Origin of the sequence: Acinetobacter sp. DSM 11652, from assembly GCF_900109815.1 — a bacterium.
In the GTDB taxonomy this organism is placed as follows: Bacteria; Pseudomonadota; Gammaproteobacteria; order Pseudomonadales; family Moraxellaceae; genus Acinetobacter.
Map to the genome: position 1 here is coordinate 172629 of NZ_FOBK01000004.1, position 57279 is coordinate 229907.

65 protein-coding genes and 1 pseudogene (1 of these 66 cut by a window edge) are annotated in these 57279 nt (G+C 40.2%); 40 read left to right on the forward strand and 26 right to left on the reverse strand.

Annotated elements, in window-relative coordinates:
* A partial coding sequence (locus BMW42_RS05780) for a hypothetical protein (RefSeq protein WP_171260682.1) occupies positions 1-403 on the forward strand: 403 nt, incomplete at its 5' end.
* 22 nt (positions 404-425) lie between these two features.
* On the opposite strand, the gene BMW42_RS05785 is transcribed toward BMW42_RS05780, so the two are convergent.
* Positions 426-1361: an LpxL/LpxP family acyltransferase gene (locus tag BMW42_RS05785; RefSeq protein ID WP_092766717.1), complete on the reverse strand. Its 936-nt coding sequence runs from the start codon at positions 1359-1361 to the stop codon at positions 426-428.
* Positions 1362-1596: 235 nt separating this feature from the next.
* Here BMW42_RS05785 and BMW42_RS05790 point away from each other — a divergent pair, with 235 nt between their 5' ends.
* The 5 genes and pseudogenes from BMW42_RS05790 to BMW42_RS05810 all read left to right on the forward strand — a co-directional run bounded on the left by BMW42_RS05790 (position 1597) and on the right by BMW42_RS05810 (position 5694).
* The gene (locus BMW42_RS05790) at positions 1597-2472 is read left to right on the forward strand and encodes an urease accessory protein UreD (protein WP_092766718.1); all 876 of its coding nucleotides are present in this window, start codon (positions 1597-1599) and stop codon (positions 2470-2472) included.
* Between the two features lie 96 nt (positions 2473-2568).
* Positions 2569-2871 (forward strand): urease subunit gamma, encoded by a 303-nt coding sequence (gene ureA, locus BMW42_RS05795; RefSeq protein ID WP_035270654.1) that lies wholly within the window; start codon positions 2569-2571, stop codon positions 2869-2871.
* 22 nt (positions 2872-2893) lie between these two features.
* A complete protein-coding gene (locus BMW42_RS05800; RefSeq protein WP_092766719.1) occupies positions 2894-3202 on the forward strand; it encodes an urease subunit beta in 309 nt (102 codons plus the stop codon).
* Positions 3203-3214: 12 nt separating this feature from the next.
* A complete protein-coding gene (ureC, locus tag BMW42_RS05805) occupies positions 3215-4915 on the forward strand; it encodes an urease subunit alpha (RefSeq protein WP_092766720.1) in 1701 nt (566 codons plus the stop codon).
* Between the two features lie 243 nt (positions 4916-5158).
* Positions 5159-5694: pseudogene (locus BMW42_RS05810) on the forward strand (GNAT family N-acetyltransferase).
* A gap of 22 nt (positions 5695-5716) precedes the next feature.
* On the opposite strand, the gene BMW42_RS05815 reads toward BMW42_RS05810, so the two are convergent.
* Positions 5717-6190, reverse strand: coding sequence for a nucleotide triphosphate diphosphatase NUDT15 (locus BMW42_RS05815; RefSeq protein ID WP_171260683.1), 474 nt, complete (start codon positions 6188-6190; stop codon positions 5717-5719).
* Positions 6191-6523: 333 nt separating this feature from the next.
* On the opposite strand from BMW42_RS05815, the gene BMW42_RS05820 reads away from it, so the two are divergent.
* The 10 genes from BMW42_RS05820 to BMW42_RS05865 all read left to right on the forward strand — a co-directional run bounded on the left by BMW42_RS05820 (position 6524) and on the right by BMW42_RS05865 (position 14880).
* Complete coding sequence (locus BMW42_RS05820) at positions 6524-7408, forward strand: SphA family protein (RefSeq protein ID WP_092766722.1); 885 nt, start codon at positions 6524-6526, stop codon at positions 7406-7408.
* Positions 7409-7453: 45 nt separating this feature from the next.
* Positions 7454-8788 carry an acetamidase/formamidase family protein gene (locus tag BMW42_RS05825; RefSeq protein ID WP_092766723.1) on the forward strand — a complete coding sequence of 445 codons (1335 nt, stop codon included), beginning with the start codon at positions 7454-7456 and terminating at the stop codon, positions 8786-8788.
* 109 nt (positions 8789-8897) lie between these two features.
* On the forward strand, positions 8898-10100 hold the full coding sequence (locus tag BMW42_RS05830) for an aromatic ring-hydroxylating oxygenase subunit alpha (protein ID WP_092766724.1): 1203 nt from the start codon (positions 8898-8900) through the stop codon (positions 10098-10100).
* Positions 10101-10111: 11 nt separating this feature from the next.
* A complete protein-coding gene (locus tag BMW42_RS05835; protein ID WP_092766725.1) occupies positions 10112-10465 on the forward strand; it encodes a hypothetical protein in 354 nt (117 codons plus the stop codon).
* Between the two features lie 12 nt (positions 10466-10477).
* Positions 10478-10969: a nuclear transport factor 2 family protein gene (locus BMW42_RS05840; RefSeq protein WP_092766726.1), complete on the forward strand. Its 492-nt coding sequence runs from the start codon at positions 10478-10480 to the stop codon at positions 10967-10969.
* 34 nt (positions 10970-11003) lie between these two features.
* Positions 11004-12275, forward strand: a complete 1272-nt coding sequence (locus BMW42_RS05845; protein WP_092766727.1) for a styrene monooxygenase/indole monooxygenase family protein — start codon at positions 11004-11006, stop codon at positions 12273-12275.
* Complete coding sequence (locus BMW42_RS05850; RefSeq protein WP_092766728.1) at positions 12262-12786, forward strand: flavin reductase family protein; 525 nt, start codon at positions 12262-12264, stop codon at positions 12784-12786. Before BMW42_RS05845 ends, BMW42_RS05850 begins: the two co-directional genes overlap by 14 nt.
* Positions 12783-13553, forward strand: a complete 771-nt coding sequence (locus BMW42_RS05855) for an SDR family oxidoreductase (RefSeq protein ID WP_092766729.1) — start codon at positions 12783-12785, stop codon at positions 13551-13553. The genes BMW42_RS05850 and BMW42_RS05855 overlap by 4 nt, the downstream gene beginning before the upstream one ends.
* The gene (locus BMW42_RS05860) at positions 13550-13882 is read left to right on the forward strand and encodes a non-heme iron oxygenase ferredoxin subunit (RefSeq protein WP_092766730.1); all 333 of its coding nucleotides are present in this window, start codon (positions 13550-13552) and stop codon (positions 13880-13882) included. The genes BMW42_RS05855 and BMW42_RS05860 overlap by 4 nt, the downstream gene beginning before the upstream one ends.
* Before the next feature lie 5 nt (positions 13883-13887).
* A complete protein-coding gene (locus tag BMW42_RS05865; RefSeq protein WP_213032606.1) occupies positions 13888-14880 on the forward strand; it encodes a 2Fe-2S iron-sulfur cluster-binding protein in 993 nt (330 codons plus the stop codon).
* A 35-nt stretch (positions 14881-14915) separates the two neighbouring features.
* On the opposite strand, the gene BMW42_RS05870 is transcribed toward BMW42_RS05865, so the two are convergent.
* Both BMW42_RS05870 and BMW42_RS05875 read right to left on the reverse strand, forming a co-directional pair.
* Entirely contained in the window at positions 14916-15563 is a 648-nt protein-coding gene (locus BMW42_RS05870; RefSeq protein WP_092766732.1) for a response regulator transcription factor, read from the reverse strand.
* Positions 15554-17041 (reverse strand): PAS domain S-box protein, encoded by a 1488-nt coding sequence (locus BMW42_RS05875; RefSeq protein WP_092766733.1) that lies wholly within the window; start codon positions 17039-17041, stop codon positions 15554-15556. The genes BMW42_RS05870 and BMW42_RS05875 overlap by 10 nt, the downstream gene beginning before the upstream one ends.
* Before the next feature lie 392 nt (positions 17042-17433).
* Between BMW42_RS05875 and BMW42_RS05880 the strand changes: the two genes are divergently transcribed.
* The 5 genes from BMW42_RS05880 (at position 17434) to BMW42_RS05900 (ending at position 20853) form a co-directional block, all read left to right on the forward strand.
* On the forward strand, positions 17434-18321 hold the full coding sequence (locus tag BMW42_RS05880; protein WP_092766734.1) for a DMT family transporter: 888 nt from the start codon (positions 17434-17436) through the stop codon (positions 18319-18321).
* A gap of 170 nt (positions 18322-18491) precedes the next feature.
* Positions 18492-18977, forward strand: coding sequence for an urease accessory protein UreE (gene ureE, locus BMW42_RS05885; RefSeq protein ID WP_092766735.1), 486 nt, complete (start codon positions 18492-18494; stop codon positions 18975-18977).
* Complete coding sequence (locus tag BMW42_RS05890; RefSeq protein WP_092766736.1) at positions 18964-19629, forward strand: urease accessory protein UreF; 666 nt, start codon at positions 18964-18966, stop codon at positions 19627-19629. The genes ureE and BMW42_RS05890 overlap by 14 nt, the downstream gene beginning before the upstream one ends.
* A 22-nt stretch (positions 19630-19651) precedes the next feature.
* On the forward strand, positions 19652-20266 hold the full coding sequence (gene ureG / locus BMW42_RS05895) for an urease accessory protein UreG (protein WP_092766737.1): 615 nt from the start codon (positions 19652-19654) through the stop codon (positions 20264-20266).
* A 17-nt stretch (positions 20267-20283) separates the two neighbouring features.
* The gene (locus BMW42_RS05900; protein ID WP_092766738.1) at positions 20284-20853 is read left to right on the forward strand and encodes a HupE/UreJ family protein; all 570 of its coding nucleotides are present in this window, start codon (positions 20284-20286) and stop codon (positions 20851-20853) included.
* A gap of 55 nt (positions 20854-20908) precedes the next feature.
* Here BMW42_RS05900 and BMW42_RS05905 read toward each other — a convergent pair whose 3' ends face one another.
* A complete protein-coding gene (locus tag BMW42_RS05905; RefSeq protein WP_092766739.1) occupies positions 20909-22819 on the reverse strand; it encodes an ATP-binding cassette domain-containing protein in 1911 nt (636 codons plus the stop codon).
* A gap of 34 nt (positions 22820-22853) precedes the next feature.
* Between BMW42_RS05905 and BMW42_RS05910 the strand changes: the two genes are divergently transcribed.
* From BMW42_RS05910 to BMW42_RS05960, 11 genes are all read left to right on the forward strand, one after another.
* The gene (locus BMW42_RS05910) at positions 22854-23099 is read left to right on the forward strand and encodes a SlyX family protein (RefSeq protein WP_035266784.1); all 246 of its coding nucleotides are present in this window, start codon (positions 22854-22856) and stop codon (positions 23097-23099) included.
* A 112-nt stretch (positions 23100-23211) separates the two neighbouring features.
* A complete protein-coding gene (locus tag BMW42_RS05915; protein ID WP_092766740.1) occupies positions 23212-24222 on the forward strand; it encodes a hypothetical protein in 1011 nt (336 codons plus the stop codon).
* 197 nt (positions 24223-24419) lie between these two features.
* Complete coding sequence (locus BMW42_RS05920; protein ID WP_092766741.1) at positions 24420-24869, forward strand: hypothetical protein; 450 nt, start codon at positions 24420-24422, stop codon at positions 24867-24869.
* 32 nt (positions 24870-24901) lie between these two features.
* Positions 24902-27541, forward strand: coding sequence for a type I DNA topoisomerase (topA, locus tag BMW42_RS05925; protein WP_092766742.1), 2640 nt, complete (start codon positions 24902-24904; stop codon positions 27539-27541).
* Positions 27542-27619: 78 nt separating this feature from the next.
* On the forward strand, positions 27620-28411 hold the full coding sequence (locus tag BMW42_RS05930; RefSeq protein ID WP_092766743.1) for an NYN domain-containing protein: 792 nt from the start codon (positions 27620-27622) through the stop codon (positions 28409-28411).
* Positions 28412-28442: 31 nt separating this feature from the next.
* Positions 28443-29573, forward strand: a complete 1131-nt coding sequence (locus tag BMW42_RS05935) for a glycerate kinase family protein (protein WP_092766744.1) — start codon at positions 28443-28445, stop codon at positions 29571-29573.
* Between the two features lie 102 nt (positions 29574-29675).
* Positions 29676-31664: an ATP-dependent helicase gene (locus BMW42_RS05940; protein ID WP_035266767.1), complete on the forward strand. Its 1989-nt coding sequence runs from the start codon at positions 29676-29678 to the stop codon at positions 31662-31664.
* Between the two features lie 80 nt (positions 31665-31744).
* A complete protein-coding gene (locus BMW42_RS05945) occupies positions 31745-31996 on the forward strand; it encodes an RNA recognition motif domain-containing protein (RefSeq protein ID WP_035266766.1) in 252 nt (83 codons plus the stop codon).
* 297 nt (positions 31997-32293) lie between these two features.
* On the forward strand, positions 32294-32620 hold the full coding sequence (locus BMW42_RS05950) for a hypothetical protein (protein WP_035266764.1): 327 nt from the start codon (positions 32294-32296) through the stop codon (positions 32618-32620).
* A gap of 192 nt (positions 32621-32812) precedes the next feature.
* A complete protein-coding gene (locus BMW42_RS05955; RefSeq protein ID WP_035266761.1) occupies positions 32813-33316 on the forward strand; it encodes a DUF6586 family protein in 504 nt (167 codons plus the stop codon).
* Positions 33317-33438: 122 nt separating this feature from the next.
* Positions 33439-33717, forward strand: a complete 279-nt coding sequence (locus tag BMW42_RS05960) for a hypothetical protein (RefSeq protein ID WP_035266758.1) — start codon at positions 33439-33441, stop codon at positions 33715-33717.
* 36 nt (positions 33718-33753) lie between these two features.
* Here the strand turns inward: BMW42_RS05960 and BMW42_RS05965 are convergent, their stop codons facing one another.
* From BMW42_RS05965 to BMW42_RS05980, 4 genes are all read right to left on the reverse strand, one after another.
* The gene (locus BMW42_RS05965; RefSeq protein ID WP_092766745.1) at positions 33754-35472 is read right to left on the reverse strand and encodes a cation:proton antiporter; all 1719 of its coding nucleotides are present in this window, start codon (positions 35470-35472) and stop codon (positions 33754-33756) included.
* Between the two features lie 151 nt (positions 35473-35623).
* Entirely contained in the window at positions 35624-35779 is a 156-nt protein-coding gene (gene rpmG / locus BMW42_RS05970; RefSeq protein ID WP_001205031.1) for a 50S ribosomal protein L33, read from the reverse strand.
* Positions 35780-35791: 12 nt separating this feature from the next.
* On the reverse strand, positions 35792-36028 hold the full coding sequence (rpmB, locus tag BMW42_RS05975) for a 50S ribosomal protein L28 (protein ID WP_000048256.1): 237 nt from the start codon (positions 36026-36028) through the stop codon (positions 35792-35794).
* A gap of 165 nt (positions 36029-36193) precedes the next feature.
* A complete protein-coding gene (locus tag BMW42_RS05980) occupies positions 36194-37642 on the reverse strand; it encodes a coniferyl aldehyde dehydrogenase (protein WP_035266754.1) in 1449 nt (482 codons plus the stop codon).
* Positions 37643-37766: 124 nt separating this feature from the next.
* Here BMW42_RS05980 and BMW42_RS05985 point away from each other — a divergent pair, with 124 nt between their 5' ends.
* From BMW42_RS05985 to BMW42_RS06005, 5 genes are all read left to right on the forward strand, one after another.
* Entirely contained in the window at positions 37767-38459 is a 693-nt protein-coding gene (locus BMW42_RS05985) for a TetR/AcrR family transcriptional regulator (RefSeq protein ID WP_035266753.1), read from the forward strand.
* An 88-nt stretch (positions 38460-38547) separates the two neighbouring features.
* Positions 38548-39414 (forward strand): formyltetrahydrofolate deformylase, encoded by an 867-nt coding sequence (purU, locus tag BMW42_RS05990; protein WP_092766746.1) that lies wholly within the window; start codon positions 38548-38550, stop codon positions 39412-39414.
* A gap of 213 nt (positions 39415-39627) precedes the next feature.
* Complete coding sequence (locus BMW42_RS05995; RefSeq protein ID WP_092766747.1) at positions 39628-40446, forward strand: energy transducer TonB; 819 nt, start codon at positions 39628-39630, stop codon at positions 40444-40446.
* Positions 40447-40466: 20 nt separating this feature from the next.
* Positions 40467-41090, forward strand: a complete 624-nt coding sequence (locus BMW42_RS06000) for a MotA/TolQ/ExbB proton channel family protein (RefSeq protein ID WP_092766748.1) — start codon at positions 40467-40469, stop codon at positions 41088-41090.
* Positions 41090-41494, forward strand: coding sequence for an ExbD/TolR family protein (locus BMW42_RS06005; protein WP_035266746.1), 405 nt, complete (start codon positions 41090-41092; stop codon positions 41492-41494). Before BMW42_RS06000 ends, BMW42_RS06005 begins: the two co-directional genes overlap by 1 nt.
* Before the next feature lie 50 nt (positions 41495-41544).
* Here BMW42_RS06005 and msrA read toward each other — a convergent pair whose 3' ends face one another.
* The 8 genes from msrA to lgt all read right to left on the reverse strand — a co-directional run bounded on the left by msrA (position 41545) and on the right by lgt (position 47711).
* Positions 41545-42066 (reverse strand): peptide-methionine (S)-S-oxide reductase MsrA, encoded by a 522-nt coding sequence (gene msrA, locus BMW42_RS06010; RefSeq protein ID WP_035266744.1) that lies wholly within the window; start codon positions 42064-42066, stop codon positions 41545-41547.
* 83 nt (positions 42067-42149) lie between these two features.
* Positions 42150-42605, reverse strand: coding sequence for an META domain-containing protein (locus BMW42_RS06015; RefSeq protein ID WP_035266743.1), 456 nt, complete (start codon positions 42603-42605; stop codon positions 42150-42152).
* Between the two features lie 74 nt (positions 42606-42679).
* On the reverse strand, positions 42680-43750 hold the full coding sequence (locus BMW42_RS06020) for an Lnb N-terminal periplasmic domain-containing protein (protein ID WP_092766749.1): 1071 nt from the start codon (positions 43748-43750) through the stop codon (positions 42680-42682).
* Positions 43751-43776: 26 nt separating this feature from the next.
* Positions 43777-44289, reverse strand: a complete 513-nt coding sequence (locus BMW42_RS06025) for a dihydrofolate reductase (protein WP_035266739.1) — start codon at positions 44287-44289, stop codon at positions 43777-43779.
* A 93-nt stretch (positions 44290-44382) separates the two neighbouring features.
* Positions 44383-45225, reverse strand: coding sequence for a thymidylate synthase (thyA, locus tag BMW42_RS06030; RefSeq protein WP_035266815.1), 843 nt, complete (start codon positions 45223-45225; stop codon positions 44383-44385).
* Positions 45226-45417: 192 nt separating this feature from the next.
* Positions 45418-45909, reverse strand: coding sequence for a lipocalin family protein (locus BMW42_RS06035; RefSeq protein ID WP_035266738.1), 492 nt, complete (start codon positions 45907-45909; stop codon positions 45418-45420).
* Positions 45910-46439: 530 nt separating this feature from the next.
* Positions 46440-46811 carry a hypothetical protein gene (locus BMW42_RS06045; protein WP_092766751.1) on the reverse strand — a complete coding sequence of 124 codons (372 nt, stop codon included), beginning with the start codon at positions 46809-46811 and terminating at the stop codon, positions 46440-46442.
* A gap of 84 nt (positions 46812-46895) precedes the next feature.
* Positions 46896-47711 (reverse strand): prolipoprotein diacylglyceryl transferase, encoded by an 816-nt coding sequence (gene lgt, locus BMW42_RS06050; RefSeq protein ID WP_035266733.1) that lies wholly within the window; start codon positions 47709-47711, stop codon positions 46896-46898.
* A 93-nt stretch (positions 47712-47804) separates the two neighbouring features.
* On the opposite strand from lgt, the gene BMW42_RS06055 reads away from it, so the two are divergent.
* Positions 47805-48608: an NRDE family protein gene (locus BMW42_RS06055; RefSeq protein WP_092766752.1), complete on the forward strand. Its 804-nt coding sequence runs from the start codon at positions 47805-47807 to the stop codon at positions 48606-48608.
* Positions 48609-48635: 27 nt separating this feature from the next.
* Here BMW42_RS06055 and BMW42_RS06060 read toward each other — a convergent pair whose 3' ends face one another.
* From BMW42_RS06060 to tatA, 4 genes are all read right to left on the reverse strand, one after another.
* Positions 48636-50843, reverse strand: a complete 2208-nt coding sequence (locus BMW42_RS06060) for a PhoX family protein (protein WP_092766753.1) — start codon at positions 50841-50843, stop codon at positions 48636-48638.
* Positions 50844-51008: 165 nt separating this feature from the next.
* Positions 51009-51791, reverse strand: a complete 783-nt coding sequence (gene tatC, locus BMW42_RS06065) for a twin-arginine translocase subunit TatC (protein ID WP_092766754.1) — start codon at positions 51789-51791, stop codon at positions 51009-51011.
* On the reverse strand, positions 51788-52252 hold the full coding sequence (tatB, locus tag BMW42_RS06070) for a Sec-independent protein translocase protein TatB (protein ID WP_051586559.1): 465 nt from the start codon (positions 52250-52252) through the stop codon (positions 51788-51790). The genes tatC and tatB overlap by 4 nt, the downstream gene beginning before the upstream one ends.
* A gap of 15 nt (positions 52253-52267) precedes the next feature.
* Positions 52268-52495 carry a Sec-independent protein translocase subunit TatA gene (gene tatA, locus BMW42_RS06075; RefSeq protein WP_035266725.1) on the reverse strand — a complete coding sequence of 76 codons (228 nt, stop codon included), beginning with the start codon at positions 52493-52495 and terminating at the stop codon, positions 52268-52270.
* Between the two features lie 172 nt (positions 52496-52667).
* Here tatA and BMW42_RS06080 point away from each other — a divergent pair, with 172 nt between their 5' ends.
* Entirely contained in the window at positions 52668-53543 is an 876-nt protein-coding gene (locus BMW42_RS06080; protein ID WP_092766755.1) for a permease, read from the forward strand.
* Here BMW42_RS06080 and rdgB read toward each other — a convergent pair.
* Positions 53540-54169 carry an RdgB/HAM1 family non-canonical purine NTP pyrophosphatase gene (rdgB, locus tag BMW42_RS06085; protein WP_092766756.1) on the reverse strand — a complete coding sequence of 210 codons (630 nt, stop codon included), beginning with the start codon at positions 54167-54169 and terminating at the stop codon, positions 53540-53542. The genes BMW42_RS06080 and rdgB overlap by 4 nt on opposite strands.
* Before the next feature lie 241 nt (positions 54170-54410).
* On the opposite strand from rdgB, the gene BMW42_RS14955 reads away from it, so the two are divergent.
* On the forward strand, positions 54411-54719 hold the full coding sequence (locus BMW42_RS14955; RefSeq protein ID WP_092766757.1) for a GNAT family N-acetyltransferase: 309 nt from the start codon (positions 54411-54413) through the stop codon (positions 54717-54719).
* 42 nt (positions 54720-54761) lie between these two features.
* On the opposite strand, the gene BMW42_RS06095 is transcribed toward BMW42_RS14955, so the two are convergent.
* The 4 genes from BMW42_RS06095 to leuA form a co-directional block, all read right to left on the reverse strand.
* Positions 54762-55352 carry a tetratricopeptide repeat protein gene (locus tag BMW42_RS06095; protein WP_092766758.1) on the reverse strand — a complete coding sequence of 197 codons (591 nt, stop codon included), beginning with the start codon at positions 55350-55352 and terminating at the stop codon, positions 54762-54764.
* Positions 55349-55942: a methionine biosynthesis protein MetW gene (gene metW / locus BMW42_RS06100; RefSeq protein WP_092766759.1), complete on the reverse strand. Its 594-nt coding sequence runs from the start codon at positions 55940-55942 to the stop codon at positions 55349-55351. The genes BMW42_RS06095 and metW overlap by 4 nt, the downstream gene beginning before the upstream one ends.
* Positions 55942-57102 carry a homoserine O-succinyltransferase MetX gene (metX, locus tag BMW42_RS06105; RefSeq protein WP_092766760.1) on the reverse strand — a complete coding sequence of 387 codons (1161 nt, stop codon included), beginning with the start codon at positions 57100-57102 and terminating at the stop codon, positions 55942-55944. Before metX ends, metW begins: the two co-directional genes overlap by 1 nt.
* A 101-nt stretch (positions 57103-57203) precedes the next feature.
* Positions 57204-57279 carry the 3' portion of a 2-isopropylmalate synthase gene (gene leuA / locus BMW42_RS06110; RefSeq protein ID WP_092766761.1) on the reverse strand. The gene runs 1622 nt beyond the window's last position, so 76 of the gene's 1698 nt are visible here — the last part of the coding sequence; its start codon lies beyond the right edge, outside the window; the stop codon is at positions 57204-57206.

Genomic DNA, 57279 nt, shown 5'->3' on the forward strand with positions numbered 1-57279 from the left:
TAAAGAAGCTAAAGAAGCTAAAGAAGCTAAAGAAGCTAAAGCACAGTCTTTTGCTCAAAAAGTAACGCCTGAACCAGCAGCCTATCAATGTTTTGCTGAGCAATGTCCAAGGGTGGATTTAAAAGAGATTCAAATTGATCTCAACGGAAAAGTACCAAAATTTATAACTCCTGTTGCTGTAGGGGAAATTCATGCAAATCAATGGACTCGTTTAGGTACGGAGTTCAATGTAAATTGGACAGATCAGAATCAAAATAAAACTTCAGAAAAGCTGATATTAAATGTCTTGGACATGCAGCATATGACTTTAAAAGATGAGTTAGGTCGTATCAACCGCTATAAGATGGTAGAGGCGAAAAAGCCTGATACTGATAAAAATTCAGATGTATTAGAAACACAATAAAAAAGCGGCTCAGCCGCTTTTTTTAATAAATTTTTTCAAAACCTTCCGGACGTGTTTTAAATCTACGGTGGAACCACATATATTGGGTTGGTGCTAAACGAAGTTGATTTTCAATAATCAAATTTGTTCGTGTCGCGTCTGCAATTTCATCTTCACTTGGCATATTGTCTAACGCAGGTTCAATCAAAATATGATATTTCGGATTTGTAATATCATCTTTACGGTAGAAGTAAAGTGGAATCGCGGCAGCTTTGGTCATTTTTAATATACGGCGATGTGCAGTTACAGTGGCTGCGGGTACACCAAAAAAGGGTGCCATAACGCCTTGTTTAAGACCAAAATCTTGGTCGGGACTATACCAAATAGGTCGTCCTTCTTTTAAATGACGGATTAATCCCCGCATATCATCATGGTCGATTTGATTGGTATAAATCGTGGCACGACAACGGTAAATCAGCATATCTAGCAATGGATTATTTTGCGGACGATATACGACATCTGGATCAAAATACTGGGCACAGACATATCCACCTGCATCGAGTAGGGTAGAGTGTGTACCAAGTAGTAAAGCCCCACGCCCTTCAGCTTGCGCTTGTTGAATATGTTCTAAACCTTCAATCGTTACACGATCTTTAAACCATTTGGGACAATACCAAGCATTCAGTGTTTCAAAAACACCGACCATTTGATCAATAAAGACTTGGCGAGCATTTTCATAACGAAGTTCGGGCATCCATTCAGGAAAGCAGACTTCTAAATTTCTTAAAGTTGTTTCACGACGTGAACGCAAGTATTTGAAAGCTACATTTCCCATCAGATAAGCTAAACGATGCTGAATTGCCCAAGGTAATATCGCAAGGAGCATCAGAAATATAATACCAATCCAAATGCCCCAATATTTTGGCATTAAGAAAGACCACTGGAACTCTCCCGGTTGGTAGTTTTTCTGCTTACTCATATTTAAACTTGATAACAATTTAAGGTAATTCACTATATTAGCACGAACTGTTTTTTTTCGGCGAAGGCAACAATCGGATTCTTTAGAAAAACGTTCTTAGATTTTTCACATGAATTACTCATCAATAACAACATTAAGTGCCTAAAAACCTTTAACCAAAATTAGCTTGAGCAAACTTGGTGCAATTTTTGCAGAACATTTACTGAAAATGATATGAATACGAAGATGACCGTGAATGAATCAAGTATTGTTCAATGAGCCAGTCAAAAATGCACAGTATTGGTTTGCTAAATTAGAGTTAGGTTTTACCAAAGATTCAAATCGCACAATTTTGGCGCATCGTAAGCACTTTGGACCTGTTCGCGTGCAAAAGATGCTGTGGCCTGAAAAAACAGGAGTATGTCATGCCATTATTGTTCATCCACCTGCTGGAATTGCTGGTGGAGATCATCTCACCTTTGAAATGAAAATAGATCAGGATTCGCATGCTTTGGTCACCACACCTGGCGCAGGGAAATGGTACAAAACCAATCTTAAACAAGCATTTCAACATATTCATATACATGTCCAAGATGAGGCGATTTTCGAGTGGCTTCCTCAAGAGACGATGCTCTTTAATGGTGCGAATGCAAATTCAGAAACGATCGTACATTTGGACGCTGCTGCCAGTTTTATCGGTTGGGATATGTTGGTGATTGGACGGCAAGCACGACATGAAACCTTCTCACAGGGTGCTTATCAAAATAAATTTCAGCTTTATCAAAATCAGAAAATATTGGTTGCAGACTGTTTAAATTTTAAAGGCAATGATCGTTGGTTAAAGTCTTGTTTAGGGATGAACGGTCATGCAGTGATGGCCAGTTTTTGGGCAGTGCCTCCAGAACAATACCGGTCAAATTTCTATCTTGATCAACATATTGATCAAATTCGTGAATTAATCATGCGTATGAATATTAACGTCACATTGACGTTACTCGGTTACGTCGTGATCGCACGTTATCTCGGAAATGATGTACGTGAGTGTCATGATGCATTTGCTGCAATTCGTGCAAAGCTTCGTCGTTATTGGTTTGATCTTGATGAAGAGTTCCCAAGAATTTGGCGCACATAAATTTATTCTTGTCATAGCAACATAGTTAAGTTGTTTTAACACAAACATTTGAGCAAACATCTTGCATCAATATTTAAAGATAGTGAGGAAAGCATTATGGAACTAACACCTACAGAAAAAGACAAAATGCTGATTTTTACTGCGGGGCTTGTAGCGGAAAGACGCAAGGCCCGTGGTTTAAAGCTGAATTATCCAGAAGCAGTGGCTTATATTTCTGCCGCACTATTAGAAGGTGCACGTGATGGAATGAGTGTGAGTGACCTCATGCATTTTGGAACAACATTGCTAAAACGGGATGAAGTAATGGAAGGCGTGGCTGAAATGATCGCAGAGGTCCAAGTGGAAGCGACATTTCCTGATGGTTCAAAACTGGTCACTGTACATCAACCGATTGTGTGATGTCTGAGAGGAAAAATTAAATATGATTCCAGGTGAAATCATTACGTCCGATACAGACATTGAAATGAATGTCGGACGGGCAACGCTCAAAATGACGGTAGCAAATGCAGGGGATCGACCGATTCAGGTTGGGTCACATTATCACTTTGCTGAAGCGAATGATGCGTTGCAGTTTGATCGTGAGTTAGCACGAGGATATCGACTGAATATTGCGGCAGGTACAGCGGTGCGTTTTGAGCCAGGACAGAGTCGAGATATTAAACTTGTTGCACTCGCAGGTAAGCGTGAGGTGTATGGCTTTGCGGGTCGTGTTATGGGTAAGTTGGATTAAGGGAAAATAATAATGAAAATGTCACGCCGTGCTTATGCGGAAATGTTTGGTCCAACGGTAGGTGATCGAGTTCGTCTCGCGGATACTGAGCTGTTTATTGAAGTTGAGCAAGACCTCACTACCTATGGTGAGGAAGTGAAGTTTGGCGGTGGTAAAGTGATTCGTGATGGCATGGGACAATCACAACTGTTGGCTGAAGACGTTGCCGATACCGTGATTACAAATGCGCTGATTGTGGATTGGTGGGGTATTGTCAAAGCCGATGTAGGTTTAAAGAACGGACGTATTTGGAAGATAGGTAAAGCCGGTAATCCTGATATTCAACCTGATATTACTATTCCACTGGGTGCGGCAACGGAAGTGATTGCGGGTGAAGGGCAGATTCTCACCGCGGGTGGTGTTGATACCCACATTCATTGGATTTGCCCGCAACAAGTGGAAACAGCACTCATGTCTGGTGTAACCACCATGATTGGTGGTGGTACAGGTCCTGCAGCAGGAACATCGGCAACTACCGTGACACCGGGGCCTTGGCATATTGGAACAATGCTTCAAGCTATAGATGATTTACCGATGAATATTGGTTTATTGGGTAAAGGTAATTTAAGTCAGCCCGACCCAATTCGTGAGCAAATTCGTGCAGGGGTAGTGGGTTTAAAGCTACATGAAGATTGGGGTTCAACCCCTGCAGCGATTGATAATTGCCTGAGTGTTGCCGATGAATTTGATGTGCAGGTGGCCATTCATACTGACACGTTAAATGAAAGCGGTTTCTTGGAAGAAACCTTGGCTGCATTTAAAAATCGTACCATTCACACCTACCATACCGAAGGCGCAGGCGGTGGACATGCTCCTGATATTTTAAAAGCCATTGGTCAGCCTAATGTGTTGCCATCTTCGACCAATCCAACTCGTCCGTATACCATCAACACCATTGATGAGCATTTGGATATGCTGATGGTTTGTCACCATTTAGACCCTGCGATTTCTGAAGATGTGGCATTTGCGGAAAGTCGTATTCGCCGTGAAACCATTGCTGCAGAAGATATTTTGCAGGACTTAGGTGCCATTGCCATGATGTCATCAGACTCGCAAGCGATGGGGCGAGTTGGTGAAGTGGTGATTCGCACATGGCAAACCGCACATAAAATGAAAGTGCAACGTGGTCCTTTAGAAGGTGATAATGCTACGCATGATAATAATCGGGTCAAACGTTATATCGCCAAATATACGATTAACCCTGCCATTACGCATGGTTTAAGCCATGAAATCGGTTCGGTGGAAGTGGGTAAACTTGCCGATTTAGTGTTGTGGAAACCGGCATTTTTTGGGGTAAAACCGTCGATGATTATTAAAGGTGGCATGATTGCAGCAGCGCCAATGGGCGATATTAACGCTTCGATTCCAACGCCACAGCCTGTGCATTATCGTCCGATGTTTGGGGCAAATGCGCGCGGTGTGCATAACACCTGTATCACCTTTTTATCCCAAGTCGCCATTGAGGCAGGTGTACATGAAAAATTGGGTCTGAAAAAGTTGATCAGTCCATGTAAAGGTACACGCGATATTCAGAAGAAAGATATGAAACTAAATACCTATTGTCCTGTGATGGAGGTTGATCCTGAAATTTATGAAGTGCGAGCCGATGGGAAATTGCTAACCTGTGAGCCTGCGGAAGTATTGCCGATGGCACAGCGGTATTTCTTGTTTTAAAGTTGTCTCTAGAAAAGATAATTACTGTGATAGGTGATAAAGTCTTATGTAATTAATAAGACTTTATCATTAGATAGAATTCATCGATTTATTTTAAATACATAAAAATTTCAGCGGAATAAACGCGTTTGCTAAAAGAAATTAAACACTGAATTAAAATATATAAATTTTAAATTTAATCGATATTAGAAGTTTTCCAAGCACAAAAAATATTAAATTTAATAGATTCATAGAGGTACTCTAATGATTGAAACTGAGAGACTAATATTAAGACAATGGCAGGAAGCAGATTACTCATCTTTTATAAAAATGGGTTTAGATCCAGATGTTATGAAATATTTTCATGAAGTTTTGACCCACAACAGAGTATTGAGATGGCGGAAAAAATTTATGAGTTAATTGAACGAAACGGGTGGGGCTTTTGGGCTGTAGAGTTGAAAGATACTAGTGAGTTTATTGGTTTTATTGGATTGCACAATCAACCAGTGTTATTCGAATTTTCTCCATGTGTTGAAATTGGATGGCGGTTATTAAAAAGATATTGGGGAATGGGGTACGCAACAGAAGGTGCAAGAGCTGCATTGATATATGCTTTTGAAGAGCTTAATTTAAATAAAGTAGTTGCATTTACAGCTTTGACAAATAAGCCTTCAGAAGCAGTTATGAAAAGGCTAGGTATGACCGAAGTTAAGCAATTCAAGCATCCAGAATTACCTACAGGGCATATTCTTGAAAATCATATTTTATATGAAATAAATAAAGATACCTTTATAAAATAATTTTGAAATTAATTTATTAAAACTAATCTTTCTTAGACAAGGAATATACAGACCATTTTTTATCTTGAAATTGTTTGAGCCAATGTCTAATCATGACTTCAGTTTCAGGAAAAAGTGGTTGTGGAAGCTCATCAAAACTAAACCATTCCCAACGCTCAAAAATTTCAGGTTCTGTCACGCAAATTTGAGTTTTTAAACGTTCATCTGAAAGTTGATAAATCGTTCCGAACGTAATCTTCACCGCCTCAGCATTTTGATCAATGATCGTATTTAAGGGTTGAATAGACTCAATATATTGACTCAGATCTAAAGCAGTTTCCTCTAACAATTCGCGTACTGCAGCATCTTCAATTGATTCATGGGCATCCATTTTTCCACCCGGGAAACACCATGAGGCAGGTTCATCATTTTTGTTTCTATAACCCAATAGAACTTTTTGACGTTGATCAATCAACATGATGCCCACGCCGATGATGGAGTTGCTTTTAATATTCATGATTGTGCACATCTAGCTGCTCTGTGTTCTACAAAGTACAACAGCGATATGACAACGCTAACTTTCAAATGTTTCAAAACATGTAATTTAAATAAAAAATCATTCACATTTATAGGGGATTTTACCTATCACTATAGTGAAGAAAACCTATTTTATTTCTCTAAAACCTCTATACCAGTGAGAATAAATCAATATTTCTACAAGATAATCCCTTAATTCAACATAGATTCATCCTTATATTTCCCTGCCTCCTTTCAAGACTAGATTAAGACATGCGCTAGACGATTTAGAACATCGCCAGCAAGGAATTTAGCAACGAGGGGGATGCGGTAAATGGTAAGGAAATATCTAACTTATGTGGCATTGACCACATGTCTTTTCAGTAGCGCAAGTTTAGCGCTTGCCGCTGAAAATGGCGGAAGTGCTTATCCAGATGGGACAGAGAGTTTTTTTGGTGGCGCAATGCCGCCACCTGGGATGTATCTCGTCAGTTATAACCAATACTACAACGCAGATAAATTTAAAAATGATCATCCAGTATTTGATGATTTTAAAATTGATACTTTTGCCACAGTTGCTCGTGGTGTCTATGTCAGTGACAAAACATTTTTAGGCGCGACATGGGGCATGCATGCATTCCTTGTATATGCCCATGCAGATCTTACATTAGGTGGTCGTCAAGATGATCACATGTCAATGGGTGATCTCATTATCGATCCATTCTTATTGGGTTGGCATAAAGGGGATTGGCATGTGGCGACAGGTGTCGACTTTTATATTCCAGTTGGCTCTTACAAAAAAAATAGACTCGCGAATATTGGACGTAACTATTACACCATTCAACCAATTATCTCGACCACATACTTAAATAAACAAGGTATCGAAGTCAGTACAAAGTGGATGTACGACATCAATTTCGAGAATAAGGATACCAAATACGAGTCGGGTAATGCTTTGCATGTCGATTACTTAGTCGCGAAACACATGGGACCTTTGGCGGTTGGTGTTGGTGGTTACGTACATCGTCAGCTTGAGGGTGACTCAGGTGAAGGTGCTGTTTTAGGTGATTTTAAAGCTAAAGCAGCCAGCATGGGTCCGCAAGTTCGCTATCAATTTCCTAAAGGGTATGCAATCGCAGCGAAATATCAAAAAGAATTTGATGTTGAAAACCGACCAGAAGGTCAGAAGTTCGCAATAGATATCACCATCCCATTTTAAAACATTGTTATCTAAACATTAGAGCAAGCATATAGAGGTAAGGCCATGAAAATTGAGAATCAAGAATATGCAGCAGGCAGTGCTGGAGCTGTCGATTATTTAGTGGTGAATGAGTTTTCAGGCGGTATTGTGGGACCAAGCCAACGTATGCTGGGACCTTTAAAAAATGGTGGAACTTTAAAAACAGGCACACCGCCTGGCTGTTGGGGGCCAATGATTACACCTGCATTCCAAGGTGGTCATGAAGTGACACTCCCTGTCTTTATTGAAGGTGCAGAGGTAGGTGATGCTGTCGCTTTAAAGATTAAGGATATGCATGTCACTTCTACAGCAACCTCATCGGGTGTGATGCAATTTGTTGAAGGGCGTTATAAAGGCGATCCGTTTGTTGCGAAATACTGTGAAGCATGTGGTACAGAGCAACCAGCAAGTTATGTAGAAGGAATTGGTGAAGATGCGATTCACTGTAAAAACTGTGGGGCAGAAGTCAGTGCTTTTCGCTTTTCACATGGTTATGTGATCGTGTTGGACGAAGAAAATAAAGTGAGTTTGACGGTCAATCAAGAGATTGCCAACAAGTTAGCTGGTAATGCCAATGAGCTTTCTGCATTACCTGAACATGCTGCACAGCATTCTATTCTATCACTAGCGCGTGCTGACATGCCGGGTGTTGCTGCACACATGCGTCCATTCCTCGGAAATATTGGTACGACACCTTCACGTGATTTACCAGACTCTCATAACTGTCACGACTTCGGTCAGTACTTGATTAATGCACCGCATAAATTCGGGATGACTGAAGAAGAGCTTATCGCAGCCAAAACTGACGGTCACATGGATACCAATTCGATTCGTCCAGGCTGTATTTTGATTTGCCCTGTGAAAGTACCAGGTGCAGGTGTCTACATGGGAGATATGCATGCGCAACAAGGCAATGGTGAAATTGCAGGGCATGCCACGGACGTTTCAGGCGAAACAGAATTACAAGTGGAAGTGATTAAAGGCTTAACTATTGATGGTCCAATTTTACTTCAAGCACCAGATGACTTACCACCAATGGCACGTCCATTTACCAAGGAAGAGCGTGAAAAAGTGAAAGCTTTAGGTGCGCGTTGGGGACAAACTGAAATTGAGGAAAGTGGTCCAATCACATTTATGGGAACAGGTAAGAACCTCAATGATGCAACGGACAATGCTTTAAATCGAGCGGCAAAAGTCACAGGTTTAAGTGTGGATGAGGTTATGAACCGTTGCACAATTACAGGCTCTATCGAAATCAGCCGTTTACCAGGAATGGTACGTGCAACCTTCTTATGCCCAATGCCAATTTTAGAAAAATTGGGGATCGCAAACTTAGTTCGCGAACATTACCAACTTTAATTCATCACGTGAACGGCGGTTGATTCGGGTGATTCAAACGCTGTTCGAAAAAAGCATGAAATTTACTGAACTTAAAACTTAGAAACGAGAACTTGAACAGGAATGTCATATGAACAGTAATGCAAAACTCCGTTGGGGCGATTTATATCCAGAACTTGGTATTGAGCCTATTCCAACCGAACCATGTATTTCGCCAGAGATCTATCAGGAAGAAATTGAAAAAGTTTTCTCAAAAGTTTGGTTGAAAGTGGGGCGTGTAGAAGAAATACCAAAGCAAGGCGACTATAAAGTTAAACGCTTAGATTTTGCTAAAACCTCAGTCATTTTAATGCATGGTAAAGATGGTGAAATCCGTGGATTCCACAATATTTGTTCACACCGTGGTAACAAAGTTGTGGTGGAAACCGGCAATGAAACCTTTGGTTCAAACAAAGCCGCAGTCGTGACGTGTCGTTTCCACGGTTGGGTTTACGATGCTAAAGGTGATTTGGTCAGCGTACCTGAAGAAGAAAAATTCACATCTTGCTTTGACAAAGGTCATAACGGTTTAGCACCAATACGCACCGAAGTGTGGGAAGGTTTTATCTTCATCAATTTGGATAATGACGGCACTCAATCGGTAGAAGAATTCTTAGGCGGTATGGGACAGCATTTAGGCGGTTATCCATTCCATGAAATGGAAGAATGCTTTGCCTATAACACAGTTCTGAACTGTAACTGGAAAGTCGCTCATGACGCATTTGCTGAAGCGTATCACGTGGCGACCATTCATGCAGGCTCTTTCCCGAATGTATTCGCATCAGGTTTACAAGAAGTGCAATTGTTTGGTGATCATCGTACTTGCGCTGTGTGCTTAACCAAAAACGCCAATCCAAAACCAGCGGCTGCATTGTCAGGTGAGATCACTGGCGCATCATTGGTGAATCACTATGAACGTGTTCAGCTACCTAAATCAGTCAATCCAAATGATCGTGATGACTTCTCGTTTGAATTATCTGTCATTTTCCCGAATATCTTGGTGCATGTGACTGAAGGAGTATGGTTCACCCATCAGTTCTGGCCGGTCGGCCATAACCAAACCCGTTGGGAGGGTCGCTATTACCTGCCTAAAGCGAAAACCTATTCAGAGCGTTGGGCGCAAGAGTTTGCACAAGTATTACAACGTAATGCGTGGTTAGAAGATACTGCCACCATGGAAGATACCCAAGAAGCACTTGAGTCTCGAGCGAAAAAAGTGATGCATCTACAAGACGAAGAAATCCTGATTCGTCACGGTTACCACGTTCTTGAACAATACCTGAATCGCGCATAAGGAGAATGCACATGTCAAACATCATTTCACAATTGCCAGCTGACTTTGCAAGCTTAGAACCTTTTGTTGCGAAATGGGCTTTAGGAACGGGTAAGCAACGCCATGAAGCGCGTTTGAACTCAACCAAAGAAGAATTGCAAGCATTTTACGATGCTATTTTGCCCGAAATGCGCAAGCTACTTGCCGCACTCGATCAATATGTCCTAGGGACCTTACCTGAAGAGCTTCATAAGTTGTATTGGTTAAGTCTCAGCTTTGCTGAAGTTGCACCACACATCGAGCTTTATAAGGGTTCAGTTGGCGTACCGTATGCATTTGCGGAGAACCGTTTCATTTATGAAACTGGTGACATGGTCAACGTTTAAGAGGAATACAGGATGAGCCAGCACAATCTAGAACAGCGTTTGCATTATCTGGAGGCCTGCGAGGCGATTCGTGGCCTGATCGGTCGCTATGCAACAGCGGCTGATCAGCGCAACAATCCAGCCATTTTACAGCATGTATTTCACCAAAATGCCGTTTGGTGTGCTAAGGGTTTTGGGGAGTATCAAGGACGTCAAAATATTTTAGAGGCATTGTCCAATATTGCAGAGGCTCAAGTGTTATGGAGCTTACATATTATGGCCATGCCCGATATACAGCTCCTAGATCAAGACCATGCAAAGGCAACTTGGATGTTATGGGAAGTCTGTAATTTAGCCGAGGAATCAACAACAGCCGCAACAGATCAAGTTAAACCTGCAACGACCTGTTGCTTAGGTGGATTTTATAAAACAGAAGTAAGTCGGAATGAGCAGGGTGAATGGAAATTTGAACGCGTCGAATTGAATTTGACCTTCAATCAACCCTATCCGAACACAGTTAAATAGGCACTGAATCAATACGGCCTAAGGGGAATTTAAGATGAGAAAAATTGCAATTATCGGTGGTGGACAAGCAGGCTTATTACTCGCGTTCTCGCTACTCGAAAATAAATATGATGTCACTTTATATGTAGATCGCCCTGCGGATGAATTGTTACACGGTCGTATGGTCAGTACCACGATGTTCTTCGCCAATACATTAGAGTTTGAACGCAAACTTGGTTTGAATTTCTGGGATGGGAAAGCGCATCGTGGTCAAGCATTGCATGTCGATTTTCGTGCACCAAACGGCGATATCATGTTACCTGTGACTGGTTTTTTACATGATAATGACGGTATTGCCATGGACCAACGAACCAAATATCACCGTTGGTTAGAAGAATATCCACGCCGTGGTGGCAAGCTCATCATTCAAAATGTCAGTCCAGAAGATTTGGAAGTAATCACTGCTGAAAATGATCTGACGATTTTGGCGGCAGGTAAGGGCAATATCACGAGCCTATTCAAACGCAATGAAACACGTTCAGTGCATCAAACACCGCCACGTAAATTGGCTGCTGCACTCGTCGTAGGTGATGATTTGTGTGGTCCAAATAGTTGGCAAGGTCAACCCTCACAGACCTTACATTTCAACTTCGTGGCAGGTGCAGGTGAATACTTCAGTATGCCATTCTACAGCCACACACATGGCCCATGTCGTAGCTTCCTTTTTGAGTGTGTGCCGAATGGACCCATGGATATCTTCGATGATGTCACCAATGGCGAAGAAATGGTCCAACGCATGAAAGAAGCAGTTGCCAAAGTTACGCCTGACCAAAGTTTTCGTATGGTCGACAATATGGAATTAAGCGATCCAAATGCATGGTTGAAAGGTGCATTCCGTCCAGAAGTCCGTGACCCTGTTGCAACCTTAGACAACGGCGCGAAAATCTGGGGCATTGGAGATACTGTGATTGTCAATGATCCAATCGCTGGTCAAGGTGCGAACAATGCAACTCGAATGGTAGAACACTATCTTGAGGCAATTTTAGCGCGTGGTGATCAAGCGTTTAGCGCAGATTGGATGTCGGAAGTCTTTGAACAATTCTGGGAGAAATCAGGTCGATATACTACAGAATTCACTAACTTGCTATTAAATCCACCAAGCGAGAGCTTATTCCAAGTGTTAGGTGCAGCATCACAAAACCAAGCGATTGCGGATGACTTTATGGGGCATTTCAACAATCCATGTGGTTTCTGGCCAGCGGTAGATGGTGAAGCTGGGGCAAAAGAATACTTGTCACGAAAGGAGTTTCAACATGCAGCTGCCTGAATTACTTTGGCAGGATGTTGATCTGGCGGAAGCGAAATCGCTCCGTCAGGCATTTGGTGGCTTTGCGACAGGAGTGGCGATCGTCACTTGCCTAGACCAAGATCAACAACCTGTAGGGTTGACGATTAATTCCTTTAGTTCAGTGTCTTTAGATCCTGCATTGGTGTTATGGAGTTTAGTCAATCATTCTCCAAGCCGATCTATTTTTGAAAATGCTGAATACTTCGCCATTAATATTTTAGGTGCACATCAGCAGGAAGTAGGCTTAAACTTCGCTAAGCCGATTGCGGACAAATTTCAGTATGGTACGTGGAAAATTCAAGGTTCGAAAGCACCTGTTTTAGAAGGATGTGTCGTGCAATTTATTTGCAAAAGAGCTCAACAAATTGAAGCGGGTGATCATCAAATCTTCCTCGGTAAAATTGAGCAATGTCGCCACAGTAATCAACGACCTCTGCTGTTTTGCAAGGGACAATTTAATGAATGGCCTGAGTACAAGGAGGTTTCATGACAGACTTAGATGGAAAAGTCGTCTTGGTGACAGGTGGTGCGACACATATTGGTCAAGCCGTAGTCCAAGAGTTGAAAGGCTTAGGTGCACAGGTCATTGTTGCTGATATTAATCAAACTCAAGGACAGCAAGTTGCACAATCAACCCAAGCTCAGTACGAATTTCTAGATCTCGCTAATGATGACAGTATTCGCACATTAAGTGGAAAACTCACTCAGTTAGACGTCTTGGTTAACCTAGCGTGTTTGTATGAAGATCATGGATCTGAATCTACACGTCAAGATTGGCAAAACACGTTCAATGTCACGGTATTTGGTCACGCAGCGTTAGTACAAGCATGTCGACCACTTTTGAAAAAAAGTACTGATGGTGCCGTAATTAATATCAGCAGTGTCAGTGCACGTATTGCACAAAAAGAACGCTGGGTCTATCCAGCATCTAAAGCAACTTTAGAGCAACTCACACAAAGCATGGCACTGGATCTAGCACAAGATGGTATTCGTGTACATGCACTCTCATTAGGTTGGACTTGGTCCGTCCCAATGCAAATGATTTCCGGCGGAGACCGCGCCAAAACTGATCGAGTGGCAGGACGTTTCCATGTGTTAGGACGTATTGCGGATGCAGAGGAAGTCGCACAAGCATTAAGTTTATTGTGTAGCCCGAAAGCAAAATTACTTACAGGCAGTGTGATTCATGCCGATGGTGGTTATCACATTCTAGGTCCTGAAGCCACAGATTCACCGATAGAGGAGTTAACTCAATGAACATTAAAATGACCAATGTTGCTGAGAAATTTTTGTGTTCAACCTCTGATGTGGAACAGGGTGAGGGACTACAAATCATTATTGACGGTTATCCTCCATTGGCAGTGTTTCACTTAGAAGATGGCGAGTTCTATGTCACCGATGATACGTGTACACATGGTGATGCATCATTGGCAGATGGTGAGATTGATGGCTGTGAAGTGGAGTGCCCATTTCATGCGGGTGCATTTAATATCAAAACCGGTGAACCATGTGGTGCACCTTGTACGATTCCACTGAAAACCTATCAATCGATTGTACGTGACAATAATGTTTATTTGGTGGAGTGATGCCGATGTATAAAATCCAAATAGACGGTCAAGCCGAATTTTATTGTTCAGCTAATGATGTATTGCTACGCGGTGGCTTACGTGAAGGACTAGGCATTCCTTACGAATGTAATGCGGGTGGTTGCGGGACGTGTAAAATCGAAGTCCTGTCAGGTGAAGTAGAAAATTTATGGGCAGATGCACCTGGATTAAGCGATCGTGATAAACGTAAAGGTCGGTTACTGGCGTGTCAGTGTCGCCCCAAATCGGATTGCGTGATTAAGCTTCGTTTAGACGAACAATGTGTTCCTAAAATTATTCCAAAACAAAAAAAAGTAACATTGAAGCATGCTCATTTGGTGACACATGATATTTTGGAAGTACATTTTCAATCAGATGAGCCAGCACAATTTATTCCTGGACAATACGCTTTAATTTGGGTGAATCAAGAGTTACTTCGTGCCTATTCGATGTCCAATCTGCCGAATGACGACGGTTTATGGGTCTTCCAAATTCGACGTGTTCCTGATGGTAAAATGACCAATTTGTTATTTGATGAACAGTTACGTGAAAAGGCTGATATTCAAATTGATGGTCCATATGGGTTAGCGCATTTACAAGAGAAGCCTCGCCCTATTGTCTGTGTGGCTGGTGGTTCTGGACTTGCTCCCATGTTAGCGATTGCTCGTGGCGTTGCAGTTAACCCACATTTGCAACATCAAAAAGTCTGGTTTTTCCATGGTGGTCGTGAGCAACGTGATTTGTTTACTGAAAATCAATTACGTGACTGGACAGAGTTAGGGGAACGCCTCAATTATGTACCTGCAACCTCCTCTGAACTCATTGAAGGTATCCGTTCGGGGTTTATTCATGAAGTGATTCAAGATGTATTAGGCGAACAGTTGCTTGAGCATGAAATTTATTGTGCAGGTCCGCCACCGATGGTGAAATCTATTGAACAAATGGCCCATCAAGCAGGTATTCCACAACAACAAATTCATTTTGATCGTTTCTTTTAATCGAAGATATCATTTTTCTCCCGCTCAGGCGATGGTTAACCCATCGCCGGTATTGAGCGATCACGACACATCAAGACCATATTGACGATCTGTGCGATAGATTCAGTTCCTAATTTCTGACGAATATGAGTGCGGTGAATTTCTACTGTTTTATGGCTGATATTCAACATTTGTGCGATATGTTTACTCGAAAGTCCATCGACCAATAAATTTATAATCTCACTTTCTCTTGGTGATAAAGATTTCAATTTAATCATCTGTTCTTGACGTTTTTCTTCTTCAATAAAGTCTTGTTCAGCAAGTTGCAGACAGGCTTGGATTTGATTAAGCATATGTTGTGGATTAAAAGGTTTTTCTAAAAAATCAAATGCCCCAGCTTTCATCGCATTGACCGACATTGGAATGTCGCCGTGACCAGTCATGAAAATGATCGGCATACGGGTTTTTTGTTGGTTCAATTGTTGTTGTAATTGCAAGCCACTCATTCCTCGCATACGAATGTCAAGAATCAAACATGCAGGCGTTTGCGGGCGCTGATAATTCAGGAATTCAGTAGCACTATTGAATGTTTTTGTTTCGAGTTGCACGGAATCGAGCAACCATGTGAGTGAATTACAAATGTCTTGATCATCATCTATCACATACACAATGGGCTCGGGAACATGAGAATTGGTTAAATACATTTTGTACGCTCCTGTGCTGCCAGAGAGATATTAAAAATAGCGCCGGACTCACCTTCACAGACCCATAAATAACCATGATGGTTTTCAATGATGCTTCGAGACAGAGTTAAGCCAATACCCATGCTGTTGTTTTTACTTGAATAGAAAGATTCAAAAATTTGTTCTGGATTTTGCCCTTCGAGTCCAGGCCCATTATCTGCAATTGCAATTCGAGCATGTTGGTTATGTTGCCAAGTGCGGATATAAATGTCCCTTTCACCCTCAGGGTTAGTTTGTAGAGCATCGACAGCATTGAAGACGAGATTGATAATGACTTGGCTAAAGAGCGTTTCATCTGCTGATATAAAAATAGGCGAAACACTTAATTCATAATGGATGGTACATCCACCTTGATCTGCTTTAAGCTTAATCAAAGGATGTAACTCTTGAATAAGATGACTCACAGAATGAATCTGGAAATTCGCTTCGCCTTTACGTAAAAAGCTTCTCATGCTGTGAATAATGCCATTGACGCGATGTGTTTGATTTAAAGCAGCATTGAGGGCATCAAGAGTCTCTTGTGTGTTGGCTAAACCGTTTTGAATGCGAATAATACTACCTCCAACGTAATTGTTGAGTGCAGCCAGTGGTTGATTTAATTCGTGGGCGAGCGCTGTAGCCAGTTCGCCCATCGTTTTGCAACGTGACATATGACCAAGTTGCTTTTCACGAGCACGTGCTTTTTCTTCAGCTTCAATACGCTCAGTGATATCACGATAATTCACCAATATTCCCTGAATATCTGGGTGATCTAATAAGTTACGATAGGTTGCCTCGTGGTGTCGCCATTTTCCATTGTGGTGCAAGATTTTGTAATGAATCACACCAACTGCACGTTGTTCTGTTTTCTTAAATAGAAGCTGTCTGACTTTAATACGATCATCAGGATGAATTGCAGTTAACACATTCTTATTGAGTACAAAGCGATCCCGATAACCAAGAATACCTTGTAATGATGGGCTGGCATAAAGTAATTTGCCTTGTAAGTCGAGAATAGCAATTCCATCTCCAGAATGCTCAAGCAGCATTTTGAAATATTGATCTTTAGACTGTAGAGCATATTGATACTTTTTGATTTCGCTGATGTTACGTACTAGAGCGAGAAGCTTTGGTTTATTTTCAATCTCAACTTTTTTAAGACATACTTCAACTGGGATATGACGTTGGTCTTGAGACTCTATTAACCATTCAAATGTGATTGCTTCGTCTTTTGTAGTGGCGGCCTGTTGAACTTTTCGGAGTGCATGATGCAAATCAAAACCATGTTGAAAAGCACTGATCTTTTCAACGTTCATTTGTGTCAATTCAGATTTAGTATATCCAGTAAGTTCTACAGCGGCTTCATTGGCATCCATAAATTGGACACTGCCAATATCATGTACAAAAATTGCATCGCCCGCTTTATCAAAAATAGTTTGATAATATTGTAAGCTGGTCATTGTAGGTCCTTACCTGAGATGGCTTCCGGCTATCGGGTATAGGGTGAAATATCGTCACTGATAAATCATTTTTTTTATAAGTAAATACTGCATTAAGGGGCAGCATCTTGCAATTAGACTTAGGGTCTAATTACATACTTTTAACATATAAAAATATTCATGTGAAAAATTTATCAGTGATCTCAATGTTATGCAATTTAGATACCATGTTACTTCAACTGATTTAGGTGACAGTTACACGAGGAATGTTAGCTCAAAAAATATCATCTTTTTATCTAACGAATAAAATCAAACTTTATGCTATCTACATACAATCCTTTTTTGATTAGTCATTACACTGGATGAGGCATAGAATAAAACCCGTCAGTCCTACTCATTAAAGTGATATTTTTATGGCGTTCAGTTGGATTCTCTTTACCCTCATGGCTGCTTTTATGCAGGCTTGGCGCAATGCCTTTCAAAAACAACTGAGTACCACTGTCGATGTATGGGGCGTGACCCTTGCACGCTTTATCTTCGCCTTGCCTTTTGCATTGATTTATTTGAGTAGCCTTTATCACTTTTCACCGGTAACAGCGACTGTTCAATTTACGACAAAATATTGGGTTTATATTTTTATCGCAGGCATTAGCCAAATTTTAGCGACTGCGTTAATGGTGCAGTTGTTTAAGCAAAAAAACTATGCCATTGGCGTGGGACTGGCTAAAAGTGAAGCGATCTTAGCTGCAATCATTGGCGTTGCTTTTCTCTCTGATCATTTGTCATGGTTGGCATGGTTTGGGGTGTTACTGGGTGGTTTTGCTGTGTTTCTGTTGAGTCGGGGACATGGTTTTACTGGATTTTCACCCAAAACACTGATGATTGGCATCGGAAGTGGTTTGTGTTTTGCTATCACTTCACTATTGGTCAGAGAGGCCAGTCTTGAACTAACAATGTTGCCAACAATTCATCGCGCTGCATGGGTATTACTGTCGGTGATTGGCTTACAATGTTTGAGTATGCTTTTGTATCTCAGTTTATTCAGTCATCAAACGTTGCTGGCGATGTGGCAACGTCTAGGACTGACCTTTAAAGTCAGTGTATGTAGTTTTATGGCATCTCTCGGATGGTTTACTGCCATGAGTATGATGAGTGTCCCAGTGGTGAAAACACTTGGTCAAATTGAAATCTTATTTAGTTTGTTGATCTCCGCTTATTTCTTTAAAGAAAAGCTAGCGAAAGCCGAACATTGGGGATTAGCCTTAGTTGTAATTGCAGCAATCTTGGTGATCTGGGCTTAAATATTTTTAGAGCTCATCAAATATTATTTAATAAGAAAGAAGGGGATGCACCAATAGATTTCATGTTGGCATGAATAATGCTTAATTTTGATGCGTAAATGGATTGATGTTGACAAGACATTTCGCAAGTTGAAATTAAAGCAAAGTATTCAAGCGACAATAGGAAAGGCATGAAAATCTATACTCAAAGAATAGAAGCAGTGACAGAAGATCAAGCTTTCGAAACTGTGCAACTCAACTTTGATACACGACAAAAGAGCCGTTTTCGTGCAACTTTAGTTTCAGGGGGCGATATTGGTGCAGATTTACCGCGTACAGGTATTCTTCGCGGAGGATCATTTATAGCAACTGAATCAGGTGACTTACTGCGGGTGGATGCATTGCCTGAACGCCTAATGTGTGTCCAAGCTTCATCTGAATTTGAGCTTTTGAAAGCAGCCTATCATTTAGGGAATCGTCATGTCCCTCTTATGCTCACTCCTCATGCATTATATTTTGAACCTGATCATGTCTTAGCAGAAATGGTCGAAGGATTGGGTTTAATGGTGACTGAAGTGGATCATCCATTTGAGCCAGAAAGTGGTGCTTATGCTCAGCATGGACATGATCATCGTCTCAGCCCAATCAAAGCGATTCATGCTCATGCGCATCACTAATGCAGCTCACTTACTCAAACTGTTAACTTTGTCCTCTACAGCTTTGCCTGTAGGCGCTTATTGCTATTCGCAAGGCGTTGAAAGTGCGATCGATCAAGGTTTGATTCATGACGAGCAATCCAGTATTGCGTACTTCGAAGAAGTTCTGGAAATGCTTTTAGTTCGTTTTGAGCTACCTGTATTGAAGCGTTTGATGCAGGCCCATGATAATGAACAGCAGTTTAATCATTGGGCGCAGTTGTATCGAGCCAGTCGTGAAAGTCGTGAGTTATTGGCTGAATCGCAGCAGTTGGCATTTTCCTTGAACGCATGGATTAAAGATGTATTGAAAATGCCCGTTACGGTCAAAAAACAACTTGGATTTGTACCCGTATATGCTCAGTTATGTGGGCGATTGGATCTGAATATCGAAGATGTTTTAACGGCGTATACGTTTACTGTTTTAGAAAACCAAGTACTTGGCGCAGTCAAAACTGTGCCGCTCGGTCAGATGAGTGGTCAACGGATTTTGTGGCACTTACATGGACTCGTCCCTCAGGCCATCGAAAAAGCATTGCTTTTAGACGATACGCAACTCAGCAGCGCACTTCCTCAGTACGCCATGCTCAGCATGTCACATGAAACCCAGTATTCGCGTCTATTTAGATCTTAAAAATTATCATAAGGAATCAATCATGTCAGAACGTTCTCCTTTACGTGTTGGAATTGGTGGACCAGTCGGTTCAGGTAAAACAGCACTTACCCTGAATTTATGTCGTGCCTTACGCCATAAATACAATATGGCGGTGGTGACCAATGATATTTACACCAAAGAAGATTCCAACTTCTTAACTCGTCATGAAGCCATGTCACCCGATCGTATTGTGGGGGTGGAAACTGGCGGTTGCCCGCATACGGCTATTCGTGAAGATGCTTCAATCAATTTGGCAGCGATTGATGACTTATGCGAAAAGTTTGATGGTCTAGAGTTAATTATCATTGAAAGTGGCGGTGATAATTTGGCAGCAACGTTTAGCCCTGAACTGTCTGATCTGACGCTATATGTGATTGATGTTGCTGGTGGTGAAAAAATTCCACGTAAAGGCGGTCCAGGCATTACCAAGTCTGACTTACTGATTATCAATAAAACAGATCTGGCGCCAATGGTTGGAGCGAATTTGCAGGTGATGGATCAAGATGCCAAGCGTATGCGAGGAGATAAACCGTTCTTGTTTTCAAACATGAAAACTGAAGATGGTTTAAACGAGATTATCAGTTTTATTGAAAAACAAGGTTTATTCAAAGCTTAAACAAGAGGGCTTAAAGGATGAAACAATGCAATAAATTCGGTCTATTCATTCTGGCAAGTGTTCCGAGCCTTGTAATGGCACATCCAGGCCATCATCACCATGACGCTAATTTTTGGACGGGCTTCATTCATCCGTTTACAGGATTGGATCATTTGATGATGGCACTCAGTTTCGGCGTTTTGATGTGGAGCATGTCTAAAATTTGGAAGATGATTGGGGCATGGGGCTTGCTTACAGCGCTCGTTGCTGGATTCAGTTTAGGTGCGCATGGAATTATTCCGAATGGCGTTGCAGAAATTGGAATTGTAGGTTCATTGTTCATCTTAGCTGTAAGTTTATGGACCAAATCGAACAGAATTTTTCCAGTTGCAGCAGTGTTTCTATCAGTTTTTCATGGTTCAGCACACGGAGCTGAATTAGCGATGAATGGAAATGTTGGCATTCAGATTTTAGGCATGATTACTGCCATGGCAATGATTTATGCTCTTGGACTGGGTTTAGGGGCATTGATGGTGAAATTTGTTCCACAAGGTAAAAAGATTGTAGGTGCGCTAGCAGCATTGGTTGCAGTAATTGGTTTAGCGTGATCAATCTTGACAAAAAAAACTCCGCAAGCGCGGAGTTTTTTATTTACTAGGGTAATCAGCTACCATTCGCAAGACTTTCAAGCGCTTCCCAGCGTTCTAATTTCTCTAAAAGTAGCTCATCAATTTCAGTAAGTCGAATTGAAAGTTGAGTTGCTTTGTCACTATCTGACACAAATAAAGAACCATCTGCTAAAAGTGCATTAATCTCGGCTTGTTCCTTTTCCAAAGCTTCCATTTCAGCAGGAAGTTGTTCTAAAGCACGCTGATCTTTATAGCTTAGTTTAACTTTTTTAACTGCGGGTGCAGGGGCTGCTGCCGCTTCAGCCTTTGCGGCTGCTTTTTTCACCGCAGATTTTTGATCGACTACAGTTTGATCAGGACGTTGCATGAGGTAGTCTTGATAACCACCGACATATTCATCGATATTGCCTTTGCCATCGAATACCCAAGTTGAAGTCACAACATTGTCCATGAAGGCACGGTCATGCGAAATAAGAAGCAATGTTCCTTTGTAATCGCTGAGCATCTCCTCAAGTAGTTCAAGCGTGACCATATCCAAGTCATTGGTTGGCTCATCCATCACGATGAGGTTCGATGGTTTAAGCAGTAATTTCGCCAATAAAATGCGGTTACGTTCACCACCAGAAAGGGCTTTTACAGGCGTACGAGAACGTTCAGGTGAGAACAAGAAGTCTTGTAAATAGCTATAGATATGACGACGTCCGCCATTGATATCGACAAAGTCTGACCCTTCGGCCACGTTGTCTTTTACCGATTTTTCAAGATCGAGCACGTTACGAAGCTGGTCAAAATAAGCCACTTCGAGTTGTGTCCCTGTTTTGACCGTACCTGAGTGTTCTTGTTGACCCAAAATTGCTTTGATTAGCGTGGTTTTACCGACACCGTTATCGCCCACGAGACCAATACGATCTCCACGCAGAACCAGTGCATTAAAATCTTTGATAATTGGAGTGTTGTCGCCAAATTGCACACTGAGGTTTTCAATTTCGAAGACCACTTTGCCTGAACGTTGAGCATCTTGGGTAGCCATGCTCACTTTGCCTTGCTGCGAACGGCGGGCTTTAGATTCTTCACGTAATGCTTTTAAGGCACGTACACGACCTTCGTTACGGGTACGACGTGCTTTAATGCCTTGACGAATCCAAACTTCTTCTTCTGCTAGCTTTTTATCGAACAGCGCATTTTGTTTTTCTTCAGCTTCCATCTGTGCAGCTTTGAGTTCGAGGTAACGTGAATAGTTCCCTTCATAACTGCGTAAGATGCCACGATCCAGTTCCACAATACGTGTAGCAATACTGTCTACAAATGAACGGTCATGCGAAATGAAGAGTAATGTTAAATTATTTTGATCGAGTAAGAATTTTTCTAACCACTCGATACTTTCAACATCTAAATGGTTCGTTGGTTCGTCGAGTAACAAAACATCAGGTTGGGTGAGTAGTGCGCGTGCAAGAAGCACACGACGTTTACGACCACCTGAAAGATCAGCTAAATCAGCATCAGGATCAAGGCCCATTTTACTGAGGATTGAATTCACTTTAGTTTCAAGTGCCCAACCATCTAATTGATCCATTTTATGTTGCAAGTTACCCATGCGATCGCAAGCTTCCATATCGCCGAGTACACAAGCTTCGCTTGCTTCGTGATAAGCTCTAAGAACAGAAGCTGCTTCACCTGCGCCATCTGCCACAATATCTGCAACACGTCCCGAGTCCATTGGCACGTCTTGAGCCAGCATAGAAATGGTGATGCCATTTTGCAGGGAAACTTCACCAGCATCAGGCAATAAACTTCCATCAATGAGTTTAAGTAAAGTAGACTTACCCTCACCATTACGGCCAATCAAACACACTCGTTCGCCGCGTTCTAAACTAAAATTCGCGCCGTCGAGTAAGTACGGTCCACCAAATGCGAGTTGGACGTCCCTTAAGGTAATATAGGCCATAATGTTTCCTGAAATCCCCTGATGAGGACTTATAATGTCGAATCAAAAAAATCTAAATGAGCAGGCGTCATTTTCCGCACCCATAGAAGATTTGCAAGTCCGAATTGCATTTTTAGATGAATTAGTTGATCAGTTAAATATTCAAATTGCATTACAAAGCCGTGAAATCAGCGATTTAAAGAAACAAATGCAAATTTTGTATCAACGTGTTGAAGCTACTCATGCTGACGATGGTGTTGCTCCATTTGATCCAATTTTGGATAAACCGCCACATTATTAAGACGTGACATAAATACTGATTATTTATCAAGAAGTATGCGTAAATAGTTTGACCTTTGATATGAAGGTCGTTGTAATAGTCTTTTCACTTGCCGAATTCTGAATCTTATCCTATGAGCGCTAAAGTTGTCCTAATAGATCTTGAAAATAACATGCCGACTTCGACGTTATTTCGGGAGATTGTGCAACATTACACCACGACCTATCTATTTCATTCGAAAGGGAGTTTTCATTACAGTCTCACTGATTTGACTGAATTTGCGAGTTGGATTAGTAGTGGTCAAATTGTCATTTTAGAAATGCTTGAGGCAAAAGAAAAAGAATTTGAGTACGCTGTGATTGTGGGGCAAATCTTGGCATTGGTTGAGCATGGCGCAGAGATTGATGTGATTTCTGCACGAGACTGTAGCACCATGTTGGCTGACATGATGCGAGCTTCTGGCATTCAATGTAATTTGATACAGGTACAACCAGAGCAACCTGTGTCAAAACTCAAATACAACGTGCCTTCAGTTGAAACTATTCGTCAAAATCATGATTTATTTAAAGTAAAGCAGTATTGTGATGTTGTGGTTCGTATGGAAGGGAAGCCCAACACCTTAGCTAAGCTTAAAAACTCGATCGAGAATACGTTGCGCATAAATGACGAGCACAGCGCTAAATTGATTGGCATGCTGATTAATTTAAAGGTGATTAAAAAAGAAGGTGAGCAAATTTCCTTTCGTAAAAAGGTATTAAAGCAGTGGGCTCAATTGGATATGAATGTTGATGAAGATGTAGTAGCAGACCACAAGCTTGGTCAGGTAGATGCGTTATTGACGAAGCTACATATCGAAGCAAAAGACATTTTAGCTGAAATTGAAGAGTCACAAGACATTCAACATATTCAGAGTGATTTGTTTAAAAACTTTGAAAAAATAGATCCTGTCCAGCTGGAAGTCATCCAAAAATTGAATGCTTTAAAATCCGGAAAGCCTAAAGATATTTATGAACTGCGTGATTTATTAGAACAACTATTTCCAAAATCAGATGTGCGGTTATTGCTTAAGGAAATGATTGATAAAGGATATATTTATTGGAACGGTCATGAAGTACTTTATAGCCATGAGATGTTTTTGAACTGAAATAAAAAAAAGCGATGATTTTATCGCTTTTTTTTATTTCAGTTGCACTGTGCTTAGGTGGGTTATACCACATCATGCCTTACTTTGGTTTAGGTCTCAATACTGGTTTCATGCCGCTATAAATCGTATTTTTAATTTTCAACTTGCCTTTTATATTCGGCTTATGCAACTCTAATATAAGAAGCAAAAGGTGAACTATGGAAAATGCTGGACTTTGGATAACGATTCTTATCGTTGTTTTTGTGCTGGGCTCGATCTTCGGATTACGTGTAAATCCAAGAGAAAAAGCGTTGGGGATTATGCGTGAGAAAGCGCGAAAAATGGGATTACACCCGCGTTTGATTGCTGCACCTTCATGGACCAATATTCCAATGGCATCAGAAAATCGTGCCAGTATGGTAGCGTATTACAGCGTTATCATTCCTGATGGTCGCCTACCTTTAATGCGCGCTTTGGTTGAAAATGAAAAACTCAATGTTGTTCACGGAAATGAGAAATTTAATGATTTCCCCATTGCATTAAAAGGGATTTATGCTATTGATATGCAGTCTAATTGCGTCGGTTTGTACTGGAAGGAAGAAGAAGATCTTCACGCTACACAACTTGATGAAATGAAAGCACTTTTACATAAATTGGCTGAAATTTAATTTTTTTAATCTTATAGGAATAACGGTTCACTATGGCGAATGCTCCTAAGTCCACATCCAAAAGCGCTACAGCTCAATCGTCAGAAGCTGGAAAAAAACGTGCTTTAGTGATCGTCGAGTCGCCTGCTAAAGCGAAGACCATTAATAAATACTTAGGTTCAAACTACATTGTGAAATCATCTGTGGGTCATGTTCGTGACTTACCAACAGGTGCTTCAAAAAGTACGGAAAAGAAACCAATAACACGTACCAAACAGACTGCTGAAGAGAAAGCTGAAAAAGCTCAACAGGCACTGATCAATCGTATGGGGGTAGACCCTGAGCACGGTTGGAAAGCACACTATGAAGTGCTTCCTGGTAAAGAAAATGTTGTTTCAGAACTGAAAAAGCTTGCTTCGCAGGTTGACGAGGTCTATCTCGCAACCGATTTAGACCGCGAAGGAGAAGCAATTGCTTGGCATTTAAAAGAAGTCATTGGTGGTGATGACTCTCGTTATAGACGTGTTGTTTTCAACGAAATTACTAAAAATGCCATTCAAGAAGCATTTAAACAGCCTGCTCGTTTAGATATTGATAAAGTCAATGCACAACAAGCACGCCGTTTCCTTGATCGTATTGTTGGCTTTATGATTTCACCACTACTGTGGGAGAAGATCGCACGTGGTTTATCTGCGGGTCGTGTACAGTCAGTTGCTGCGAAACTTGTGGTTGAGCGTGAGCGAGAAATTCGTGCTTTTATTCCTGAAGAATATTGGCAAGTTTTTGCAGATACCAAATCTAAAAAAGATGATATTCGTTTAGAAGCAGTCAAACAGTCAGGTAAGACATTAAAACTTCAAAACAAAGCACAAACAGATGCTTTATTGGATGTTTTAAAAGAAGCTGAATTTAAAGTTGCTGCCCGTGAAGATAAACCGACCAAAGTTAATCCGAGCGCACCCTATATCACATCGACCTTACAACAAGCAGCAAGTACTCGACTTGGTTTCTCTGTAAAGAAAACGATGACGATGGCACAGCGCTTGTATGAGGCGGGTTATATCACCTATATGCGTACCGACTCTACATTCTTGAGTGATGATGCGGTCAATATGGTACGTGGACATATCGAAACCGAGTATGGTGAAAAATATATTCCTGCAAAGCCAAACCGTTTTGGAAATAAAGCAGGTGCGCAAGAAGCCCATGAAGCGATTCGTCCATCAAACGTCGCGTTGAAGGGTGATCAGCTTGCAGGCGTAGATCGCGATGCTCAGCGTCTATATGATCTGATTTGGCGTCAGTTTGTTGCATGTCAAATGACACCTGCTGAATATTTGTCTTCGACAATCTTCGTCGATGCAAACGGTGTAGAGCTTAAAGCTAAAGGTCGTACTTTGGTATTCGATGGCTTTACGAAAGTACGTGGTCAGAACAAGTCGGATGATGATGTTTTACTGCCTGCTGTGAAAGTGGGTGAAGTTCTACAACTTCAAAAGTTAGATCCTTCGCAACATTTCACTAAACCGCCTGCACGTTTTACAGAAGCATCATTGGTGAAAGAGCTTGAGAAAAAAGGCATTGGTCGTCCTTCAACTTACGCAGCGATTATTTCAACGATCCAAGATCGTGGCTATGTGAAATTGGATAACCGTCGTCTCTATGCAGAGAAGATGGGTGAAATCGTTACAGATCGTTTGGACGAAAGTTTTAACAACTTAATGAATTATGCATTTACTGCAGATTTAGAAGGTCAACTGGATAAAGTTGCAGATGGTGAGCGTAATTGGAAAGAGTTATTAGATAGTTTCTATGGTGATTTTAAGAAACGTCTGACTACTGCACAGGGTGAAAATGGCATGCGCCGTAATCAGCCTGTTGAAGTTGATGCTGTGCATTGTAAAGAATGTGATCGTCCGATGCAGATTCGTACCGGTACCACAGGTGTATTCTTAGGTTGTTCTGGCTATAACTTACCACCGAAAGAACGTTGTAAAGGCACACTTAACTTAACGCCAGTAGAGTCCTTGGCTGCATTATCTGATGATGAGTCTGCAGAAACCGCAGATTTAATGTCGAAAAAACGTTGCCCAATTTGCGAAACAGCAATGGATAGCTACGTTATTGATGGTGGCCGTAAACTTCATATTTGTGGGAACAACCCAGATTGCGAAGGTTTTGAACTTGAAGAAGGTGAGTTCAAAATTAAAGGGTACGATGGTCCAACAATTCCATGTGACAAATGTGATGGTGAGATGCAGTTAAAGACAGGGCGTTTTGGTCCTTATTTTGCCTGCACAAGCTGTGAAAATACACGTAAAGTATTGAAGAATGGTCAACCAGCGCCTCCACGTGTCGACCCGATTAAAATGGAACATTTGCGCTCAACGAAACATGACGACTTTTTCGTATTACGTGATGGAGCAGCAGGCTTATTCTTAGCAGCAAGTAAATTCCCTAAAGTACGTGAAACTCGTGCTCCTAAGGTTGCGGAATTGCGTACGGTTGCTGAACAGCTAGATCCAAAGTATCAGTTTATTCTGCAAGCGCCAGATACTGACCCTGATGGAAACCCAACTTTAGTGAAGTTTAGTCGTAAAAACCAATCGCAATATATTGGTTCTGAAACGCCTGAAGGTAAACAAACGAAATGGTCTTTGATTTACCAAGATGGTAAATGGATTGAAGCGTAAACATGAAGAAATGCTGGCTTAGGTCAGCATTTTTTTATACAAATCTTAAATATAATTATAAAAACTCATGGAGAGGGTGTGGATATTCAAACAAAAAAATTTGCTGTTTTAATTGATGCTGATAATTCATCGATCAGTGCAATCCCTTCGGTATTGGAAGAAGTTGCTAAGTATGGGATCGCCAGTGTTAAACGTGTTTATGGTGATTGGAGCAGCGATACCTTAAAGAATTGGAGAGAAGTATTATTGCCATATGCAATCACCCCAGTACAGCAATTTGCATATACAAAAGGTAAAGATGCAACAGATATGATTTTAATCATTGATGCAATGGATTTACTTTATGGGGGGGCATTAGATGGTTTTTGTATTGTATCGAGTGATAGTGATTTTACACCTTTAGCCTCTAGAATTCGTGAGAATGGATTAACTGTCTATGGTTTTGGAAAGAAAGCGACTCCTGAGGCCTTTAAAAAAGCATGTGATAAATTCATTTTTATAGAAAACTTGGAGGATCCAGAGTTGAAGTCTCCTGAAGATGATGTTCATCATGTTGCAAGCAAAAATATAGTTGAAGTTGAAAAAACGATAGAACCACTCATACCTAACTCACCAAGAGAGTCGATTAATAATGAAATAATTGATCGTGCGACTTTAAATTTAATTTACAAAGCAGTTAAGGAAAATGCAGATGCAAATGGGTGGGCGAGCTTAGGTATGGTTGGACAATATATCAGTGCTGTTAAGCCTGACTTTGACCCTAGAAATTATGGTCGTGCTAAGCTTTCAGGTTTAATAAAAACATTAAATTTATTTGAAACGAAAATAGAAATGAGTCAAATGTATTTGAAAAAAATGAAAAAAGGTTAATTTTTAGCTCATTGAGAAATCAGAATTTACTATGGCAATAATAGTTTTGGCTCCCGACTCTTTCAAAGAAAGCATGCCTGCTGAGCAGGTATGCATGATTATGAAAAATGCCATCCACAAAGTCTTACCAGATGCACAATGTATTTTGAATCCAATGGCAGATGGTGGTGAAGGAACCATTGATGCATTGGTCATGGCAAAATCAGGATTAAAAATCGCCTGCGAAGTACAAGGCTCATTCGCTAATCAGCGTGTCATGACTCATTTTGGATTAATTGATCAGGGACAAACAGCAGTCATTGAAATGGCGAAAGCCAATGGCATTCATCTCATACCACCTCATTTAAGAAATCCTTTGTTCACTAATACTGTAGGAACAGGGCAACTGATTGCCGCAGCTCTTGAATTCGGTGTGATAAAGATCATCATCGGATTGGGTGGGAGTGTGACCAATGATGGTGGTGCGGGTATGGCACATGCTTTGGGCGTGAAATTTATTAATCAATATCATGAAGGATTTGAGCCAACAGGTGGAAACTTAAACCAAATCGATTCAATTGATGTGTCACAACTCGACTCAAGATTGACTAAAACAGAAATTGTTATTGCTTCAGATGTAAACAATCCATTATGTGGTCCACTTGGCGCATCTTATATTTTTGGTCCGCAAAAAGGGGCAACACCTGAAATGGTGCAAGTATTGGATCATAATTTATTGCACTTTGCAGGGGTGGTAGAGCAGCAGCTTTTAGTCGATTTACGTCATCGATCTGGTGCTGGTGCAGCAGGTGGTTTGGGATTTGGTTTGATGGCATTTACAGGCGCAGATATTCGATCGGGTTCTGAATTAATCATTGAGGAAACTCAATTGGCTGAAAAAATTGCGCAAGCTGATTATGTATTTACGGGTGAAGGGAAAATTGATACTCAGACTCAATTTGGTAAAACCCCATTTGCCGTTGCTCAAGTCGCATATCGGCACAACAAGCCTGTATTTGCATTCGCTGGTAGAGTTGGTGAAGGGGTAGAACCATTGTACGAACAAGGGTTTCATCACATCTGTAGTATTAATCCTCTGGATCAAAGTTTGTCAGAATCCTTGAAAAATGCAGTTCAGAATTTAGATTTAACGGTACAAAATATCGTAAGGCAGTATATCTAATCCTCTATGTAAGTGGGCTTTGAGGTTTAAAACTGAAGCGTGTTTGTATTTTCTAAATCTAGCTCTGTTAAACTATTGTTATTGTAAAATTGATGAGTAGCGATGAGTTTAGACAGCCTGATTGATGAATTAAATCCTCAACAAAAACAAGCTGCAACCACAGAAGCCTTACATAGTTTGGTGTTGGCGGGTGCGGGCTGTGGTAAAACCAAAACGATTGTGGCACGTGCTGCTTATCTTATTGATCAAGGTGTACCCGCCAATCAAATTCAAATTTTGACGTTTACGCGTCGTGCTGCCAGTGAAATCGTGGCGCGTGTCGAATTGGCACTCGGTGAACAAGCAAAAGGATTACGAGCATCAACATTCCATACTTTTTGTATGTACTTGCTGCGTCGTATACCAAAAGCTTTCGGCTTAGCGCAATTCTCAATTATTGATCGTGATGATCAACTCATGATGTTTCGTTTGATACGTGGTAAAGATGATAAGAAGAATCCCAATCAGCTCCCGAAGCCTGCTGAATTATGTGATCTGTATTCATATGCTAGAAATACGCGTCAAAAGCTAAGTGTTGCCATAGAAAAGCAAATGCCTGAATTCTTAGCAATGAAAGACCTGATTGCAGAAATCATGAAAGAATATGAAACTCGAAAGCAGGCACGCAGCTTTCTTGATTATGACGATATTCTTGCGATCGTGGCGTCAGCTTTAGCACAGTCTGAGGGTCTAGTCGATTATGTGGCTTCGATTTGCAGACATATGCTCGTGGATGAAATGCAAGACACCAATCCATTGCAATGGGCGCTATTAGAGCCTTTGAAGGACCGAGTAAGTTTGTTTTGTGTCGGGGATGATGCTCAATCGATTTATGGTTTTCGTGGCGCAGATTTCGAAAACATTCATCATTTTAAAGAGCGTGTGCCAGCAGCTCAGATCTTTAAATTAGAAAAAAACTACCGATCTACTCAAGAAATTTTAGATTTATCAAATTGGTTGCTTGATCAAAGTGAGATTAAATATGACAAGCGCTTAGATGCGTATCGAGGTACAGGCATAAAGCCTAAAATTCATATTTTCCCGAATGAGTTTGATGAAGCAAAATGGATTGCCATAGATATTAAAGAGAGATATTTGCTTGAGGGAAGTCCTTGGCGCGATCATATGGTTCTGGTACGTTCAAGCTTTGCAGCTCGTCATATTGAAGCAGCTTTCATTGCAGCTAATGTCCCATACCGGTTTATTGGTGGTATGAAACTTCTTGAAACTGCGCATGTTAAGGATTTACTAAGTTTACTACGCGTCATTGCCAATCCTTCAGACGATATTGCATGGATGCGGTTTTTGACGCTTTGGGATGGTGTCGGTGATGTAGGCGCAAGCCGTTTAGCGCAACACTTGTTACAGGATCCTCAAGATGACGTCATTGCGGAAAAACTAGAAAAATTTGGACGTATTCCTGCTGAGGCTCTACTCATTATGAAGCAGTTGAATGTGTTAAAGACCGAAGTTAAAGCTTGCGTAAGCTTGGCAATTCAGGCAATAGAAATTCAGTTGAGTGAAAATTACAAAAAGGATTGGGGGCGTCGTCAAGGAGACTTTGAGTTGGTGAAACAGTTAGCTTCAAAACATACTCAGTTAAGTGAGTTTTTAGAAGCCTACGTGCTTGATCCAGTTTCAATCAGTGAAATCGAACGCCAGTCAGATACTGATGTTGTTACCTTGATCACGATACATTCTGCTAAAGGAACTGAACAAAAAGTTTGTTACGTGGCGAATGTGACACCTGGTCAGTATCCACATGCAAGAGCTCAAGGGGATTTTGATGAAGTTGAAGAAGAACGCCGTGTCCTTTATGTAGCACTTACCCGTGCACAAAATGAATTGATTTTAACTAAGCAAAATTTGGTGACGTGGGCAAGGGAACAAGTCGATGAGCAAGGACGAAAAGTTGAAAGCTATTTTCTTAATGATCTTTCAAGACATTTGTGTACAAGTGAAACACATTATAAAACCAGGCAGCAAACGGTTAAGAGTGCTTTGATTGAGCGACAGTCGATTAATTTAGATTTTGGGATTGATCTCGATTAAACTATCTAGATTGTTTCATACAAAAAGTAGAGTAGGCGCGTACTTTTTGGTTTTTTTGCCTATCTTCTTAAGGTTTTTTCATGAAAATTTTAGTTCGTAACTTAGAGCGCAGCATTACTGAAGCTGAGATTCTGGAGTTATTTCAGCAGTTTGGAACAGTAGACTCATGTACATTGGTGTTAGATGCTGCAACAGGAAAATCGAAAGGATTTGCCTTTGTTGAGATGCCACATGGCCGTGAAGCTGTGAAAGCAATTAAGGGGCTGAACACCCGTAAAGTTAAAGGTGCAGGTATTCGAGTAAAAGCTGCAGACGAAAAGCCAGAAGCATAACTTGATGTCTAAATAAAGTAGGAGCAGTTATTGCTCCTTTTTATTTGATATTTTATTTAATTTAACTAATAAATATGAATATTTTTTAGCTTTTTTGACCGACTTTTGTACTTTCAAGAATTGACATATTTTTGAAATGTATTTCTGTTATATATTAATATTTTTATTAAAAACATACAATTAAAATCACATTTATATACAAATTATTGTGAAGTATATATTAATAATAGATTGAATAATTTTGAGTGAAGTGTGTAGTATAAAAGCTCCATTATAAAACCCCAAAAGGTTATAAAAATGTCTATTCAAGAATTAAATCATCTAGAAACAGAAATCGTATCAGGTGCAGGTACGTTAATCGGTGACACGCTTCAAAACGCATCAAACTTATTTTCGAGCACATTGAATGTTCAAGCTCCAATTTGGAAGCCATTGAGCCTAATACCTGGTGTTGGTACAGTTCATCAAGCAATTGATGTTGGCTTCCTTGCGATTTCAGAGGGTCTTTACAAGGCTGGAACACTGTTAGGTGGTGATCAAGATCAGGTCAAATTTCATTATGACAATGAAAAAGGCGATGGGACTTATAATCCATTAGGAATTTTTAAGGGTATTGTTCGCTAATATAACCTTAGATTCATTCGCAAGGGTCAGCCATGCATTTGGCTGGCTTTTTTTTAAGCAGTATGCATTAATCATCAAGCTTTCAATCAATCTTGTTGATCTAAAATTAATCTTTATTTTTTTCTTAAAAGCATTGCGTGATATGGCGCCAACATTTAAGTTGTATGACATAAATGTTGCTAGGAAGTTTTCATGTCTCGTGTTGCTCGTTTTCATGCAGATCGCACTAATCAAAAACTCTATTTTGCCCGTCTATCATGTCAGCAAGCAGAACAGACAGATCATATTCAACAAGCTCAAGCCCATCGTGAAGCGGCAGTCTTTCATTTGCATGGAGCGGTTTTGGCATTTTTGCAAGAGTTGGTTCGTTATTACCGTTTAAATGATTTTTCACCTACATTAAAATCTATTGAAGAGCATATGGCCGCTAAAGGGCAAGTTTCTCCAGAAATCACCGTGTTACAGCATCTTGCAAAGGATGGTTTTATTGCAGAACTAAAGCGCGCTTATCGTATGTGCCAGTATGCACCTGAACCAAGTGCACCAGAACCTGAGGATGAGACTTCTTCAAATCTTATTATTAAAGTCACGCAGACACCTCAAGCGTGGTTGCCAGACACTCAAATTCTTCGAGAGTGGCATCGTGACTTAACCCATCTTATTGACGGTTTTCGTAACGAAATGGTTGAGTTTTAATTGTAATCATGACAGTTTTAAACGATTAGACTTGAAATATAAATTTTAGAACTTATATAAAATAGTCTAAGCTATGCAAAGTGCATTCAGCATTTTGCCACCATGTGAATCATGGAGGGTATATGTCTATAGAGCAATTGAAAGAATTATTCGGAACACAAGAAGCAATTTTAGAATTGGTGCAACTTGAGAATGGCGAGTTAGCGCTTCGTCACGCTGCATCCGAGGATGAGCCACTTGTGAAAATTCAATTTAATGATGAAGTGAAAGCTTTATTAGGTGATCATATGCCTTTGATTGCCCAACACATGATTCAGGCTGCGTTATTTGCACTTCTCGAAAAACAATCGAATGAATGGCATGCGGAAGTCGTAGATGAAAAACCACAGTTTTATAGCTAAGAAAAAACCGCGCAAATAGCGCGGTTTTTATTTTACTTAGTGAGATGGTGCATGATGATGTGCGATTTCAATTTGATTTAGAATATGATTGCTCATGTTCTTCGCCATTTCTTCCTTCGCGTAATACACTTCACCAATTTCATCTGCACGTATTGCTTCAGCTTCTTCTTTACTTTCTGCACAGATCAAAACTTGAATCTGTGGATTCAGAAGTTTGGCAGTATCTACAATCTTATGAATATCTAAAATATCCATCGGCGAGATAATTAAAAGCCTCGCATGTTGTATATGCGCTTGAATTAATACGCCCGGCTCTGTTGCTGAACCTGATACTGCAGCAATATCTTTTGCACGTAGTTTTTCAACAATTTCTCGATTTTCTTCAGCAATCACCACTTTGATGTTATTTTCCATCAGTGTTTTTGTTAAGCGACGTCCAACTTCTCCATGACCGACCATGACCACTTGATCGCGCAGGTAGTCCTGTGAGACCTCGTCAGGTAGCATCGCCAATGGATCACCACTACGCTCAAGCAAACGAGCCAAATGCGAGCGCTCACGAATCCATTTCTGTACGGGTTCAATGGCTGAAAATAAAACAGAATTGAGCGAAATAGAAAATAATGCCCCGGCTAAAATCAAGTTTTGAGCTTCAGGGGTTAATAATCCTATAGATAGACCGAGTGTTGCCAAGATAAAGGAGAACTCACCGATTTGAGCGAGTGAGGCACCTACTGTAAGTGCGGTATTTAATGGATAGCGGAAGAACAAAACCAGCGCCATTGCTGCCAATGTTTTTCCGATCATAATAATGCCAATCACAGCCAGAATATGAAGTGGTTCTTCAACGATAATTGTTGGGTCAAACAACATTCCGACAGAGACGAAGAATAGGATGGAGAATATCTCACGCAGTGGTAACGTTTCTTCTTCAGCACGATGACTGAAGTCAGACTCTTTAACCACCATCCCAGCAAAGAATGCACCTAATGCCATTGAAACGCCAAAAACTGCATACGAACCATAGGCAATGGATACGGCTGCTGCAACCACAGTCAATGTAAATAGCTCGCGAGAACCTAAGCGTACGACAAACTGAATAATTTTAGGGATGAGGCGCTTACCAATAATCAGCATAAAGGCAATAAAGCCCGCAACTTTAAGTAAGGTTATTCCTAAAGTCACAAAGACATTTTGATCTGGATCAGCGCCTTCCAGTGCTGTTCCGCCAAGGAGTACAGCTGTAGCGGGTAATAAAACTAAAGCGAGCACCATGACTAGGTCTTCGACGAGTAGCCATCCCACAGCAATTTTTCCATTGACTGAATCCAGTAAGCCTCGGTCACCTAAAGCTTTCAGGAGTACCACAGTACTCGCACAAGATAAGCTTAAGCCAAACACCAATGCTGACCCAAAATTCCATCCCCATAGCATGGAGACGCCAATCCCGAGGATGGTAGCCACTGTGATTTGTAAAATTGCACCAGGGACAGCAATACGCCGAACTTGCATTAAATCTTTCAGTGAAAAGTGCATCCCGACACCGAACATCAAAAACATGACACCCAGTTCTGCGAGTTGATTGGCTAGTGTGATATCGGCGACGATACCGGGGGTTTTGGGGCTAATAATAATGCCGGCAATGAGATAGCCAACAAGAGGGGGTAGACGTAAACGTGCGGCGATAAAGCCAAAAATAAGGGCTAAGCCAAAACCAACCGCAAGCAATATAATTAAATCTACATCATGTGGCACTAATCACCCCTTAAATATTTATAAATTATGAATTGGCTTTTGAGCTGTATAAGCATAAAAAATGCCAAACTGAGATTAAATTTTAACAACCTGAAGAAAAAAAAGGCAAAAAAAACGACCCAATGGGTCGTATTTTTTTAAAGAACTAAAATTATTTGATTTTAGCTTCTTTGAAGATTACGTGTTGACGGATTTTTGGATCAAATTTTTTGATTTCCATTTTTTCCGGCATAGTACGTTTGTTCTTAGTAGTGGTATAGAAATAACCTGTACCAGCAGAAGAAACTAGGCGAATCTTATCACGCATTTTCGTTGCTCCTTAGATCTTTTGACCTTGAGCACGTAGGTCAGCAACAACCTTTTCGATGCCCAATTTGTCGATAATACGCATACCTTTAGTAGTTAGACGAAGACGTACGAAACGTTTTTCGCTTTCTAACCAAAAACGGTGGTGGTGCAGGTTCGGCTCGAACCGGCGCTTAGTTTTGTTGTTGGCGTGTGAGACGTTGTTACCAACGACTGGACGCTTGCCGGTAACTTGGCAAACCTTAGACATGGTGTAACTCCATTGATTTAGCCAACAGCAAATCTGTATGGCCAGTCAAAATAAAACGGATTGAATTCATTCAAGGGGCGTTTTATATCAAAAATACGCTTAAAAGACAAGCGAAATTGATAAAAACAGGGCATGACCTGTTGTGATAGATCATGCCTTGATCATTTAACGAAGAAATGCTTTACGGATAAGACTAGGGATCGGTCTATTAAACGGAGGCAGTACGTATTTCAAGCTGAATAGCTTTGGAATAGACATGACTGAGCGTTCATTTGATAAACTGAAGAAGCCTTCGGGACCATGGTATCTGCCCATACCAGATGCACCAACGCCACCGAAAGGTAGATCATCTTGTGCAACATGAGTAACAACAGCGTTTTGACCAAAGTGTCCAGAGTGAGTACGTTGCGAAACGTATTCTGCTCGAGCATCGTTAAAGTCGAAATAGTATAATGCAAGTGGACGTGGTCGGTCATTAATAAACTCGATAACTTCGTCTATTTGATCATATTCTAAGATTGGTAAAATTGGACCAAAGATTTCGTTCTTCATAATTTCCATATCAGGGCTGATATTGGTCAGAAGGGTTGGCGCTATTTTACGTACAGAAGCAAGCTCTTCTTTTAATGGGTTAATTTCAGTGACTTGAGCACCATTTTGAATCGCATCTTCTAAGTAACCTTGCAAGCGTTTATTTTGCTTATCGCTCACTATAGAGGTGTAATCTTGGTTGTCACGTAATGTTGGATACATCGTTTTCGCAACAGTTTCAAACTGGTGGATAAACTCTGAAGTTTTACCACGTGGTAAGAAAATATAATCTGGTGCGACACAAGTTTGACCCGCATTCCACAATTTACCGAATGCAACACGCTCCGCGACATCTTTTAAGTCAATTGAAGGATGCACAATAACTGGTGACTTACCACCAAGTTCTAGAATAACTGGAACTAAGTTTTCAGATGCTGCTTTCATCACAGTCTTACCAACATTGGTAGAGCCTGTGAAGACTAATTTATCAAATGCAAGATGACTGAATGTGTCAGAGATTACGCCACCACCTGTAACAACGGCAACTAACTCTTGTGGGAACGCTTCAGATAAAGCATTTTGTAATACATAGCCAAAGTTACGAGAGGTGCTTGAAACTTTAATCATGGCATGGTTGCCCGCTGCCAATGCACATACTAATGGGCTAATCGCCAATAATAAAGGGTAGTTCCAAGGGGAAATAATACCGACAACACCTAAAGGTTGATACTGAACCCAACCTTTTGCAGGTTGATGTAAAATACCGATATGGCGTTTAGAAGGCTTCATCCACTCTGTTAAATGTTTGCTGTAATATTTGATTTGTTCGAGTGAAGTGAGTAGTTCACCAATTTTCGTTTCAGAAACCGAACGATTACCATAATCTTGGCTAATTGCTTCAGCAATTTGGTCCTGATATTTAATCAAAACTGCTTTAAGACGAGCCAAACGTTCAATACGCTGTTTTGCTGTCGGGTTCGGATAACGTCGATAGGCTGCTTTCTGAAGCGCTAGAAGATCATGTAAATGCTGAACTTCCGATGCTTCAGTCGTCATTAAATTTGTTTTTGTTTGACTGTTCATGACCAGTACCACTAATGTAAGGGTTGATGTGATTTTTATTTTTAGAGTAAATACTCTAAAAGTCAAGTCACTTTTATGTTAGCTTGGGCTAAACGTCATTATTCTTGTTATAGATGGTATTAGGATGTCGCATTCCAAAACGTTAAAAACCAAAGACCGAATCTTGCAAATTAGTTTGCAACTCTTTAACGAACGTGGAGAGCGATCTGTCACAACTAACCATATCGCAGCAGAGTTAGGTATTAGCCCTGGTAATCTCTATTATCACTTTCGTAACAAGCAAGAGATTATTAAAGAATTGATGGAGCAATATCAGCATGCAACTTTAGAGCTGCTAGCATTGCCAGAAGACCGTGATGTAAATGCCAATGATAAAATCCGATACTTTCAAGTACTCAGTAGTCAGTTATGGGCCTATCGTTTTCTGCATCGTGATGTATATCATTTAACCGAAAATAATGATGACTTTAGAAAAATTTACCCGCGTTTCGCAGGTAAAGTGATGCAACAAGGTCAAAAGATTTACCGAGCCTTCGTCAATGCAGGTCTCATGCAAATGACAGAGTCTGAAATTGAAGCGTTGATCATTAACCTATGGATCGTCCTAACCAATTGGACGAACTTTCTCTATATGTCTGGTCATTTAAAAGATTCCAACCATCTAGATGAAAAGTGGGTTTGGCAGGCACTGCGTCAAATGGTGTTTCTTGAAGGTCCTTATTTACGTGGTGAAAGTCGTCAGACTTATGAGCGCTTGCTTGAAACGCTGGGAACATCTGAATTATTTGCTAGTCTTTCTGCTGATCGAGAAGATTGATTTCAGCAAAGATAATTTGAAAGCATTAAAAAAAGAGTTAGAATACGCGGCTGTTTTTCAATTTAACTGTTAAGTGATATAAATCATCATGAATATGACAACTGCTAACACAGCACGTTTACTGATTACTTGCGAAGATAAACCAGGAATCGTGCAGGCTGTATCGAGCTTTTTGTATCATCAAGGGGCAAACATCACTGCGCTTGATCAATATGCAACAGAAGCTCAGGGCGGGCGTTATTTCATGCGTGTTGAGTTTGAACTCGACAATTTGCAAAGCCGTAAGGAAAATATTCTACAAACTTTCGCCACAAACGTAGCTGAACGTTACAACATGCATTGGCGTCTAGCTTTAGTGTCAGATGTAAAGAAAGTCGGTATTTTGGTATCGAAAGTCGACCATGCCTTGCTTGAGCTTTTGTGGCGTCATGCACGTGGTGGATTACCTTGTGAAATCACTAAGGTTGTGTCGAATCATGAAGATCTACGTGAGTCTGTGGAAAACTTCGGTATTCCTTTTGAAGTTGTGCCTGTCAATAAAGAGAACAAGCGCGAAGCATATGCAAAAATTGATGAGTTAATGCAAGGTAATGATTTGCTTGTACTCGCACGTTATATGCAGATTCTTGATGAAGAGTTCGTCTCTAAGTGGGAAATGAAAGTGATCAACATTCATCATTCTTTCCTTCCAGCTTTTGTGGGTGCTAACCCTTATAAGCAAGCGTATGAAAAAGGCGTAAAACTGATTGGTGCAACAGCGCATTATGTGACAGCTGATTTGGATCAAGGTCCGATTATTGAACAAGATGTTGAGCGTGTCAGCCATGATTTTACAGTTGATCAATTACGTGAATTAGGTCAAGACGTTGAACGTAATGTCTTGGCTCGTGCTGTTAAGTGGCATTTAGAAGACCGTATCATTGTTGATGGTAATAAAACTGTGGTATTCCAGTGATTTTTAATTAAATATCACTGATTTATTAAGGCATGCATGAGCATGCCTTTTTTATTGATGATCAAAAAAACTCATCAAAACTGCAGAATTAATAGTTGCAAATGAAAACACTTCTCATTTATTATTGGCGTACTTTAATTGTACTAACCGATAAGTTTGATTGAAATCTTCCTTCTGAAGACAGTGTCAATGTATATCAGGTCATAAATTTTAATGAGCCCATCTCCCATTCCTATGATGCAAAATCCAATCTCAATGAAAAAGAAAGTGCTTACTTCGCTCATTGCAGTGGTGATCGGGCATATTGGTGTTTTATTTGCCGTGAGTCAGATGAAAACACCTGAATTAAAACCTATTGATAAAGATCCAATTAAGGTTCGTTTTGTTCAGATTAAAGAGGATGCGCCACCGCCGCCACCTCCTGTTGAACCTGTGAAACCCCAAGTTCAACCAAAACCAGAACCTAAAGTGGTTGAACCACCTCCTGTGGTTAAACCCAAAGTCATTGCTGAAAAGCCTAAACCTGTCGAACAAAAAGCAATTGTTCAAGAAGATAAATTAGAAAAGCAAAAGCAGGAACAACAGCGGTTAGAGCAAGAACGTAAAAATCGTGAGTTGCTGGAACAGCAGCGACGAGAGCAAGCATTGCGTGACCAACAGCTACGTGAGCAACAAGAACGTGAGCGCTTGGAAAATGAAAGACGCGAACAAGAACGTCGTGAGCAGCAAGCACGCAATACACCAAAGAATTTAAGTATTGGGCAAATATCATGGTCTCGTACACCGAAGCCATCATATACCAACCGAGATTTACAAGGTTCTGATCGTACTGTTGTAGTATCGATTGAAGCGGACACTAACGGTAATGTAGTGAATGCCCGAATCACAAAATCAAGTGGAATTGATTCGCTTGATCAAAAGATTTTACGCTCAGTGCGTAATGCAAAATTCAGACCTTATAAGGAAAATGGCGTGGCTTACCCGTTTAGAGCGGAACAACCATTTGAACTTAAGTTGAATTCTAACGGCTAACTTTTATTAGGAGTTCGAGTATGAACTTTTCAGTTTATTGGCAACATGCTGATGCAGTCAGTAAGACGCTTTATTTCGTTTTACTCGCAATGTCTATTGCGACATGGACGATTGTCGTTTTACGTGTGATGGGAACACGTCAACTGAAAGAAGTTGCTTATGCTCAACTCTCTAAAGCATTAGCAGGATTGAAAGCAAAACTCGTTCCTTTGGGATTTGAACAACGTAAAGCTGTTGCGGAGCAAGCTTTATTGCGTCAGATTGCTTTGGAAAAAGCATCTGCTGAAAAAGGTGTTGCTGTACTCGGAACAATTGCCTCACTTGCACCATTTGTAGGGCTATTTGGTACAGTATGGGGAATCTTCCATGCATTGGTTGCAGTAGGTAAAAGCGGTCAAGCAGGACTTGCACAAGTTGCAACCCCTGTGGGTGAAGCCCTGATTATGACTGGTATTGGTCTAGCAGTAGCTATTCCAGCAGTGATCGCATACAACATTTGTATTCGCTTTAATCGTACATTAAGTAATGAACTACAAGATCATGCTCACAGTCTTTTAATCGACACGATGCTGCAACAAGATTCTTCTGCGCAAAAAGTTGAAGTGAAAGCGACTCAAGAAAGTTACGTTGGAGGTCAAGCTTAATGGCTTTTCAATTGGGTGAAGACAACGATACAGGCATGACGGAGATGAACCTCATCCCGTTAATTGACATTATGTTGGTTTTGATGATCATCTTCTTGGTGACAGCGACCGTTGCTAACCCATCAATTCCATTAACTTTACCAAAAACGACAGCGGATATCATTGATCCGCCACCTGAATCGATTCAAGTAAGCATTAACTCACAGGGTGAGATTGCATGGGATTCAGAAATTATCAGCTTAGATGAATTGCAAAAAAGATTTAACGATGCCGGTGGTTCAGCACAACAACCGACAATTATTCTTAAAGCAGATAAAGAATCACGTTACGATACTGTTGCTCAAGTGATGTCACGTGCAAGCGAAGCCGGGCTTGCTGACATTGCCTTTGCCACAGATAATTAACTGATTAACATGAGAAAAGCGACCATAAGGTCGCTTTTTTTATACCTGTATTAGTCTTTGAGTAAACCTTCAAATTTAGAGCGAAGCTTTAAAAGTTTTGGTGGGATACTAAAATTGCAGTAGCCCTGAGTCGGGTTACGAGCAAAGAAATTTTGATGATATTCTTCAGCAGGGTAGAAGGTCGGTACTGAGCTTAGTTCTGTAACAATATCTAAACCTTCTGCTTTTAACTGTTGAATCGCTTTCTCTGCAATCTGGCGCTGTTCTTCATTAAAATAATAAATGACAGAGCGATATTGCGTACCTATATCATTACCTTGGCGATTGAGTGTGGTTGGATCATGTGTTGCAAAAAATACATCAAGCAATTGAGCAAAGCTAATTTGACTTTCATCAAAATCCACTAAAACCACTTCTGCGTGATGGGTGTCTCCTTTGCAAATGTCCTCATAGCTTGGATTGGCCGTATACCCACCCGCATAACCACTCACGACTTTAGTGACACCTTTGAGTTGAAGGAAAACTGCTTCAACACACCAGAAGCATCCGCCACCGAGCAAAGCTTGTTGCATGGGATTCACCTTATTGAGTTGCAATGACTGAAATAATGGGGTGTAGAATGAAAAAAGCAACCAGTGAAATGGTTGCTTAACTGTTAACGCGGTTGTATTGCAGACTCATACTGCAATACTGGATTACCATTCTCATCGAGTAGGCGAAGCGTTTTGTCATAGACTTGGAATGCCGCGACTTTTGCCAAGGCAGCATTATAGCGATTTGCAAGTTCTTGAGTATTCACACACATCATTTGTGTAGTTGCAACTTCACTCAAGCTAATTTTGTCAGCTTTAATGCTATATGCACCCATAAAACGGTTACAACCATCTGCACCACTCAAACGACTAGATGCTGCATCAAATTGAATACTTGGAACATTGTGTGCAGTAGGGTCGGTCTTAAATTCTGTTGCGCCAATATGTGTCAAAATCCAAGTTTTATTTTGCAATTGATTAAGTGCTTGTTGTTGCTTTTCAGCAGATGGTGTTGTGGTACATGCTGTAAAAAGTAATGCTGAGCCTATAACGGATACGGCTAAAAGTTGTTTTAACATATGAAATGCCCCTGTGTTATTTCTTTCTAATGTAAATTAAATTCAAGTCAATTTTATGTATATCAACTGATACGCTAAGGTGCAAGCTCTGGCTGACTCTGAGGGAGACCCAGACGAATCAATTTTGAATAATTTTCACTACTTTGATATTTAAATTGATTAAATTGGTCTGTTCTTGGGTTGACATGTGCCTTGTTGTACCATGTTTTGATATCCCAATGATGTTGTAATGCCCCTAAGTCATACAGATAATTAGGTAAATAACCTGAGGCTAATAATCGGTAGTCCACTGGCAGTTCATGTTTGGAAATCGCTTGAACCATATCAAAAACCAAAGTGGTGCAGTTACTGGTCAAGGTGTTATACCATTTTGGTTCTTGACTAAGTTGATCTGCTTGCTCTAAATATTCCTCAAATAAAGCTTTCATTTCAGCAGCTTCCATGTTGATTGGGAAAAAATAGACCTGCTCATTACGTACATTGCTACGTGTATAAATAATGTCTTTCTCGTCAGCAGCAACTAAACTGACTTCGTACTTTCTAAAAAAACCACCAATAGCAGAAAACTCTTCATCTTTTTCTTTGCGAATTTCAATCGAAAAGGTCAGTGGTTTAGAGTTTTTGAAATCAAAGCTGACTAAAGTGTGGGCGATTTGTGGTCCCATCCAATATGAAGTAATGATGTTAATGCCACTGATTTGATTCAAATCAATTTGACGTGTTTCCCAGCGTTCTTGATAGGTTCCGTCTTCATTCCATGCAAAATTACGCACATTGTGTAAAGTGACCCAATCACCTTGACGTTCATAATTGAGAATTCTTGCGACTTCAGGATTCCACTCACGGTCTTGTTTGGCAGGGATACTAAAATACCAAACTAAACTGAACGCAAAAAAGACAATGTATAAGACAACATCTTTACTACGGCTGAAAAAATGTTGTGTTGCATATATGCCTAAAACACTTAAGGCAAAAGCGACCCAAAAGCCAATGATAATACGACTGACTAACCAGCCAAATGGCTCTTGAACCCATAAGGCCATACATAACCAAATTGAAGAGAAGATGACAAATAAACTAAATAGGGAGTGAAAAGCTCCCTTTGCAAGCGCAAGAATAAACTCTCTTTTACCGATGTTATGCATTGTTATTGGCTATATGTAAGAAAGCTTTATTTTTGGTAGGTTGCGAACTCAAATGCAATATTTGTTTTGTCATCAATGTGTTGCTCTGATGCCACTTTTTTAAATTCAGGTGGAATCTCAGGATAATGAGCATCACCTTGAACGTCTAATTCAACATGCGTGAGTTCTAAGCGATCCGCAATAGAGATCGTTTGGCTAAAAATTTCTCCACCACCTATGATAAAAATAGATCCAGGCTTTTCTGAAGCTTTTACATCATGGACTGCCTGCTCAAGTGCACTCTCGATTGTATGCGCGATTTTTGTTCCTTCAAACTGCCATGACGTATCTCGTGTAATGACCCAATTTACACGTTTAGGAAGTGTTCTACCCATAGACTCAAGTGTTTTACGTCCCATGACCACAACACCACCTTGAGTAATTTCTTTAAAATGTTTGAGATCAGCTGAAATATGCCATGGCAAATCATTTCCTTTGCCAATACAACGTTGTTGATCCATTGCAACGACGTGTACGACTTCTAAACCTTGAAATGCCATGATTATTCTTCCAGCGAATATGAGTTAAAGAGGGAAATGTAAAGTTGGATCACGATTGGTACCAACGGTGATCCCAAAAGACTTTAGTTAAAATCAAACCGCAACTGGTGCTTTAATTGCAGGATGCGATTCGTAATTTACGATTTCAATATCTTCAAATTTGAAATCAAAAATATCTTTAATTTCGGGATTCAGTTTGAGTTGGCACAATGGAAGTGGTTCACGTGTTAATTGAAGTTGTGCTTGCTCGAAATGATTGGCGTAAAGATGAGTATCACCACCTGTCCAAACAAAATCACCGACTTCTAGATCACAGACTTGCGCAATCATATGGGTGAGAAGTGCATAACTTGCAATATTAAATGGAACGCCAAGAAAAACATCAGCACTACGTTGATAAAGCTGACATGATAATTTTCCATCCTGAACAAAAAACTGGAAAAGCGTGTGACAAGGAGGGAGTGCCACTTGTCCAGCTTCTTTTGGGTTCCAACCTGATACGATTAAACGACGGGAGTTTGGATTGGTTTTAATTTCATTAATTAACCATTTGATTTGATCAAAACCATCTTGCTCGTATAAACCATCGTCTTTTTTAGTTGCACCAAAGTTACGCCATTGGTGTCCATATACTGGACCTAGCTCTCCTTCAGGACGTCCAAAACGAGCAGTCTGCTCAGCTGTCGACCATTCATCCCAAATTGTAACTTTATGATCTTGCAGATATTTAACATTGGTATCACCTTTAAGGAACCAAAGTAATTCAATCACGATTGAACGGAAGTGAACTTTCTTTGTGGTCAGTAGAGGAAAACCTTTAGAAAGATCAAAGCGCATTTGATGACCAAATACAGAACGAGTACCTGTACCAGTACGGTCACCTTTATCACCGCCATTGTCGAGGATATGTTGTAGTAGGTCTAAATACGCTTTCATAAATGTCCTGATCGATTTGAATGTGGCATTTGAAGAATAAACCAATGCCAAAAATTTCATTGGCATCAGTTTATACTAAAGCAGCATGCATTTTAATATCTTCCTTACGGAATAGACTCATTGAAAGCGAGTAATTAAAGAAATAAGAAAGCACCCTTTAGGGTGCTCTCATTTAACACAAAGTTTTAGGGCTTAAGCAGTTTTGTGTCCTGTATGTACAGTATGAATTAAATCGCTTAGGTCATAACCAATGGATTGAGCATATGCTAGATACGCTTGTTTGATAGATTCATTTAACACAGGTTCACGGTGCAGAATCCAAAGATATTTTTGATTAGGTTCACCGACTAAAGCAGTTTGATAATTTTCATCGATCTTAAGTACCCAATAATCACCCTTAGTGAATGGAATCCAACGAAATCCTTCAGGCAAAAAGCTGACTTCTAATTTGCCATGTTCAGCATCTACAACTGTGGCTTCGCCAATAGACTCATCCAGTTCTTTGTTGCCATCAAGACAACGATTTTGAACACGTACGGTTCCATCGCTGTTTAAGGTATAGACTGCCGAAATATCCGTACTGTCTTCAGGTTGGTGCTTCATTGGTAAGCGTGCAATCTCATACCAAGTACCTAAATAGCGTTCAAGTTGGAAGTTAGATACGGTCGTTAAATTTTGACTCATTATGATGTACTCCATTTAATCTAAATTAGATACATCCTTTGAGTATAGGCACAGTTTTGGAGTCGAAATAATACTGTTCTGTAGCAAAGCATTAAGTGAGTGTGATTAATTTATATTTATTTTCATTTGCTTAGTAGTTTTGAAATTCAGCGGGGTGTACGAGATGCATATAAACTCACTACGAATAATCCCACTGCGCTATAACCCATGAGTTGTACAAAAAGTGCAAAAAACTCCCTGCTATTTTGAAAGTTCAGCGCTGAAAGCATGAAGATAAAAAATACAATCAAGATGAAAGGACTAAAAGCATAATATGCTTTCAGCTGATGCTTTAGACGCTTAGATTGGATCAAAACATGATGAATAATGTGTAGACTTAAGCCTAAACATAAGCTTATTAGTGTCGATAGAAAATCAAGTTTTTTAATTTCAGCTGTCAACAGAATCACTACACACGTTGATATACAAATGATCAATTTAAGCCTGCGTGTGCATCGTTCCGAATACCAGAAATTTAACATAATGAAGTCTTAATGCTGATGTTGATGAAGTAGAGACAGTGGGGAAAATAAGCAAATAGATAAAGCCATAAGTCCTAATCCTTGAGCGCCAGGTAAAAGAATTTCTCCATCCTTTGCATGCATGAAAATCAAGGCAAGTAGCAAAGCGATAGGAATCCAAGTAAATAATCGGTACATCAACCCTGTTGGATGGTGTGAAGCGAAATGAATTTTACAGTAACGGCAAATAAGAAAAACGATACCTGTGCCCACAAACATTAAGATGGCATCAAAGTTAAGCGGTTGCATCCAATATAACGTAGCGGTAGCACTCGCGATCAAAATAAAAAATAAAGCTTTGTGTTGTATTGAAACTTTAGGATCAAACCAAAACTCGAGCATAGTAATCTGAATCAAAGTAAATAAGTCAAAACTCTAGCACAAAAAAAGGTGAACAAGATGTTCACCTTTGAGGGCATGATTTACTTATTTGCCATTATTTTGTAGAGGACCCCAGTCATATACTTTCTTTTGGTAGGCATACCAAAGCATCCATAGGCCGATGAGAATCATTGGAACTGTAAGGAATTGTCCTTTGCTCATCCATCCGATAAATAATTGACCATTATCTGGCTCACGGAAGAATTCAACTGTGAAGCGAGCGATACCATATCCAATTAAGAATAGAGCAGAAACAGCCATGCGTGGACGAGGTTTAGAACTAAACCACCACAGAACAATAAAAAGAATCAAACCCTCACAGAGTGCTTGGTAAAGTTGGGATGGATGTCGTACGAGTTGTAAAGGATCTGTAGGGAAAATCATACCCAATGCGAAATTTGGATCTGTGACTTGTCGGCCATAAAGTTCGCCGCCAATAAAGTTGCCAATACGACCAAACATCAGACCTGTTGGAACACATGGGGCAATAAAATCCAGTGTTTGGAACCAAGTCATTTTGTATTTTTTACACCACAATAACATGGCCAACATGACACCTAAGAAGCCGCCATGGAAGCTCATGCCACCTGTCCAAACTTGGAATAACCATATCGGATTTGCAAGGAATTGATCAAAACCATAAAAGAACACATAGCCTACTCGACCACCAATCACGACACCTAATGCACCGTAAAAGATGAGATCAGAGACCATGTCTGGTGTCCATCCTCGTTGCTTAGCACGGAATGTTGCCAAGCCCCACGCAAATAAAAATGCGAGTAGATACATGAGTCCATACCAGTGAACTTGTAATGGACCCACAGATATTGCCACTGGGTCAATAGAAGGATAGGTCAGCATTGCTTTTCCTTTATATTATGTTTTGTGTCGATTCTAACGGAAAGACTGAAAAAATGTTGTACATTCAATGTGTAAAGTTCTAAGGATGCAACGATGTGTATTGTAGCAATCGCATGGCAAGTGTTGGATGAAACACCATTATGCTTAATTTCAAATCGGGATGAGTTTTATCACCGACCTGCATCACAAATTCATAAGTGGGAAAATAGCCCAATTATTGCAGGTCAAGATTTACAATCTGGTGGGACATGGATGGGGATTACTGCTGCAGGGCGTTGGGCACTTGTGACAAATTACCGTGATGCAAATGATAAGAAGAAATATCCAACTTCAAGAGGACATATCATTCAGCAATATCTGGAGTCTGAATTAGCACCGATCCGATTTGCCCAAGAATTAGAAAAAAAGCAATGTGATTACGCTGGATTTAACCTTTTTATCGGAACCTCTGATCAAGCGGTTTATATGAGTAATCGTGGTGAATCTCCACAAGTGCTTGCCAAAGGTGTATATGTGGTTTCCAATGGTGTATTAAGTGATCCATGGGAAAAAACCAAACATTTGCGTAAACGCTTTACACAAGAGTTCTTGCCCTTATTGCAATTAAATCCCAATGATCAAAAAGCGTATGATTTAGAGTATGTCGTTTGGGATATCTTACAAGATGAAAGAAAAATTGATTTAGACTTATTACCTCAAACGGGCATATCAGTGGAAATGGAGCAGCTGTTATCTTCTACTTTTATACAAAGCCCGATATATGGAACACGATGCTCAAACTACCTGTTGTTGAAAAGAAACCAATGGACTTGGCTTGAAAAAACGCAACAAGGTGAGCATCAGAATCACATAGTCAAAATTGATCTGAATCTCTCAAAAAAAATGCCGACATCGTAGTCGGCATTTTCTATTTCAATGTTTGAATTAAGCAGCAGGAGGATTTTCTTTCTTTTCTAGACTTTCCCCAACAATCTCGCCACCATCTTTACGTGTAATCACGACCGTCGCAGAGCGAGGACGTGTACCTTTACCACCGCTGATAGTGTTGCTGTGATTTGCAGGCCAAGTGCCACCAGGATGCTGAACATTCACAAAGATTGCTTTATAGTCTGGTGTCATCGTTACACCTGTAATTTCACAGCCTGAAGGACCTGTTAAAAAACGACGTAACTTTGAATCATCAAGCTGTGCGCCAGCAGGAGTAAGTTGAGTGGCATTATTTGAACCAGCATTTGCAGAAGTCACTTTACCATCACTTACTTGACCTGGAAGTGCAGCGAGCATCATGCAATTCGTTTCATCTGTATAAGCGCCATCATCAGTCTGTACCCACAAGACACCACGTGGATCAAACCATAGGCCATCTGGACTTGAGAAATCATTTGCTGATGTGAGTCCAGATAGGTTTACACCCGGAAGTGAATCTTCTTCTGCGCCAAATAAGAAGATATCCCATACAAATGTTTTTGCTGTAACAGTATCACCAGTTTCACGGAAACGAATAATATGTCCGTTGATATTCCCGCGAGGACTACCACCTTTATCATTATCAGCATAATTACGAGGGTTGGCAGCATCAATCGTATGCTCACTTCCACGTAATGAGTTATTGGTTAAGGTGACATAAACCTCACCATTCTCTGGGTTTACTGCAACCCATTCTGGACGATCCATTTTGGTTGCACCAACTGCATCACCTGCTAAACGGGCATTTACCAATACATCAGCTTGATCTGTAAATTTGTATTTTGAATAACTAGCAATTAATGGATTGGAGATATTGAGTTCAATCCACTCACCAGACGTCTTTTGAGTTGCTTCATTAAAGTTAAATTTAGCAACATAGAATTTACCGTTATTCATATATTTATCACCAGCAGCATAACCGCCGTTGATATCTTTAGGGTCCCAAACCGCATCTGAAACAAATTTATAGATATATTCGCCTTGAGAGTCATCCCCCATATAGAAGGCTAGTGGTTGCCCAGGAATGGCACGACTCACACGGCAATCTTCATGAGCGAAACGTCCAAGAGCTGTACGTTTTACTGGGCGCTGACGACCATCAAATGGGTCAATTTCAACAATCCAACCAAATGTATTTGGTGAGTTTCTAAAATCTTGAGTTGCAGAAGATGCAGAGACTTTGGTTAACCAGCGCTCATAGACATCTTGAGGGAACAGTTGTGCTTGAACAGTGTGCCACTTATAAGAACTATTTGAAGCAATTTTATAACGTTTTAATGACTCCAAATCCTTTTCAGAACGATCTTTATCATCGCGAGTAAAGTATTGGTTAAAGTTTTCTTCGGTGGTTAAGTACGTGCCCCAAGGCGTATAACCGTTACCACAGTTATTGATCGTACCTAATGTAAATGTGCCTTCTGGACTGATCTTGGTCTGCACCAATTCATGCCCTTTTACAGGACCAGCGAAATCGATTGGTGTTGCAGCTGTAATTCGACGGTTGAATACAGAGCGTTTATTTAGAGTGACTTGTTGAGTTGTTGGATTTTTTTGTACTTCAATCACTGAAACGCCGTGACAGTTGATTTCACGTAATGCTTCATCTTCAGAACGAATATCCGCTGAAATGGTATTATTCGCTGGATGTAAAATTGCTTTGTTATCTACATATTCATGGTTGAGTACCAGTAAACCTACATTTGACTCATTTTGATCATAACGGCTATTTTTCATGCCGAAATATGTCATACCGTCATGACATTCACCTGAACGCATGGTAAATGAAGCACCACTCGGAATATTATCTGCATCCCATTCAGGCATACCTTCAAAAAGCGGGTCTCCTAGTGCATAAATAACACGTGCTTCATATCCTTCAGGCACTGTGAATTCATTTTTAATATTTTTATCAACCGCTTTAAATGTTAGTTCAGTTGGCGTTTTTGATTTGTCGAATTCAGGTAGTGAAGGATTTGAGTTGTTATTGTCATTGTCGTCACTGTTACAGCCTGCGACTGAAGCCGCTACTGTCAATGCTACTGCACCACCAGCAGTCTTCTTAATGAGATCTCTACGCGTAATTTGCTTTTCAAGTAAATGGTTAAATTCTGGATTCCCCGAATCATTGCTATCGTAATCATCGTTAAAAGGTATTAAATCAGTCATGTTCGTTCCTAGCATCTTGCTTGGTAGTTTTTAGCGTCACAAACAACTTAATGCGCAATCATGACAATCAAATGATAGATTTATGTCAGTTGAATTAAGCTTTTATTTAAAGAGTATGAAAAAGGCGAGTCTTAAGACTCGCCTATGTTTAAAAGGGTCAAAATATCAAAGTATTGACTTTGCTCTTCTATTTTCGAGTAATTTTCCAAAGAAAAGTCCCAATTCAAATAACATCCACATTGGTATCGCCAACATAATCATCGATAGTGCATCAGGTGGCGTCACAAACATAGAAACGAAGAAACAACCTACAATAATAAAACGTCTTTTTTCAACCAATTGTTCTGTGGTAACTACCCCAATCATAATGAGTAATAAAGTCACAATTGGAATTTCAAAAGTTAAACCAAAAACCAAGAATAACTTTAAACAGAAACTCAGATAGCTATTAATGTCAGTCATGGGTGCTACCGTTTCAGGTGCAACGCTAATGAAAAAATGTAAAATCGAAGGGAGGGCTACAAAGTAAGCAAAAGCAACACCCGCATAAAATAATGTAATACTTCCGATGAGTAATGGTAGAGCTAAAGCTTTCTCATTTTTATATAGCGCCGGTCTGACAAAAGCCCATATTTGATAAATGATAAATGGCATGGCGATCATTAGAGCAACGAAGAAGTTTAACTTAAATGGTGCCATAAATGTCGCGGTGACATCAGTTGCAATCATTGATGAATTTATTGGGAGTTGAGCTCTAAGAGGCTCAGACATCATTTGATAGCTTTGATTTGCAAATGGTAATAAACAAAAGAATAAAACGAGAATGACCCCAACTATTCTAAATAAATATTTTCTTAAAATAATAAGATGCTTGGTTATTGGCATTTCTTCAAGCTGAGGATTATCTTCATTTGAAGAGATGATATTTGGGAGAGTATTGTGACTCATACTGCCTCCGCTAAGACTACATACGGTTTATTGTGTTGCGCCGAATTTTGAATATGAATAAAACTTTGCTTAGGTGTAGCGTGTCCTCTAAAAGGAACTGCTGTACTTTGCTGAACGCTTAAATACACATAAATAGATCTTGTTTCAGAGAGAACCTGTTGATCGATAGGTGGATTTAAATATTCATCGCTTAATACTGTGTGTTTTTCAATTTCCTGCATTTGCGCTTTCATTTTTTCTTCTAATTCTTGAATGCGCTTCATTTCAGTCTGCATTTGTTCTTTAAGTTCAGACATTCTTAGTTCACGATCAATATCATTTTGTACATTGCTGACCATACGCTTAATTTTGCCATACCATTTACCAGCAAATCGCGCACCCTCAGGAAGCTTTTCAGGTCCAAGAACAAGCAATGCAATGATGCCAAACATTAATAGTTCAGCCATACCAATATTCAGCATTACTGTTACCTACCTTTAATGTTTCGCTGTTGAGTTCAAATCATGAGATGTTTGATGTTCAATCGTGCGTGGTTCTTTTAATTGAGCAGATGTGCTCTGGTCTTCGTCATCCTTAATTGATTTTTTAAAATCTTTAACCGCACCACCAACATCTTTACCCAAATTTTTTAGCTTAGACGTACCGAACAAAAGTAAAACGACAATTGCGAAAATAAGTACGTGCCAAATTGATAATCCAGCCATGATATATTCCTTATTGAAAATGATCTTGAATGATTTCAACAGTTCTTTATGACAGCAAGTTGACGGAATTATTTCAGTTTGAAGTCATGGATTTTTTATGTGTGCAAGAGACTTATTCTGAAGTGAAATAGATGTTGTGCTAAGATGAGAAAAAATCTATTTCATATTTAATATGGTTCTTCTACTCCCACTAGTCTCCTTTCTCATCGGCTATTTTGGCGTAGAATATTTACAAAAAATTCGTCCCTTTATGGCGATGTTGTTGGCGAAAGTGCTGATTCCTCTCATCATTATTTACAATATGGTGTTTTACCAAGAGGGCAGTATATGGTTGATGTTATTTAGTTTTATCGCTTCATTTTTGCTGTATTTATTTGTTTATTACCGTACAAAAGACAAATTAGTCTCCTTATGTTCCAGTTACCTGAACATGGCTTGGCTTGGCTTTCCATTTGCATTCGCTATTTTTGGTGCGCAAGCATCTAGTCCTATGGTTGCACTTTATGTCGGGGGCTCTATTTTTGGTAATATTTGTGCAGTGACCGTATTAAGTGCTGAAAAGCAGTCTGCGATGGAGATTTTGAGAAAATTGACTTTCTCTCCACCGATTTTAGCTTTATTAGTTGCTGGTTTTCTTTCGTTATGGAATGTTAGTCATTTTCAGCAGAATGCAATGATTCAATCATTGTATATATTGGATAAGTGGTTAATGACCTTTACAGGGATGTGTATCCTTGGGATGTGGTTATCTCAAGTAAAAATTCACTTGTCCGATTTAATTGAAAGTTTAAAACTTGCTTTGATTAAATTTCTATTTGGTTTAGTGTGCTGTGCGGTAGCCTATTTTCTTCTACCGATTCCTCACGAACTGGTTGTTATTGCACTGATGTCTATGTTTTTTTTATTACCACCCGCAGCGAATATTGTTGCTTTAGAAACACATTATTCAGGAACAGGTGTTTCAGCCCAATATATCGCAGCGGGTACCATCGTAAGTTGCATGACAATTGGTTTATTTGCCATGGTTTATCATGGACTGATCGTTTAGTTCGTTTCGAGGCTTGCTTTGAATAACTGCATGGCTTGACCACGATGACTGATCTTATTTTTGTCTTCTTTGGTCATTTCAGCGCTACTAATATTGAGTTCAGGTAGCCAAAACAGTGGGTCGTAGCCAAAACCATTTTTGCCACGTGCTACTTCCAAAATTTCACCTTTCCAGATTCCTTGGAAAATCTGAGGTAAAGGATCTTCAGCGTGTTGAACTAAGGCGAGTACACACACAAACATCCCTTCAATCACGTCACCATTGTTACGTAATGGTGCTAAATCTGCCAGTAATTTAGCATTATTGGCAGCATCATCGCCATGCTCACCAGCATAACGTGCAGAGTAAATACCAGGAGCACCACCAAGTGCAGGGACGCAAATACCTGAGTCATCTGCTATAGCTGGTTTACCCGAAATCTTAGAAGCATGTCGTGCTTTGATAATGGCATTTTCTACAAAACTTAACCCATCTTCCACCGCATCCTCAATGTTCAGTTGTCCTTGAGGCACAACGTTAACAGGGAGTTTTAATTCTTCAAATAACTTTTCGAACTCAGCTATTTTCCCTTTATTGTTGCTCGCTAAAACCAAAGTACCTTGATCTAACCAATCTTTAGACGCCATGTTGAATCACTTTCTGTTTCAAATTTGAAGCTATTCTAACGGATATTTGCGATGATACAGATGAACTCATCTTTAAAATAACCAATCATTAAACATGAGAAATTTAAATAGCATTCATATTCGTCAAGCAGAGATCGCAGATGTTGAAAATATTGCGTCCTGTATTGCTTTAGCTTTGAACCACTTTGATGAAATACCAAAAAGTAAGTCCCTATTTTCAAAATAAGCTCTTGTATCGCACATCAATCATCAAGAGATAAAATACTTTGTTGCAGAATTAAAGCAGTCGCTTGTTGGGATGATTGCTTACAAACAACCCACTCATATTTTTCATTTTTTTGTTCATCCAAATCTGCAATTTCAAGGCGTTGGAACTCTTTTATTTAATTATGTGTTAGATCAATTAAATCAAACGGAGATCCAGCAGATAACAGTCAATGCGCATATAGGGGCTGTTCATTTTTATAAAAAATTAGGTTTTACTTCACAGAGTGAAGTGGACATATTCGAAGATCTGAAATTCATAAGAATGAAGAAGATGATCGAATAAAAAAAGCACCGATAGGTGCTTTCTTCAAACTTATAAGCGTAATTAACGGCTTTGAATCCATTGATCAGCACGATCACGTGCAGTACGAATTTGTTCTGGTGTCAGGTTGGCAGCCAAAGCCGTCTTTTTTGTCTCAGACATATTGATCACTTTATTATCTAACATGCCATCACGTGTAGAAAGCTCATACCATTGGTAAGCACCCATATAGTTTTTCTTTTGCTCTTCCATAACGGCTAAATTGAAGCTTGCACGATTGTCACCATGACTTGCTGCTTTTTCGAAGTATTGGCGAGCTAAGGTTTCATTTTTAGCAACACCAATACCGTCAGCATACATACGACCCACATTCAGCTGAGCAGATGAAATACCTTGATCGGCTGCTGCCTTATACCAAACGAAAGCTTGTTTTAGGTCTTTAGCAACATCTTTACCATGTTGATAATGTGTTGCCAGATAAAACTGGGCAGCCGGTTGACCTGCTCGAGCAGCTTTTTGCAGCTCCGATACAGGCATACGTGAATACTGTGCAGCTAGTGCAGAAGTTGATGGTTGTTGAGGTACATAATCTGCATGAACTTGGAAACTCAACAACCCTAGAAATAATGAAGTACCTAAGAATAACTTTTTCATAGAGCGCTCACTCGATAAATCGCGACCTCGCCAAACAAGTTCGGGATATGCTTGCTGAGCAAACTCCCTTGTTGATTCCCATTCACGGCTAAACGGTCAATAATTTTAATTTGATTCTCAGCACAAAGTGCTTCGAAATCCTTAAACGTGCACAGATGGATATTTGGAGTGTTATACCACATATAGGGTAAGGCATCCGAAACAGGCATTTTCCCTTTTAAAGCAAGGAAAGAGCGTGTTTTCCAGTGTGCAAAGTTAGGAAAAGTAATAATTGCTTGTTTCCCAACACGCACCATATCGCGCAAAAGCACATCAGGTGCATCTACAGCTTGCAAAGCTTGTGCCATGACAACATAGTCAAATGACTGGTCTGCAAAGCGTCCCAAACCGAGGTTCAAGTCTTGTTGGATGATATTTAACCCTCGACTGACTGCAATTGCAATCTTTTCTTGATCGATTTCTAATCCGTATGCACGAATGTTGTGCTTTTTGCTCATATGAGCCAGTAACTCACCATCGCCACAACCAAGATCTAAAATGCTTGAATCAGGTTTAATCCATTTTTCTGCAAGCTTCTGATCGATACGCATTACACGGTCTCCTTAGGGGTTGAAGCAAGATGGTCTATACCACCTAAGAAAGCCCTTAAAGTTTTGACATATAAAGGGATAGGGAACAAGAACGAGTCATGACCTTGTTCTGCATCAATATCAACATAGCTCACAGGCTTATGATTGGTAATCAATGCATCCACAATCTCAACAGATCGGGAAGGAGAGAATCTCCAATCCGTAGTAAATGAAATCACAAGGAATTTACATTTTGTATTCGACATTGCTTTAACTAAAGATTGTTCATACTCACGAGAAGGATCGAAGTAATCCAAAGCTTTAGTCATGATCAAGTAGGTATTCGCATCAAAGTTACGACTAAATTGTTCACCTTGATAGCGAAGATAACTTTCAACTTGGAATTCAACATCGAAACCATACATAAATTTGCCAGATTTTAAATCACGACCAAATTTTTGTTTCATGGCTTCTTCAGAAAGGTAGGTAATGTGACCTACCATCCGCGCTAGAATAAGACCACGTTTAGGATAGCTGTCTTTTTCTAAATAGCGACCATGATGAAAATCAGGATCAGACAAAATGGATTGGCGCGCGACCTCATTAAACGCGATATTTTGCGCTGAAAGTTTAGGTGCACTGGCAATAATGACACAATTATTTAATCGGTCAGGATAATCTACAGACCACTGAAGTGCCTGCATGCCTCCCAAAGAGCCACCAATAATAGAGTGCCAAACAGTGATACCAAGACGATCAGACAGCATTGCTTGAGTTTTAACCCAATCGCGCACGGTCACTAATGGAAAATCTGGACCATAAGGACGATTTTCATTTTCAGGATTTGGGGAGGTTGGTCCTGTTGATCCGTTACAACCACCAATATTGTTTAATGCCACCACAAAAAATGTATTGGTATCAATTGCTTTGCCTGGCCCAATACAAGCATCCCACCAACCTGCTTTTTTATCATCTTCATGGTGATAACCAGCAGCATGATGATGACCAGAAAGCGCATGGCAGATCAAAATTGCATTAGATTTATCTGCATTGAGTGTGCCATAAGTTTCGACCATCAATTCGAAACGTGGTAAAACGCGGCCACATTCTAATGCGAGTGGTTCTTCAAATTGGAACTTTTGTGGAACAACAATGCCCACTGAGTCAGCTGGAAAAGACACAGGATAAATTCGCCTAAAATCTTAAGTATGAATAAATAAAAGGATACCACTTGAGGGTATCCTTCTAAAGTCATTTTCGTGCTAAATATTATTGCTAATATTTATACTGCCGCAGCGATCACTTGATCTGTGCTCAAAACACCTTGATCAATTAAACGATTTGTACATGCAATAATT

Coding starts and splice junctions, on each gene's coding strand:
- BMW42_RS05785 (WP_092766717.1), bottom strand. CDS start 1,361: ATGAGTAAGCAGAAAAACTACCAACCGGGAGAGTTCCAGTGGTCTTTC.
- BMW42_RS05790 (WP_092766718.1), top strand. CDS start 1,597: ATGAATCAAGTATTGTTCAATGAGCCAGTCAAAAATGCACAGTATTGG.
- ureA (WP_035270654.1), top strand. CDS start 2,569: ATGGAACTAACACCTACAGAAAAAGACAAAATGCTGATTTTTACTGCG.
- BMW42_RS05800 (WP_092766719.1), top strand. CDS start 2,894: ATGATTCCAGGTGAAATCATTACGTCCGATACAGACATTGAAATGAAT.
- ureC (WP_092766720.1), top strand. CDS start 3,215: ATGAAAATGTCACGCCGTGCTTATGCGGAAATGTTTGGTCCAACGGTA.
- BMW42_RS05815 (WP_171260683.1), bottom strand. CDS start 6,190: ATGAATATTAAAAGCAACTCCATCATCGGCGTGGGCATCATGTTGATT.
- BMW42_RS05820 (WP_092766722.1), top strand. CDS start 6,524: ATGGTAAGGAAATATCTAACTTATGTGGCATTGACCACATGTCTTTTC.
- BMW42_RS05825 (WP_092766723.1), top strand. CDS start 7,454: ATGAAAATTGAGAATCAAGAATATGCAGCAGGCAGTGCTGGAGCTGTC.
- BMW42_RS05830 (WP_092766724.1), top strand. CDS start 8,898: ATGAACAGTAATGCAAAACTCCGTTGGGGCGATTTATATCCAGAACTT.
- BMW42_RS05835 (WP_092766725.1), top strand. CDS start 10,112: ATGTCAAACATCATTTCACAATTGCCAGCTGACTTTGCAAGCTTAGAA.
- BMW42_RS05840 (WP_092766726.1), top strand. CDS start 10,478: ATGAGCCAGCACAATCTAGAACAGCGTTTGCATTATCTGGAGGCCTGC.
- BMW42_RS05845 (WP_092766727.1), top strand. CDS start 11,004: ATGAGAAAAATTGCAATTATCGGTGGTGGACAAGCAGGCTTATTACTC.
- BMW42_RS05850 (WP_092766728.1), top strand. CDS start 12,262: ATGCAGCTGCCTGAATTACTTTGGCAGGATGTTGATCTGGCGGAAGCG.
- BMW42_RS05855 (WP_092766729.1), top strand. CDS start 12,783: ATGACAGACTTAGATGGAAAAGTCGTCTTGGTGACAGGTGGTGCGACA.
- BMW42_RS05860 (WP_092766730.1), top strand. CDS start 13,550: ATGAACATTAAAATGACCAATGTTGCTGAGAAATTTTTGTGTTCAACC.
- BMW42_RS05865 (WP_213032606.1), top strand. CDS start 13,888: ATGTATAAAATCCAAATAGACGGTCAAGCCGAATTTTATTGTTCAGCT.
- BMW42_RS05870 (WP_092766732.1), bottom strand. CDS start 15,563: ATGTATTTAACCAATTCTCATGTTCCCGAGCCCATTGTGTATGTGATA.
- BMW42_RS05875 (WP_092766733.1), bottom strand. CDS start 17,041: ATGACCAGCTTACAATATTATCAAACTATTTTTGATAAAGCGGGCGAT.
- BMW42_RS05880 (WP_092766734.1), top strand. CDS start 17,434: ATGGCGTTCAGTTGGATTCTCTTTACCCTCATGGCTGCTTTTATGCAG.
- ureE (WP_092766735.1), top strand. CDS start 18,492: ATGAAAATCTATACTCAAAGAATAGAAGCAGTGACAGAAGATCAAGCT.
- BMW42_RS05890 (WP_092766736.1), top strand. CDS start 18,964: ATGCGCATCACTAATGCAGCTCACTTACTCAAACTGTTAACTTTGTCC.
- ureG (WP_092766737.1), top strand. CDS start 19,652: ATGTCAGAACGTTCTCCTTTACGTGTTGGAATTGGTGGACCAGTCGGT.
- BMW42_RS05900 (WP_092766738.1), top strand. CDS start 20,284: ATGAAACAATGCAATAAATTCGGTCTATTCATTCTGGCAAGTGTTCCG.
- BMW42_RS05905 (WP_092766739.1), bottom strand. CDS start 22,819: ATGGCCTATATTACCTTAAGGGACGTCCAACTCGCATTTGGTGGACCG.
- BMW42_RS05910 (WP_035266784.1), top strand. CDS start 22,854: ATGTCGAATCAAAAAAATCTAAATGAGCAGGCGTCATTTTCCGCACCC.
- BMW42_RS05915 (WP_092766740.1), top strand. CDS start 23,212: ATGAGCGCTAAAGTTGTCCTAATAGATCTTGAAAATAACATGCCGACT.
- BMW42_RS05920 (WP_092766741.1), top strand. CDS start 24,420: ATGGAAAATGCTGGACTTTGGATAACGATTCTTATCGTTGTTTTTGTG.
- topA (WP_092766742.1), top strand. CDS start 24,902: ATGGCGAATGCTCCTAAGTCCACATCCAAAAGCGCTACAGCTCAATCG.
- BMW42_RS05935 (WP_092766744.1), top strand. CDS start 28,443: ATGGCAATAATAGTTTTGGCTCCCGACTCTTTCAAAGAAAGCATGCCT.
- BMW42_RS05940 (WP_035266767.1), top strand. CDS start 29,676: ATGAGTTTAGACAGCCTGATTGATGAATTAAATCCTCAACAAAAACAA.
- BMW42_RS05945 (WP_035266766.1), top strand. CDS start 31,745: ATGAAAATTTTAGTTCGTAACTTAGAGCGCAGCATTACTGAAGCTGAG.
- BMW42_RS05950 (WP_035266764.1), top strand. CDS start 32,294: ATGTCTATTCAAGAATTAAATCATCTAGAAACAGAAATCGTATCAGGT.
- BMW42_RS05955 (WP_035266761.1), top strand. CDS start 32,813: ATGTCTCGTGTTGCTCGTTTTCATGCAGATCGCACTAATCAAAAACTC.
- BMW42_RS05960 (WP_035266758.1), top strand. CDS start 33,439: ATGTCTATAGAGCAATTGAAAGAATTATTCGGAACACAAGAAGCAATT.
- rpmG (WP_001205031.1), bottom strand. CDS start 35,779: ATGCGTGATAAGATTCGCCTAGTTTCTTCTGCTGGTACAGGTTATTTC.
- rpmB (WP_000048256.1), bottom strand. CDS start 36,028: ATGTCTAAGGTTTGCCAAGTTACCGGCAAGCGTCCAGTCGTTGGTAAC.
- BMW42_RS05980 (WP_035266754.1), bottom strand. CDS start 37,642: ATGAACAGTCAAACAAAAACAAATTTAATGACGACTGAAGCATCGGAA.
- BMW42_RS05985 (WP_035266753.1), top strand. CDS start 37,767: ATGTCGCATTCCAAAACGTTAAAAACCAAAGACCGAATCTTGCAAATT.
- purU (WP_092766746.1), top strand. CDS start 38,548: ATGAATATGACAACTGCTAACACAGCACGTTTACTGATTACTTGCGAA.
- BMW42_RS05995 (WP_092766747.1), top strand. CDS start 39,628: ATGAGCCCATCTCCCATTCCTATGATGCAAAATCCAATCTCAATGAAA.
- BMW42_RS06000 (WP_092766748.1), top strand. CDS start 40,467: ATGAACTTTTCAGTTTATTGGCAACATGCTGATGCAGTCAGTAAGACG.
- BMW42_RS06005 (WP_035266746.1), top strand. CDS start 41,090: ATGGCTTTTCAATTGGGTGAAGACAACGATACAGGCATGACGGAGATG.
- msrA (WP_035266744.1), bottom strand. CDS start 42,066: ATGCAACAAGCTTTGCTCGGTGGCGGATGCTTCTGGTGTGTTGAAGCA.
- BMW42_RS06015 (WP_035266743.1), bottom strand. CDS start 42,605: ATGTTAAAACAACTTTTAGCCGTATCCGTTATAGGCTCAGCATTACTT.
- BMW42_RS06020 (WP_092766749.1), bottom strand. CDS start 43,750: ATGCATAACATCGGTAAAAGAGAGTTTATTCTTGCGCTTGCAAAGGGA.
- BMW42_RS06025 (WP_035266739.1), bottom strand. CDS start 44,289: ATGGCATTTCAAGGTTTAGAAGTCGTACACGTCGTTGCAATGGATCAA.
- thyA (WP_035266815.1), bottom strand. CDS start 45,225: ATGAAAGCGTATTTAGACCTACTACAACATATCCTCGACAATGGCGGT.
- BMW42_RS06035 (WP_035266738.1), bottom strand. CDS start 45,909: ATGAGTCAAAATTTAACGACCGTATCTAACTTCCAACTTGAACGCTAT.
- BMW42_RS06045 (WP_092766751.1), bottom strand. CDS start 46,811: ATGCTCGAGTTTTGGTTTGATCCTAAAGTTTCAATACAACACAAAGCT.
- lgt (WP_035266733.1), bottom strand. CDS start 47,711: ATGCTGACCTATCCTTCTATTGACCCAGTGGCAATATCTGTGGGTCCA.
- BMW42_RS06055 (WP_092766752.1), top strand. CDS start 47,805: ATGTGTATTGTAGCAATCGCATGGCAAGTGTTGGATGAAACACCATTA.
- BMW42_RS06060 (WP_092766753.1), bottom strand. CDS start 50,843: ATGACTGATTTAATACCTTTTAACGATGATTACGATAGCAATGATTCG.
- tatC (WP_092766754.1), bottom strand. CDS start 51,791: ATGAGTCACAATACTCTCCCAAATATCATCTCTTCAAATGAAGATAAT.
- tatB (WP_051586559.1), bottom strand. CDS start 52,252: ATGCTGAATATTGGTATGGCTGAACTATTAATGTTTGGCATCATTGCA.
- tatA (WP_035266725.1), bottom strand. CDS start 52,495: ATGGCTGGATTATCAATTTGGCACGTACTTATTTTCGCAATTGTCGTT.
- BMW42_RS06080 (WP_092766755.1), top strand. CDS start 52,668: ATGGTTCTTCTACTCCCACTAGTCTCCTTTCTCATCGGCTATTTTGGC.
- rdgB (WP_092766756.1), bottom strand. CDS start 54,169: ATGGCGTCTAAAGATTGGTTAGATCAAGGTACTTTGGTTTTAGCGAGC.
- BMW42_RS06095 (WP_092766758.1), bottom strand. CDS start 55,352: ATGAAAAAGTTATTCTTAGGTACTTCATTATTTCTAGGGTTGTTGAGT.
- metW (WP_092766759.1), bottom strand. CDS start 55,942: ATGCGTATCGATCAGAAGCTTGCAGAAAAATGGATTAAACCTGATTCA.